This is a genomic window from Vibrio sp. AIC-3, assembly GCF_013114515.1.
In the GTDB taxonomy this organism is placed as follows: Bacteria; Pseudomonadota; Gammaproteobacteria; order Enterobacterales; family Vibrionaceae; genus Vibrio; species Vibrio crassostreae_C.
The window spans coordinates 1-57,671 of record NZ_VTXG01000003.1; the positions used below are offsets into that span (position 1 = coordinate 1).

Consider the following 57,671-nt stretch of genomic DNA (forward strand, 5'->3'; position numbering starts at 1 on the left):
TGCGGGAGCCGGATTTGAACCGACGACCTTCGGGTTATGAGCCCGACGAGCTACCAAACTGCTCCATCCCGCGTCCGGATGCATCAATTAAGTTGATGATTCTTTAAATTGGAGCGATACATCGGGTTCGAACCGATGACCTCAACCTTGGCAAGGTTGCGCTCTACCAACTGAGCTAGTATCGCATTATAAAAGGTCTTTCACCTTTCGATTACCGCTTTCGCCGTAACCTACAAATTGGAGCGATACATCGGGTTCGAACCGATGACCTCAACCTTGGCAAGGTTGCGCTCTACCAACTGAGCTAGTATCGCAATCTGAAAACGTCTTTCTCCGTTCAGGGCTGCGAATTATAAGAGCATTTTTTTGTGATGCAAGTCCTTAATGCAAAATTACGAAACTTTTTACTCAACTGCTGTAAAAGCACACAGATTTGCAAAAAAAACGGCTCTTATGTCCCTGAAAAGTTAGATAAACGTGATCATTTTATTCGACTAGATGTTAATAATCGTTTTTCGGTAGTACTGCAGCTCGGCGATCGACTCTCGAATATCGTCTAACGCAAGGTGACTTCCCGACTTAGAAAAACCATCTAACACTTCAGGTTTCCAACGACGAGTCAGCTCTTTCAGAGTGCTTACGTCAACATAGCGGTAGTGGAAGTACTCTTCTAACTCTGGCATGTGCTTGTATAGGAAACGACGGTCTTGACCAATGCTGTTGCCACAAATTGGTGACTTACCTTTTGGTACCCATTTTTCAAGAAACTCAATGGTTTGTTGGATGGCATCTTGCTCTGAAACCGTGCTTTCTTGAATTCGCTTCACGAGGCCGCTGCCAGTGTGAGTCGTTGTACACCACTCGTCCATCTTGTCCAATTCACTCTGAGGTTGGTGAATAGCCAAAACAGGTCCTTCAGCCAGGATGTTAAGCTCACTATCAGTAACGATAGTAGCAATTTCAATGATTTTATGAGTTTCAGGATCAAGTCCTGTCATCTCTAGATCAACCCAAATAAGGTTCTGATCGCTAAAGGACATAAGGCGTCGCCTATTTGTTTATGTGTAAAAGAGGTACTATACCCAAATAACTATACTCAAACTAGCTTTAGGACCATCGAAATCACGTGGTACCAGCAACATCCTGTTTGAGTCCCCAATCATCAAGTTAGATGTGTTAAGTGAAAAATTGTGGCTAAAAAAAAGAAGTTAACCAAAGGTCAAGTACGTCGTGTACGTAGCAACCAGAACAAGCGACTCAAGAAAGAAGATTCTATCCAATGGGATGAGAACATGCTTGGCGGAACCAAAAGCGGACTCGTGATTACGCGCTTTGGCCAACATGCTGATATCGAAGATCTTGAAACTAACGAAGTTCATCGTTGTAACTTACGCCGTAGTATCGAGACTTTAGTTTCTGGTGACCGAGTGACTTGGCGCGCAGGCTTAGAATCAATGGCCGGTATTTCTGGCGTTGTGGAAGCGGTTGAGCCGAGAACTTCAATGCTGACTCGCCCTGATTACTACGATGGCCTAAAGCCAGTAGCTGCGAACGTCGACCAAATGGTTATCGTATCGGCTGTGCTACCAGAGCTATCACTTAATATTATCGACCGTTACCTAATTGCTTCAGAAACGGTAAACATCGCGCCGCTTGTTGTACTGAACAAGGTCGATCTACTGACTGATGAGCAGATTGCTGAATACCGTGAAACACTTAAAGAGTACGAGAAGATCGGCTATAAAGTGATGTTCGTGAGTAAAGAGTCTGGCTACGGCATCAAAGAGCTGGAAGCTGAACTCAAAGACCGTATCAACATCTTTGTTGGTCAATCGGGTGTGGGTAAATCAAGCCTAGTGAATGCATTAATGCCTACGCTAGACATTGAAGAAGGCGAAGTCTCTGAGAACTCAGGTCTTGGTCAGCACACAACCACGGCAGCTCGTTTATACCACTTCCCTTCTGGTGGTGATCTGATTGATTCACCAGGAGTGCGTGAATTCGGCCTATGGCACCTAGAGGCCGACGAAATCACTGAAGCCTTTATCGAGTTCAAGCCTTACCTTGGCGGTTGTAAGTTCCGTGACTGTAAACACATTGATGACCCAGGCTGCATCCTGCGCGAAGCGGTAGAAAACGGAAAGATCAGTCGATTACGTTTCGACAACTACCACCGCATCATTGAAAGCATGGCGAGTAACAAAGATAACCGTCAGTATTCACGCAACAAAAAAGCCGATCTCTAATCGCGTTTTTGTGAACAAATGTGTGCATTTACTGACAATTGGCGCGAATTTAAGTAACATCTCGCGCCCTAAACCGTCATCGACAGATTTAATTGAAAAACAATTAGCATTGGAAAATTAATACAATGGATAAGATTAAAGTTGGATTGCAGTACTGGATTCCACAACATGGATTAACTCGCCTAGTCGGCAAACTTGCGTCTGCTAAAGCGGGCGGCTTAACGACAGCGATCATCAACTGGTTCATCAAGCAATACAAAGTGAACATGGATGAAGCTCTGCATAGCGATCCAAAACACTTTAAAACATTCAATGAATTCTTCGTGCGTGAATTGAAAGAAGGCATGCGTCCTATCGCTGAAGGTGAGTCTGTTATTGTTCACCCTGCAGATGCACGTGTGAGCCAATTTGGCCCAATTACTGACGGTCAACTGATTCAAGCGAAAGGCCATAACTACTCAGCTCGCGAGCTCTTGGGTGGTGATGCTGCGCTAGCGGATGAATTTAAAGACGGTGAATTCGCAACGCTTTACCTGTCTCCAAGTGATTACCACCGCGTGCACATGCCATGCGACGGCACACTGCGCCAGATGATCTACGTTCCAGGTGACCTTTTCTCAGTTAACCCGTTAACGGCAGAAAACGTTCCAAACCTATTCGCACGTAATGAGCGTGTCGTTTGTATCTTCGATACGGAATTTGGCCCAATGGCACAAGTGCTGGTTGGCGCAACGATCGTAGGTAGCATTGAGCAAGTATGGGCAGGTACCATCACCCCACCTCGTGGTAACTCGGTTTACAAATGGGATTACCCTGCACAAGGTGACAAAGCAATCATCTTGAAGAAAGGCGAAGAGATGGGCCGCTTTAAGCTTGGTTCAACCGTTATCAACCTGTTCGCTAAAGATGCGATCAAGTTTGACGACACTATGCAAAATGGCGAGAAAACGGTTCTTGGTACACCTTTCGCGCACATTGCTGGCAAAGAAGCGCAAGCAAATGACGATGTTGTTACCGAATCTGCTGAAAACACTGACCAAGCTTAACAATTTGAGTTAACTCATTTAAGCTTTCAAGGCGCGTTACTTTTTCTATTTCAGAGAAGAACGCGCCTTTTTCTTAACTCTACCGATTCATTTGCTACTCAAGCTCTAACAACTCAATCTTTCAAACCCTGCCCAGCCACCTGCTGCTTCTCACTCTTGTCTCTAATTGCCCAGATAAAAGATTGACCAAAAACAAAACAACTGTCGAAACCTTAAACAACTTTTTGATTTTACAACCCGTCTCCAAGTACCAGAAATCCAGATAACTTACTCTATTTGAAGATATTTTATTTATAGGGTCTTTGTACATGCCTAAACTCAATGTTGGCGTTCTGGTCAAGCTGTTGATTTGTTTTGCGATTCCCTTAGGCGTGTTATTCATGCCGATAGATTCAATACCAATCGATGATCTCACGCTGATTCAACACCGCCTGTTGGCGATATTCTTATTAGCAGCCCTGCTGTGGGTGCTTGAACCTGTTCCGGTATTCGCCACTTCCATTTTGATCATTGCACTTGAGCTGGTAATGATTTCTGATAAAGGCTTACACCTGTTTAGAAACCCACCTGCAGGACACGATCTCGGTGAGTTAATCAAATATACCGACATCTTCGGTGCATTTTCGTCACCGATCATCATCCTTTTCATGGGTGGTTTTGCTCTTGCGATATCCGCATCCAAGTATGAACTCGATAACAACCTAGCTCGAGTGCTACTTAAACCATTTGGTACAGAACCGCGCTTTATCATGCTGGGTTTAATGCTGATCACCGCCGTGTTCTCAATGTTCATGTCAAATACCGCAACGACGGTAATGATGCTTGCGCTGCTCGGCCCTATCGTGGCATCTGCACCAAAAGGCGATATGGGTATCAAAGCGCTCGTGTTGTGTATTCCAATTGCTGCCAATACTGGCGGTATCGCAACCCCAATCGGTACACCGCCCAATGCCATCGCGCTGCAATACCTAACGGGTGAAAATACCATCGACTTCCTCAGCTGGATGATGATGGGCTTACCCTTTGTGATCATCCAACTCACCATCGCTTGGTTTCTTCTACAAAAACTCTTCCCTTCTAAAGAAAGAAACATGGTGCTCAAGCTCGATGGACAATTTAGAAAGAGCTGGCGAGCGATTGTGGTTTACATCACCTTCGCTGCGACAATCTTATTGTGGATGACCACCAAACTGCATGGCATGAACACCTATGTCGTGTCTATCATTCCATTGGCTGTGTTTACGCTCACTGGCATCATGGGTAAAGAAGAGCTCAAGCTGATTAACTGGGATGTGTTGTGGCTGGTCGCAGGTGGTATTGCGATTGGTATTGGCTTAGATAAAACAGGCTTAGCCGCTGCACTCGCACACGCAATTGACTATGAATCGCTGTCACCTGCAGCTGTGGTACTGACATTGTCTATCGTGTGTTGGTCAATGGCGAACTTCATGTCAAACACTGCGACGGCCAACTTGCTGATGCCGATAGCCGCTGCAATTGGTGCTTCCATGGAAAGCCTAGTTGCGATTGGTGGTCTGCAAGGCTTGCTGGTTGTGGTCGCCTTCTCTGCGTCACTTGGCATGATTCTGCCCGTATCGACACCACCAAACTCACTGGCCTACTCGACCGGGCTTATCGAAAGCAAAGACATGGCGAAGATGGGCATCATCTTAGGTATTGGGGGCTTGCTGATGGTTTACCTCGCCCTGTTTATCATCACCTAGTAAGCGTTAACGCTCCCCTTTAATCCTAACTAAAGCGCTGAATGTAAATTTGGCGCTTTTTTCGATCTATACCACTCCACCTCAAGCAATTAACTGACATTTCAATCAATAGGTAACTGTGATATTACTTCACTGTTTTACAAAAAGCAGAGTAAATATATTTAGAATTTATGATTTTAAACACAGTCATTCAACTTAAGACAGCGGCACTATACGCCAATCAAAGACACATCAATTCATTATTAAGTACGTCAACGTAGTTAGGTTTTGTCTAATCAGAGAGGAATGGACCTTGAGACATACTATTAAGTTTAAAATTCAGATCGCCATTGCGATCATTATCGCCGTCGTGAGTGGTACCCAAGCTTGGATATCAGTTACCCAGCTCACTCAAGAAACTGAAGTCGCGATCAACCAAGAAATGAGAAATGTCAGTGCTGGCACGACGAATTATATTGCCGATTGGCTCTCGACTCGCAGCGATATGATGCTTGCTAATGAACCGACCATTTCAAGCAACAGTAACTCTGACCGCGAGTTGCTAATCACCAAACAAGCTGGACAATTCTTGTCTGTTTATGCCGGATTCAGCGACGGCACTATCGCGTATGGCGACAAAGGTGAAGATTGGCCAGCAGGCTACGACCCACGCACCCGCCCTTGGTATAAAGATGCCAACGCAACATCAGACCTCGTCATTACTGAACCTTATCAAGACTTTGACGGCAGCATTGTCATCAGCTTTGCAAAAGCATTCAACGGTGAAAGACAAGGTGTCCTCGCGGCAGACCTAACTGTAACCAGCATTATCGACACCGTACTCAACGTGAAACTGGATAACGATGGCTTTGCGTTTTTAGTTGACGGTAACAACAACATCGTTGCCTACAGTGATGAAGAGCTAAGTCAGAAACCACTGACCAGTTTGAATCCGGAACTAACAGCCAACAAAGTGTCACAACTGATCCAAGGCCAAATGATCACTACGCTAACTTGGCCTGGCCAAGAGGATAAAATGGTCTACATTGCCAATGTCCCGAATACCGATTGGTCACTGGGTATTGTTATCGATAAGGAAATGGCGTTTTCCGCAGTATCTGACGCGATTCAGTTCATCGCTCTTACTTCTTTGATTTTGTATATCGTCATTTCGATTGCGAGCACAGTGGTGATCAACCGCCTGCTTTCCCCACTACAAACCTTGTCTGACGCACTGACTCAGCTGGCTCAAGGCAGAGGTGACCTCACTCAACGCATTGATATCACACGCATGGATGAGATAGGCAAACTAGCCGAACTTGTGAACCAGTTCTTAAGCCAGATGCAAAGCATGTTGAAAGGCGTTATCGAGCACAGCCATGATTTAAATAATCACGCAGAAAAAGCCAACCAATTGGCCACTCAATCCTCCATTCGAGTGGAGAATCAACAAAACGATATCAACCAGATAGCGACCGCGATTCATGAGATGTCAGCGACCGCAGCAGAGGTGGCGAGTCATGCAGAATTAACCGCATCCGCTTCTCAAGCTTCGGCGACCGCGTGTAACGATGGCCAAGAGGTTATTCAACAAAACCGCGACGCTATCACTAGCCTTGCGAGCCAAGTGGAAGACGCTGCCAATGTTATCCGAGAGCTGGAAAACAACGCGCAAAGCATCAACCAGATCCTGTCCACCATTCAAGGCATTGCCGAACAAACCAATCTATTGGCATTAAATGCTGCAATTGAAGCGGCTCGTGCAGGTGAACAAGGTCGTGGGTTTGCGGTTGTCGCCGATGAAGTGCGAGTGCTTAGCCAAAGAACGCATGGCTCGACCGAAGAAATCCGCGTGATGATTGATACGTTACAGAAGAATACCGAACATGCCGTTGAAAGCATGACCACCAGCACCCAACTGGCAGAGAACAGCGTTGGCTTCGCAGAGCAAGCTCATGGCAGCCTCTCTAAAATCACCCAAGCGATCACTGAAATCAACGATATGGCGCTGCAAATAGCGAGTGCTGCAGAAGAGCAACGCGCAGTAAGCGAAGACATCAGTCGTAATACGCAAGGAATCAAGGATGCCTCCGACGATCTTGCACAACAAGCTGAAAGCAGCCGCAATAGCTCAAATGAAATGAGTAACGCTGCCGAGTCGATGCGCCGAGATGTGGAGCGCTTTAAGGTATAACTCATCTCAAGCAACATAAGTTAAACCTCACCATCGAGCGGCCGGTGACGTAAACCGATAACTGAAACAAAGTGACTCTTTTCACAAGAATCACTTTGTTCTCAGTCCGGTTTAATGCATATTGATGAGCTAATTTATCCCAGACACAAGGATGTTATTCAGATGGGATTCGAATGGTTGGCTCTTGCTGCCGCTTTTCTTTGGGCTATCGCGAGCCTGATGTCAGTAAAGCCTGCTCAACACTTAGGTTCTTTCGCCTATAGCCGTTGGCGCATGGGTTGCACTGCTATCATCTTATCGAGCATGGCTTGGTTTACTGGTGGCTGGTCAACGGTCGAAGCAGACCTAGTCACGCCGATGATGCTGTCTGGGCTAATTGGCATCTTCATTGGTGATACCGCCCTATTTGCTTGTTTGAACAGAATGGGACCGCGCCAAGCAGGTTTGCTGTTCTCTTGTCACGCCGTGTTCTCGGCAATTCTTGGTTACTTCCTATTTAGCGAAAGCATGACTTCGGTGGAGCTGATTGGCTCGGCTTTGGTGTTCAGTGGTGTATTAACCGCGATATTCTTTGGTCGTCGAGGACAAGCCAACAACCAACTCGAAACCATTAAAGGCACTGTGTGGATTGGTGTTGCACTGGGAATTACAGCTGCGATTTGCCAAGCACTGGGTGGTATTATTGCAAAACCCGTGATGCAAACCAGCATAGACCCTGTTGCCGCTTCAGCGATTCGTATGATCACCGCTTTTGTTGCTCACTCCGCATTTCGTCTAACTGGCGCTAAGCTCTCACGCGCAATCAACCCAATGAATGGTCAAATATTTGCGATTACCGCAGTTAACGGGTTTTTAGCGATGGCGGTGGGAATGACGCTGATTTTGTATGCGCTGCAGGAAGGTAATGTCGGCATGGTCGCTCTGTTATCTTCAACCACGCCAATCATGTTGTTACCGATACTCTGGCTGTACACCAAGCAGAGACCGAACGCCTACGCTTGGATCGGGGCTATTGTTGCCGTATTGGGTACAGGTATTCTAGTAAGATAGTGGTACTGGGATTCAAGTCAGTTAGTCAAACAGTAAGTAAGACTAACTGAACAGAGAGCTAAGAGCGCGGGAACGGAAAAGCCGTCACGTCATCGATGTGGTCATAACCTAACGCCAGCATGATCAGACGATCAATACCTAAAGCAACACCCGCACAGTCTGGTAAGCCCGCTTTTAATGCCTCAATCAAGTGATGGTCAATCGGTTGAGGCGATAAGCCCATCTCAATACGTTTGGCATTGTCATCTTCAAAGCGCTTGAGCTGCTCTTGTGGTTTATCTAGCTCATGGAAGCCGTTTGCTAACTCGATGCCTTTGAAATACACCTCAAAGCGATCCGCCACTCGCGAATCCTCAGGATTAATCTTAGCCAATGCCGCTTGTGAAGCCGGAAAGTCATAAACAAACGCAGGGACTTGTTGGCCTATTTTGGCTTCAACCCCAATACTAAACAGCAACTGCAGCAAGGTATCACGATCTTCTTCAGGGTCAGCTATATCGCTGAGCCCAAGTTTTGCTGCGGCTTGCTTTAGCGTAGCCATCGAATCTTCCAGGGGACACACACCTAACACGTCAATAAAGGCTTGTTGGTAAGTCATTCGCTCTGCTGAGCCCGATTTAAGTACCTGCTGTAACAGCAAATCCATTTCATCCATCAGGTCATGGTGATCAAAGCCAACGCGATACCACTCCAACATGGTGAACTCAGGGTTGTGGTAACGGCCATTTTCTTCGTTACGGAAAGACTTACAAATTTGGTAAATACAGCCACTGCCCGCCGCTAATAGACGTTTCATATGAAACTCAGGGCTAGTCATAAAGAACAGAGGCTGACCGTGCGCATAACCCGGCCCTACGAATTCAGTTTTGAAAGTATGCAAATGCACGTCCGTCACCGTGGCGTGGCTCATCGCAGGCGTATCCACTTCCATCACGTTTCGCTCAGCAAAGAACTGACGAATTTGATTAAGGATATCAGCACGTTGCTTTAACTGTTTAATGGTTGCGGCCGGTTGCCATGTAGAGTGCATTATTGAGTTCCATATTACTGAATTCTAGGCGACGAAAATTACCACCTTTCATCGCTTTTGTAAGCTTCTATCTTTCTATTCGTGAAAGCAAAATGTTGTTTTAATGAAGCCAGAAAATTACGTTCTACAATACAATTATCAATACATATTTCACATCCACATTGATAACAAAAATCATACTCAACAAGCCGTTAACACAAGTCTTGTGGGTTAATCGTTATCAACGATTCATTGCCGTGATTGCAGTCACATAACCTATAATTTCTATGCCTCCATATGCATTACCGACCTAAAAACCCAAATGCATCAACTTTTCGAATACCTTCCTCTCTTACACTGAACCTACCACTTAAGGCTTAGGGGTGCTAAATGGTTCCTACAATTTAGAACCTCCTAAATAGGCTTTTTATAATAACAAGCGGAATACTCCGCATCACACTGGAGAATAACTGTGAAGACAATTACCACAGATATCGCAGTCATCGGCGCAGGCGGCGCTGGTCTTCGTACAGCTATTGCTGCGGCTGAAGCTAATCCTGAACTGGAAGTAGCACTGATTTCTAAAGTTTACCCAATGCGTTCGCACACGGTAGCGGCAGAAGGCGGTTCAGCAGCAGTAATTAAAGACGAAGATAGCTTAGATAACCACTTCAACGATACTGTTGGTGGTGGCGACTGGCTATGTGAACAGGATGTTGTTGAATACTTTGTTGAAAACTCGACTCGCGAAATGATCCAAATGGAACAATGGGGCTGCCCATGGAGTCGTAAAGAAAACGGTGAAGTAAACGTACGCCGATTCGGCGGTATGAAGGTAGAGAGAACGTGGTTCGCAGCGGATAAAACCGGCTTCCACATGCTTCATACTCTGTTCCAGACTTCGATGAAGTACGACACAATCAAACGATTTGATGAGTACTTTGTGGTGGACCTTCTCGTAGAAAACCAGAGCGGCGTTGAAGATGGCGAAGTACAAGGCCTAATCGCGATTCACATGTCTGAAGGTGAGCTTGTTACCATCAAAGCAAAATCTGTTGTTCTAGCAACCGGCGGCGCAGGTCGTGTTTACCACTGTAATACCAACGGCGGCATCGTAACTGGCGACGGTATGGCAATGGCTTATCGCCACGGTGTACCACTGCGTGATATGGAGTTCGTTCAATACCACCCAACAGGCCTACCGGGCACTGGCATCTTGATGACCGAAGGTTGTCGTGGTGAAGGCGGTATCATCGTCAACAAGAACGGCTACCGTTACCTGCAAGATTACGGCATGGGCCCTGAAACTCCAGTGGGCGAGCCGAAAAACAAATACATGGAACTGGGTCCACGTGACAAAGTTTCTCAAGCATTCTGGCACGAACAGCAGAAAGGCAACACCATCAAGCACCCACTTGGTGATGTCGTGCACCTTGACCTTCGCCACCTTGGTGAAGAGTACCTGCAAGAGCGTCTACCGTTCATCTGTGAGCTAGCAAAAGCGTACGTAAACGTAGACCCAGCAAAAGAGCCGATCCCAATACGTCCAACCGTTCACTACACCATGGGTGGTATTGAAACTAACGGTACCTGTGAAACTCGTATTAAAGGCCTATTCGCCGTTGGTGAATGTGCTTCAGTTGGCCTACACGGTGCAAACCGCCTAGGTTCTAACTCACTGGCTGAGTTCGTGGTATTTGGCCGCGTTGCTGGTGAAGAAGCGGTGAAACGCGCTGCTGAATTCAAAGGCTGGAACGAAGAGTCTATCGCTAAGCAAGTGAAAGCGGTTGAAGAGCGCATCGCAGGTCTACTAAACCAAGAAGGCGACGAGAACTGGGCTGACATCCGTACTGAAATGGGTCACACCATGGAAGCGGGTTGTGGTATCTACCGTCAAGAAGACTTGATGCAAAAGACCATCGACAAAATCACTGAACTGAAAGCTCGCTACAAGAAGATCAGCATTAAAGACAAAGGCAAAGTGTTCAACACTGACCTACTTTACGCTATCGAAGTGGGTTACGGCCTTGAAGTTGCAGAAGCGATGGTTCACTCAGCGATTCTTCGTAAAGAGTCTCGCGGTGCACACCAACGTCTAGACGACAACTGCACAGAACGTGATGACGTGAACTTCCTGAAACACTCTCTATCTTTCTACAACGAAGATGCAGCACCAACCATCGACTACAGCGGCGTTAAGATCACCAAATCTCAACCTAAAGCTCGTCTGTACGGTGAAGCTGCAGAGAAAGCCGCTGCCGCTGAAAAAGCAGCAGAAGAGAATGCGAAGAAGAGCGAAGAGGAGCAAGCATAATGTCAGCGAATCGAATCCAAAAAATTGAAATCCTGCGTTATGACCCTGAGCACGATGCAGAACCTCACTTTCAAACCTTTGAAGTTCCGTTTGATGAAACCATGTCAGTACTTGATGCGATCGGTTACATCAAAGACAACCTAGATAAAGACCTGTCTTACCGTTGGTCTTGTCGTATGGCGATTTGTGGTTCTTGCGGCATCATGGTTGATGGCGTGCCAAAACTGGCGTGTAAGAGCTTCTTACGTGACTACCCGAATGGCTTCAAGATTGAGCCTTTAGCTAACTTCCCAATCGAAAAAGATTTGATTGTCGACATGACGCCGTTCATCGAGCGCCTTGAAGCGATCAAGCCTTACATCATTGGTAACGACCGTAAGCCAGAAGACGGCACTAACATCCAAACTCCAGAGCAAATGGCGAAGTACAAACAGTTCGCTGGCTGCATCAACTGTGGTTTGTGTTACGCAGCGTGTCCTCAGTTTGGTCTAAACCCTGAGTTCATCGGCCCTGCGGCACTTGCTCTTGCTCACCGCTACAACCTAGATAGCCGTGACAATGGTAAAGCTGAACGCATGAAGCTTATCAATGGCGACAACGGCGCTTGGGGCTGTACGTTTGTAGGTTACTGTTCTGACGTATGTCCGAAGAAAGTAGACCCAGCAGCGGCAGTAAACCAAGGCAAAGTTGAGTCTTCAATGGACTTCGTTATTTCGATGTTCAAGCCTGATGGATCGCAAGTAAAAACAGCAGAGGAGGCATAATATGAGCAATCGTAAGCCTTATGTTCGTGAGATGAAGAGAACATGGTGGAGCAACCATCCGTTCTACCGCTTCTACATGCTACGTGAAGCAACTGTACTGCCTTTGATTCTGTTCACTGTGTTCCTAACCTTTGGTTTGGGTGCGCTAGTGAAAGGTCCTGAAGCGTGGGAAGGTTGGTTGAGCTTTATGGCTAACCCTATCATTGTTGGTATCAACATCGTGGCACTGCTTGGCAGCTTACTGCACGCTCAGACCTTCTTCAGCATGATGCCTCAAGTAATGCCAATCCGCCTTAAAGGCAAATTGGTTGATAAAAGAATCATCGTACTGACCCAGTGGGCAGCGGTGGCTTTTATTTCTTTAATCGTTCTTGTTGTGGTGTAAGGAGCTTTCGTTATGAACACAAATTACAAAGTAAAACCTGTTAACCACAACCCACAACGCTCTGATGAGCCAATCTGGTGGGGCCTATTTGGCGCTGGCGGTACTTGGTTCGCGATGATCACACCAATCACGGTTCTAGTGTTAGGTATCTTAGTGCCAATGGGCATCATCGATGCGGACGCAATGAGCTACGAGCGTGTGTCTGAATTCGCCACCAGCATTATCGGTGCGCTATTCATCATCGGTACGCTAGCACTGCCAATGTGGCACGCAATGCACCGTCTTCACCACGGCATGCACGACCTTAAGTTCCATGTCGGTGTTGCGGGTAAAGTGGGCTGCTACTTCGTTGCAGGCCTAATCAGCGCACTGTCTATTATCTTCATTTTTATGATTTAACAGTTAAATAGAAAACGCCTAGGTTTGACCCTAGGCGTTTATTCTATGCTAGATGATAAGTCTATATGCGTTACGGCGATTCAAACCCCACAAATCGCATCACACCCGAGAATATCTCAGCTTCTCCCTCTGCCGGCGCAGGGTTGCTCCAGGTTGGATCGCTCCAGAAGGATTTAGTCGTAATATACTCTCCATCTTGATCAACCTTATTCCAGGTGTCTTTGGCTCCTATAAATTCCTCTTCGGTTATGGTTAAGGTCACCTCACCATTCAAAATCACCCAATCGAACCCGAACAATCCCTCATCATCGTCAAAGTAGCCAGTACCGTTACTATGGAAAACAACCTCTTCTTCAACTACAGCCATGACGGTGCCATTTATCTCCCAAAGATCGATGAGCTCCCAACGAGAACTTTCACTGCCATTACCTGTGAAATCAGACTCTATAAACTGAGCACCACCAACGGTACAGTTGGCGACTGCGCTGTCATAGTCCGAACGAGTGCCAAAGTCAGAGGGTTGGTCCGTAAAATCATCCCACGGTGAATCACCATCCTCACAGACCGTTACTGTTCCCTCGTAGGTAACATTTGTAAGCACCTCCTCTGAACCATCCCTAGAGATAGTTAATTCATCATCAGTTTGTGATAAAAGTACCCATTGCTCGGTTGAGGTATCTTCATAAGTTATCATCATGGTATTAGCTGAAGTTTTCATCCAACTGTTCCCATAGGTCTCAGTGCCATCATTGCCGATATAGCTCATACTGCCGTTATCATGGAAAAAGAGGGTGTTACCATCGTACTCCATCAATACCAAGTTAGTCGGGTCAAACTGCAGAGCGTTTCTATCTTGTTGCACCACGGTATCTGCCCATATCCAACTTTCAGTCACACCGCCTAACGTTTCTTCCTCGAAGAACTTAATTGACCAAGTTTGCTCCATGGACTCTAATAACGCCCAGTAAGTCGTGAAGCTCTCCGATTCATCAGAATAGCTAACCTTAATAAAGCCATCTTCTATGGCCCAGTCATCGATATAGTCACCACCCTCACTCTTCAATACATGTACAGTACCATCAGCATTGAACAAGTAATCACGAGTATCTCCATTGCCTTTAACGCGTTGGAAGTTTAGACCCTCGACCATCTCACTGGTAATGTGAGTTCGACCGCCACAATCCGTGATCGCCGTTTCGTAGTCACTCATACTCGGGATAGGTTGCCCCTCAACAGGTTCTGCATCACCGATGTAGCACTCTTCAAGCACAATCGGACGATCTTGTTGAATAATAGTATCCATCCAGATATAGCTACTTGATTGACCGTCCACAACTTCGTTCTCATAGAACTTGATTGACCACGTATCATCCAACGAATCTAACAGTGCCCAGTAAGTCGTGAAGCTCTCCGATTCATCAGAATAGCTGATCTTAACCAAGCCATCTTCTATGACCCAATCGTCAGTATAGTTACCGCCCTCTCCCTTCAATACATGCACTGTGCCATCAGCATTGAACAAGTAGTCACGAGTATTTCCATTGCCTTTAACGCGTTGGAAGTTTAGACCCTCGACCATTTCGCTGGTAATGTGAGTTCGACCGCCACAATCCGTAATCGCAAGCTCATAGTCAGCCATGATTGGGCTTGACTGATCATCGCTATCACCCAAGTAGCAGGTAAATAGGTAATCGCTCAACACTACACCATCTTCTATAGACTGTGCGGCAATACCATTGAAAGCGTACATAGTATCGTCCGACGGTTCAGCACTTGGCGCCTCAATCTCACCTACCGTAAGTTCACCATTGTACATGCTAAAGATCATGGTAGGCGTATCCCCCTCTCCCATGTAGGGCATAGCCTCAACTGGTACGGTAAATTCGACGATATCTTCACCGTGTAATGTGTAACGTAAGTAATCCGCAGTAGCGACGCGACTTGCCGTTCCTGCGTCCCAATCAAAGAAGTAATAATGCGCCGTGCCATCACTCACTAACTCGATATCAAAGTCTAGATAGAGGCCAACAGAGGTAGTAAGATCTGTGGAAACCGACTCACCGACCGACTGCGACACAATAATGTCGTCCAGACTTGTAATAGAGCTACCATCCGTATCATAACCGACGTCAGAGAACCTCACGTACGGACTACCACCCTCCCATAGGAAGTACTGGTTTACGGCTGGAGAGAAGGTAAACATTACCGCTTGTGAGCCTTCAGCGAACCTCGCCTCTTCCATGAAGTCGAACCACTCAAAGTAGACTTCATACAATGCCATACCCGATAGGTTTACCACTTCTGATTCTACTGAATAATAGAAACTGGAATTGTCTTCTGGATAAGCAATAAGTTGCTCTCCAGAGAAGTCTATCGTATAACCTACCGGAGTTTGCCAGCCGTTTTCAGTGAGCTGTACGTCCCCCTCAGCTTCAAGTGGTAGCTGGATAAAGGATTGATCACCACGGTACTGTATGAGTTCCGTAAGGGTTAACGTATCACCGCCATAACTCAAGGTTTCTTTAAACAGAATATCTACGAACGATAGTTCGCTCCAATCGCTGAAGAATCCGTAAAGAGTCCCCTCTTGCTCCGCAAACTCTTGGGCGGTAATAGTCCACTTATTTGGGTCGGTTGGATAAAGGTCTTCACCGTCATAAACGCCGTCTTCATCTGAATCAGCATTATTCGGATCTAAACCTTCGGTTGCATTCTCATGGTTATCGCCTAAACCATCACTATCAGAATCCGCCCACTCTAATGAGTCATAAGGGAAGGCATCGCTATTGTCGCCAACATAGTCACCATCACTATCATCCCATTCATTTGGATCATTAGGGAAAGCATCCTCGTAGTCTTTAAAGCCATCGTCGTCGCTATCTTGATTTAAAAACTCTGCAAGATAATCTTGCGCAGCTGTCTCGTCTAAGAAGAACACTCCTAGACTGTTATGCCAACTAAACGCTTCCTCCGTTAGGTCCATGCTCCAAGTGTCTATGCCCCTGCGATAGTAAGCATTGTGCCAAGGCCAAGGATTCTCAACATCCGGGACCATAAGCACCATATCAACGTCATTCACTCCGGTGAACGAACCAGGAACCACACCACTATCACCAAGGTTCAATGTAACCAGTGTTGGAATACCCGTATAAGTCAATAGGTAGTCTTGCGTTACGACGTGCCATTGAATTGGCCCATTGTCATCGTATTGGAAACTGCTTGTAGGTAACAGCGTAGCGTATCGGCTCAGGCCTGGAATGATTTGGTCATCAATAAGCTCCAACTCTGTGCCAGCAACACGGGCATCCTCTACCTGTTGTGGTAGATCCACAACAGCTTGTGTTCCCCACTCATCAAATGAGGTAGCAACCCAAAGGCCATTAGATTGTTTCTGGTAAACGCGATAGGCCTGTCCGACGTTATCTGTGTCAGTCGTAAATGAATAATCAGTTAATGGGTAGTGCTGCCACTCTATGTGTTTATTTTCTTCCACATCACTAACAGAGCGAGACACTGCATTCCATTCATTGAACAAAGTATTTTTTGGATCACTATCGACAATAAGTTGAGTATTCGTCTCCTCGTTTAGAACCGAACGCTCTCCACTTTCAAGAACATCACCATTAATCAGTACCTCTTTGCGGTAGTAATTCCAGTACGCTGTGAGATCGTCCCATTTGCCATCATTAAAGTTAAAGTCTGCGTACTCATGGAATTCACCATCTTGTGGGTTTGCCCATATTGGTGTCGAATATTCGTAGACATAGCTACCATCAGGGATATTATTAAATCGAAGTTCAACATTGATGTAACCGTCTGCACCCCAGTCCTGCTTAGACTCCACGAAACTCTGCACGTAATCCTGCGTTACAGTGGTTAAAGTCTGAGCCCATTGAGCTTGATGGGTTTGAACATCGTCGATATCAAAGCCATTTACCGTGTATTCGGTTAACGTTTCGACCGCTTGAACGCCCTCTGCGACGTCCTCAAATTCCACTGATACACTATGTATTGTATCTATTTGAGATAAGTCATTTGGGTGAACTCTAGATGTTAAGGCTACGCCTTGTTCATAGACACGACCATTACCGCCGAAACCGCCCTCAAGAGATGCATCACCCTCATCGATATAGCGCCAATACGTCTCGCTTGTTTCGGTTCTAGTACCAATTTCAAGAGACATGCCTTCGTAACGTGCAGTACCATCGAGGTTATAGTCGTACGCAAAGGTCTGGATACGAGTAAAGTCATCATTTAACAGGTGATCGACACTTTGTGTCGTGCCATATACCACGTCATCAGCAGTGATATATTGAGTAGTTATGGTGGTAACAATCTCTCCGCTATTCAGTGTCTCAACCATTTCTTCGACCTCAATATCCAGTGTAATGATATCGCGATCTGTTATGTTGAAAATTGCTACATCAGTTGCACTAACATTGGCCACAACATCAGCAATTGACTTATTTCCATCCTCTGGATGAACATCGGCATTATTACCAACGCCATCACCGTCCACATCGACCCATTCGGTCGCATCGGTTGGGAATTCATCAACATCATTGTTGTAACTGTCGTTATCCGTATCGTTTGGATACGGGTCATCCTCGTTATCGCCTAAGCCATCATCATCCGTATCTGCCCATTCGGTCGCATCGGTTGGGAATTCATCGGCATTATTACCAACGCCATCACCGTCCGTATCTAAGGACTCGTTGGGATCCGATGGGAATTTATCGGCATTATTACCAACACCATCACCGTCCGTATCTGCCCATTCGGTTGGGTCATTATCAAATACATCTTGATTGTCACCATAGCCATCAGAGTCATTATCAGCCCACTCAGTTGGATCTTGTGGGAAGACATCATCAATACTGTCTACCCCATCCGAATCATGGTCACCAGCACGAGAACGATCCGTTGGAAACGCATCATTGGCATCAGGATAGATGTCATCTTCTCCGTCCACCGTATCATCATTTAGGTCGGCATTATTACCGATCTCATCACCATCGGAGTCCAGACTTTCATCGGGATCATTCGGAAAGTCATCTAAGTCATTGGGGACGCCGTCATCATCTGTGTCATTAGAAAAATCGACACCCTCTGTCGCACCACCAACATTATCAAATGTCTTATCGCTATCACCTGCAACTTCTTCAATTTTCTTTTTGATTTCATTATTCACAGATGCAGTCACAGAGATAAACTTAGTCCCTTTATCTTCACTTTCAGCAACTTCTTGCAACTCTTGAGGAGATGAAGGCAAAACATTTGAATCAACCAAGTTTTTAGCGGCATAAGCGGCAGCCTCAACACCTGACTCAACAAAATCACCTAAGATTTCATCTTCATCTAAGCCTAGCTGATCAGCGACTTGCTGAATGGCAGCTTGCTTTGCTGCTTCAACCGCAGCAGCATCGTCAGAATCTGTAGTGTTTTGCTCGATCAATACGTGAACTAGCGTACTCAAAGGGGTGACATCTTTTTCACCTGGAGGGGCTGACATAATATAGTCGTCAGACACCGTAACATCAGGTTCATCTTCATCAATCGTCTGCCCGGAGATCGCTTGCACAACGACAGGGTACTGTTCAGGGTTGTCGACATCGGTGACGTCTAAATCTGCAACTCCGCCATCACCAGAAATAGCATTAGGCTCACCGTCGTCTAAGACGTAGTTACCGTTAAGGTCTAACCAAATTCGAGCATGACGTAAATAACCATCAATTGCAGTCACACTGTATTTAGTCGTTTCAGCTGGGGAGCTGGGAGTCGAGGGAGTCTCACTCGGAGTCGTGGTTGACACGGTTGTATCATCGTCATCACATCCTGAAAGCCCGACGATACTAACCAAACCAAGAGCCAACGTAATTGCATTAAGTCTCATATCAATACCCACATAGTTGCTTAATAACATCGCGTATAAAGCTAGTAGACTCTACTCATTCTAACAATATTGTAATCAGCTTCCCTTCCCACCACACACATTCACAAAATCAATATTAAACAGTCACATATTGAATTGAGAGATTTTTGTTGCGATATATAAACGCCAACAACACCTTGTAAATCTATAAGTTAGATAAAATTTTTGATTTTCATCCAGAATACAACCAAAATATGACACTAGTCACATAATGTAGCCTTGTAACCAAGGTGAATCGCATCTGGCTTACTCACTCTTGATTTTCCAGCTCTTCGTATCTCGCATCCCGCATCCCGCATCTCGTTTACGCGAATCTGATCTTGGGATACAAAAAAAGGCCGCCTAAGCGACCTTTTTCAGATACTTGAAGTCAATTACTTCACACGACCAACGTATTCGCCAGTACGAGTATCAACTTTAACAACTTCACCGATAGCGATGAATAGAGGTACGCGAACTACCGCGCCTGTTGCTAGAGTTGCAGGCTTACCGCCAGTACCTTGTGTGTCGCCTTTAAGGCCAGGATCGGTTTCTGTTACTGCGATCTCAACAAAGTTTGGTGGAGTTACTGTGATAGGGTTATCATTCCACAACGTTAGAGTACATACGTCGTTTTCAACTAACCATTTAGAAGTCTCGCCTACTGCTTTTGCATCAGCAGCGATTTGCTCGAATGTTTCGTTGTTCATGAAGTGGTAGAATTCGCCATCGCTGTATAGGTAGCCTAGTTCAACGTCTACAACGTCCGCTAGTTCTACTGTATCGCCTGACTTAAATGTTTTCTCTAACACTTTGCCTGACAGCAGTTTACGAAGTTTAACACGGTTAAACGCTTGGCCTTTACCTGGCTTAACGTATTCATTTTCGATAATTGAGCAAGGCTCGTTATCCATCATGAATTTTAAACCGCCTTTGAATTCATTGGTGCTTACTGACGCCATGATTTTCTCTTCCACATCTTTGAGTTAATTTCAATGCCGCATATCATAACCCGAAAAGTCGAATCTGTTGAGCAAAACTGGCTCAAACAACTATCGAATGCGATCTCTGACCCGACAAAACTGCTTGAGGCATTGGAAATAGACCCAACACCGTGGCAAGCAGGCTTCGCTGCTCGTGAGTTATTTGCACTTCGGGTACCTCTTAGCTTTGTCGAACGAATGGAAAAAGGCAACCCACACGATCCATTGCTACGACAAATTTTACCGCTAAGCGAAGAGTTTGAGGTACACCAAGGCTATTCCGCTGATCCACTGGAAGAGCAAGACAACGCCATTCCTGGGCTACTGCACAAATACAAGAACCGTGCACTGATGATTGTGAAAGGCGGTTGTGCGATTAACTGCCGCTACTGCTTCCGTCGTCACTTCCCTTACCAAGATAACAAGGGCTCGAAGTCGGTTTGGCAAACCAGCCTAGACTATGTGGCTGCTCACCCAGAGATCAACGAAGTTATCTTGTCGGGTGGCGATCCACTGATGGCAAAAGACAGCGAACTAGAGTGGCTAATTCATGCTATCGCACAAATTCCACATGTGAAAACAGTTCGAATTCATAGCCGATTACCGGTTGTGATTCCCGCTCGAGTAACGGATGAACTATGCCAATTGTTAGCTCAAACTCGCCTTAATGTAGTGATGGTGAGCCATATTAACCATGCTAACGAAATCAACTTAGAGCTCAAACAAGCCTTCCACAAGCTTAAGTTAAGTGGTGCGACTCTGCTCAACCAAGGCGTGATGCTTAAAGGCGTAAACAACAGCGCTAACTCATTGAAAGAATTAAGCGAAAAGCTATTCGACGCCGGTATTTTACCTTACTATATGCATGTACTTGATAAGGTTCAGGGCGCAGCGCACTTCTATATTTCAGATGAAGAAGCCAAGCGTCACTTTAAGGGATTAATCTCTGAGGTTTCTGGCTACCTCGTACCTAAGTTAACTCGTGAAATTGGCGGCCGCACTAGTAAGACACCACTCGACCTACATATTGAATAACTCTATCTAGAGCAATGGTCGCTTCTTATCGTATTGAGTACCAAGAAGCGACAGAGACCACGACACCAGCCTTCACCTTAACAACAAGCGGCTGCTAGGTTTTAAGTAATCTTTATCAATCGTTAAGACAAAAAGTTTTTGTTCGATCGTCCGGTCTATTATTAGCATACTCGGCTCTATTCTAAATTTTTAGGAGGGGTGATATGTCACAATTTATAGAACAAACTCTCAACCTTGCCCCCTTTAGCTGGGCAGGCCTCGCTGCATGCATGCTGTGTGGTTCTTTAATCGGAATCGAAAGGCAAACACGCGGTAAACCCGTCGGAATCCGAACGTCGATTCTGATCATCAGTGGTACCTATTTCTTCCTTACGATGGCGATTAGCCTTTCCCCTAACACACTCGATCAAGCTCGTGTGCTTGGTCAGATAATTACGGGTGTTGGATTTCTTGGGGCTGGTGTAATGATGACACTGGATGGCAAGATTCATGGCGTGACTTCAGCCGCAATTATCTGGGTACTCGCAGCATTAGGTATGATGATCGCACTAGGGCATCTTTCCCAATCGGTCATTATCACGCTAATGGCGCTAGTGATTCTGCTTGGTGTCGATAAAGTGGAAAACAGCTTCCAGAGCCTGCGTCGTGGCGTTCACCAAAAGTGGATGCGAAAAGGTCGCGTGAAGAAATAGCGCAGCACTTGATAGCCTTAGTGGTAATGCCAATGATACAAAGAAGCCTAGTCAAACGACTAGGCTTCGCATTATTTTGGGAGAACTTAATACACCTGAATACACACCTGGTTCTTACCTGCAGCCTTGGCCTTATAGAGCTGCTCATCCGACGAACGAATGCTTTGGTTTTCCCACAAGTGCCCGACACTGTCGAACTTATACAGAGAGTAGAGCGTCGCGCCACCAGACACTGAGATACTAATCTTGTCACCCGTAGGGCATCGATAACTCTGTAGGCTAATGTCATTTTGAATTCGCTCAAAGATCGATGAAAGCAACTCAGACGATTCACCCGTAATCGCGACAACAAACTCTTCACCGCCAAATCGAGCCACGATATCTTGCTGTCTAACGCTGTTCAGCATCAACCGAGCAACATGGCAAATCACCTCGTCCCCCACTTTATGGCCATGCTGATCATTAACGACTTTGAAATCATCGATATCAAACACGCCAACACCAATAATCGGCTCTTCATCTTGCGCCAGTAATCGAGCCTCAAAACCACGTCGATTCAGCAAGCCCGTTAATGGGTCGCGCATTGCTAGCTCATTTAAACGCTGGTGCTCTTGTCTTGTATAGAAGCGCCATAGCCATAAAACCGAGAGCAGATACAAAACCAACAGTATCGAAAGCTGAATCTTCTCCATCTCCAATACATGCAGAAAGTGCTCGCTCTTATCTTCTTCAATACTCAGATATAGCTGGGTGTTAATGTCATCAACATACAGAGGCTTGGAATACGTAAAATCCATAAACCCGTATTTGTTTGCGCCTCGAGTACTTGTGACTTTATAGCCATGGGTAGGGTTTGAGACTAGGTTCGAGACATAACCATCGACACCCAATACCCCTTTAAACTCACCATTAACGTAGATTCCTTTGGTTAAGGTCACCACTTTCTGACCTGTCAGGTAGTCATCATATTGGCCGGTATACACCACTTGGTCTTGCCCTTGAGCTAAGCCAAAGCGAATCGTGTTCACCCAATAAGGCCTGCTATTCACAACCGAATCAAAGGTGTCGCCCTTAATGTAACTGGCAAAATCAGAAGGCGAAGAGATAATGAATTTCTCTTTTGAAATGAAATAAATCGCAGAGATGGTATCAATGGTATTGGCAAAATAAGCCATGGTCGGCGCGATGAACAGGCGCTTACCCGCTTCGGTATAAAGGTCCGATTCCGGGTTGCACATCTCGCGAGGGCCAGAGAACATAAAATCAAAACGAGGGGCATGTTGCTCATCACTGGTGAAGTAACACGTCTCACCCTCGATCTTTTTGTCATGCGAGAATACGTAGGTATCCCCATGCAGTGGATAAAGCGCAGTGATGTTGTACTCAAGCGCATTTATGATCTGTGTGAGCTCCGCTAAAGAGCGTGTTACGCCTTGGTTTTCCATTCCATACTGTTTATCTGATTCTTCCGCTGAATCAACGAGCAACAAGCTCAAAACTACTAAAAAACTGGCGGTCAGGCCTAAGAAAGCCTTTTTAAAATCGACGGTATGGTGGTTAATCAAAGCATATAAATCATCATTAGGAGTTTATCGCACATTGTACTCATAAGTAAAAATACTGCAATAGAAAATATAAAACAATATGCTTATCTATTTTGGAGGGGCGTTTGGATATCTATAAGAAAATGTTGAGTTGCAATAACGCCTAAGTCAGATGCACTTAGGCGTTATGAATCACTATAGTAACACTAAGCCTTACTTAGCAAAGTTTACAATCGGGAAGCACGGGAAGAAACCGTTGTCAGCACAGTTGATCAGACCAACTTGTACGCCTTCGATTTTGTTGGTTTTGTTGAAGATACCAACCTGAACCGTAGACACTTCTGAAAGGTTCGCTGCACCAACATCAACCATAGTGTTACCTTCTGAGTAGTTTACAAAACTCACGTTCGCGCCTTTCACATCATTAGTAATGTTCACAGCACCCAGGTTAACACCGGTTGTTTTACCCGTATTCCAGTTGAAGAAACCCAGAGATGCACCGGTCATTTCTTGGTTCACTTTTGATGCACCAAAAATACCAAGGTTCACACCTGTGGTCGTTTGCGTCTCAGACATACCAACAACGGCAAGATCGACACCTTTAAGGTCGTTTACTTGTCCGTGAAGCAGAGCCAAACGCACACCGCCAACCGCATCTGAATCAGGTGCGTTGAAGCCATTGATCGTTGAAAACATAACAGGCGAAGAAGCAAATGCCGCCGGTGCCATTACTGCTGCAGACACAGCAAGTACTGAAAGTAGTTTTTTCATTGGGGAGTCTCCACTGACTTATTGTTCACTTGATTAATCCATTTTTAATCAAGCATTTATTGTCCTTTATTCAACAGCTAGCCATGTTAAATCAATGTAATAACTGTACTGTTGAATATAAGCCGCTAAATCATAAAGAGCAATGGTTAAGAGCAGATGCGGGATTCGAGTGAACGAGATGCGAAAAGCAAAAAAAACAGAGACCGAAACCTCCGCTCTAAAGCTTATTATTCCAAACAAAAATCTAGGCGAGAAAATCAACATGTTTCACAAGCTTATAGCCCACACACTTATTGCCGCATCTAAAGCGATGTCATCCTAAAAAATTTATTGATAAAAGCTCAACAGACCTCAGGTATTCAAAAACTAATGTTCGTAAAATTCTGAAAATAAACTAAATTCTAATATAGGAACAGAACGATATGAAACAGTGGGAATAGCATGGTTAAGGAACCTACGAATAAACAGACCATTAAAGCGATTATTTCGCGTGGTTTTTTGGCTATCGTGTTATTTTTAGGCCTCTATATCTATGTTAGCCATGCTCTGAAGAACAAAGAGCAGGACATGATTAATCTCCAGCTCAGTCTTTCTGAAGCTTATAGCGTTATGCTCTCTGTCAGACGACAAGAGCAGCAGTTTGTTTCCACAAGGCAACCAGAGATTCAAGAACAACTCAATATAAAGCGAAGTCAGCTGATCGAAAAGCTGGCTGAGATCGATGGGAAAATCGTACGAAGCGACCTCAATATTTCTTTTAATTATGCCAAAGTTGTCGAGTATCTCGACGAGTACCACACCGCCTTTACATTATTAGCCCTTGAGTTAGTCAGCATACATGGCAAGAGGGACCAAATTGGGCTCATTGAGAAACTAAAAAATGCAGCGTTGACACTTGAGCGCTTCGTACATGAATCCAATAATGTGCAGCTTGAAGAATTGACTTTAGAAACACAAGATCTCATGTATCAGTTCTTTACCGATTTTGATCAGACAACATTAGATAAGATTGTCGATTCATTGTTCAAAATCCAAGATGAAATAGAACAGAATTCCCGAACGATCAGTGCATTAGCTTCGTTTAATAATTTTAAACGCCACTTTTGGCGATTGCAGCGAGGGTTAAAGAGTGTCGGGTACAGCTCTGATAGCGGCCTCAAAGGAGAACTCACCAGCAGTATTTATCATGTTGAAGATGAGCTCAACTTACTTTTCACCGAAACACCCAAGCAGATCGCAGAGAGCCTGACGCAGATAAAGTTGTACAGCTACTTATCGACAGCCGCATTAGGAGGGGTGACGTTACTGGTGCTGCTTTATGTTGTGTGGCGTGCCAGTCAACTTGAAACTCAATTGATTGTTTCACAAGAGAAAGCACGACAAGCAAACCGTGCAAAAAGTGCCTTTCTTGCCAATATGTCTCATGAGATACGGACACCGCTTAATGGCGTGATTGGTATGTCAGAAATACTGGCAGAAACCAAACTATCCGCAGAACAGAAAGACTGCCTTGGGACTATCTATACCTCTTCTCAAACCTTACTTATGTTGATCAACGATGTTCTCGATCTGTCCAAAATTGAATCGGGTAAACTGGAAATTAATCCACATACGACAGACTTAAGAGAGCTGCTGTTTGATAGCGTGACTCTGATTTCTTCTAAAGCTTATCAAAAGCAGATTAAGTTGGAAGTTGAAATTGATGGCGAGCTCCCAGAGTACATTCATGTTGATGGGAATAAAATTCGCCAAGTGTTGATGAATTTAGCCTCAAATGCGATCAAATTTACAGAACAAGGCTCTATCGTATTCACCGCTAAACGGCTTCCATCATTGGAAACAGAGTGTGTGGTCGAGTTTTCTGTTCGAGATACGGGTATTGGTATCGCAGCAGACCAACAAGAGCACATTTTCAAAGCGTTTTGCCAAGAAGATACCAACATCACCTCCAATATTGCGGGGACCGGATTAGGGCTTAGTATTTCGTCACGTATGGTGGAAATGATGGGAGGCTCGATAAACGTTGAGTCAGAGAAAGACGTGGGCAGTTGCTTTCATTTCCAATTAACCGTAGTGCCATCAGATCATTCTGAACATAAAAATCGTAAACAAACCGTTGTCTATTATTCAGATGCGCCATCGAAACTTTTACTCGATGACTTGTTCCGCCTTGGTTACTCACCACAACTAAAATCAATCGAAACAAACTTGGCGGCAACTGACCTCCCAGAGATCGCTTTGATGGAAGATATTAACCAAGCCAAAACACTGCATCGCTTAGCACCAGAGGTGAAAATCATCATAGTGAAAGATAATCTTAGTGATCCTATGAGTGAGTGTCATTTTATCTCAGGCTATGTGACTCTTCCTATGCTCGGTTCCCGCTTAAGTAGCATGTTGAACTCCGTGCTTGAAAGGTCACAGCCACAACCCCCTCAACATCAACCTGAGCCGATAGAAGCGACTGTACGTCAAAAAGTCCTCGTAGTTGAAGATAACCGCGTAAACCAAAAGGTGGTATGTATCAATTTAGATAAGTTAGGGATTGAATATTGGGTTGCCAATGATGGACAAGAAGCGATTGATTTATATAAAGGGCATCATCAAGACATCGGCCTTATCTTGATGGACTGCATGATGCCGAATGTAGATGGCTTTGAGGCAACAGAGCGAATCAGGCGCTATGAAGAAAACCTGCAACTTCAGGCAACACATATCCTCGCTTTAACGGCATCCGTGCTCGATGATGATATTAAACGTTGCTTCGAGTGTGGAATGAACGATTATCTTCCAAAACCATTTAAGCGTGACATGATGCTGCAAAAAATTGATGAACAACAGTTTACGCACAAGGCAGGCTGACCAAGGAGCTTTGGAAAAAAGGGTGATGGTGAAGCTGAAATACAGATACGGGATGCGAATAAATAAGGCTTAAGAGCAAAAAAACGGAGACCGAAGTCTCCGTTTTCTAAAGCTTATGTGTGACTTTCTCTGCTATAGAGAAAGGGGGATGATTACATCATGCCACCCATACCACCCATACCGCCCATGCCACCCATATCAGGCATTGCAGGGCCAGAATCTTGTGGCTTATCAGTGATCATCGCTTCTGTTGTGATCATAAGACCAGCAACTGACGCTGCGAACTGAAGTGCAGAGCGAGTTACCTTAGTTGGATCTAGGATACCCATTGCAATCATGTCGCCGTATTCGCCAGTCGCCGCGTTGTAACCGTAGTTACCTTCGCCAGTACGAACGTTGTTAGCAACAACAGATTCTTCATCACCTGCGTTCTTCGTGATTTGACGGATAGGCGCTTCCATTGCACGTAGTGCAACACGGATACCGACGTTTTGCTCTTCGTTGTCGCCTTCAAGGCCAGCAACTTTAGATGCAGCGCGGATAAGTGCAACACCACCACCAGCAACCACACCCTCTTCAACGGCAGCGCGAGTTGCGTGAAGTGCATCTTCAACGCGGTCTTTCTTCTCTTTCATCTCAACTTCAGTTGCAGCGCCTACTTTGATTACTGCAACACCGCCAGCTAGCTTAGCTACGCGCTCTTGAAGTTTCTCTTTGTCGTAGTCAGACGTTGCATCTTCGATTTGTTGACGGATTTGAGAAACACGACCTTGGATCATTGTTTCTTCGCCCGCGCCATCGATGATGGTTGAGTTTTCTTTAGTGATAGTTACACGCTTAGCTTGACCTAGGTCTTCTAGCGTTACTTTCTCTAGGTCTAGGCCGATCTCTTCAGAGATAACCGTACCGCCAGTTAGGATAGCGATGTCTTGCAGCATAGACTTACGACGGTCACCGAAACCAGGCGCTTTAACAGCAGCCACTTTAACGATGCCACGCATGTTGTTCACAACTAGAGTTGCAAGCGCTTCGCCTTCTACATCTTCAGCGATGATAAGAAGTGGACGAGATGCCTTAGCAACCGCTTCTAGAGTCGGAAGAAGTTCACGGATGTTCGAAACTTTCTTGTCGATAAGAAGAATGAATGGGCTTTCTAGATCAACAGAACCCGCTTCTTGGTTGTTGATGAAGTAAGGAGATAGGTAACCACGGTCGAACTGCATACCTTCAACTACGTCTAGCTCGTCTTGTAGAGCCTGACCTTCTTCAACCGTGATTACGCCATCACGACCTACTTTTTCCATCGCTTCAGCAATGATGTTACCTACTGTCGAATCAGAGTTCGCAGAGATAGTACCTACTTGCGCGATAGCTTTTGTATCTGCACATGGAACAGAAAGGCCTTTTAGCTCTTCAACTGCAGCGATAACTGCTTTGTCGATACCGCGCTTAAGATCCATTGGGTTCATGCCAGCAGCAACGGCTTTTAAGCCTTCAGTGATGATTGCTTGAGCAAGAACTGTTGCTGTAGTCGTACCGTCGCCCGCCGCGTCATTCGCTTGCGAAGCCACTTCTTTAACCATTTGCGCGCCCATGTTTTGGAACTTGTCTTCAAGTTCGATTTCACGTGCAACTGAAACACCATCTTTAGTGATCGTTGGTGCGCCAAATGATTTGTCTAAAACAACGTTACGGCCTTTAGGACCTAGCGTTACTTTTACTGCGTCAGCCAGAACGTTTACACCTTCTAGCATTTTAATACGTGCGTCATTACCAAATTTAACGTCTTTAGCAGCCATCTTAATTTCCTTTCAAATTCTTTGTTTCGGGGCGTCTCAGCGTTATCGCGTCATTCTGAACAGTGAGGGACGAACGTGATTCAGAATCTACTCAAATCGCACTCTGTTTAGATTCCAGATAATTCGTTCCTCATTTCTGGAATGACGATATGAATCATCCAATACTGGCTCTGATAACTTTTACTGAGAGTTAAATGAAAAATAGATTACTCGACGATCGCCATGATGTCGTTTTCAGACATAATCAGAACTTCTTTGCCGTCGATTTTTTCAGTTTTCGTGCCGTAACCTTCAGCAAAGATAACGGTATCGCCAACTTTTACGTCCAACGGTTGCACTGAACCGTTTTCTAGAATGCGGCCTTTGCCAACAGCTAGAATGATACCGCGAGTCGATTTTTCTGCGGCAGAACCAGTTAGAACGATGCCACCAGCAGATTTAGATTCAACTTCTTGGCGCTCAACGATAACTCGGTCATGTAGAGGACGGATATTCATCGGTCTTATCTCCTGATAATTTCCATTTAAATTTTGATAGTTGCCACGATTAGCGTGGGTCAAACAATATGTTGGGGGCGATGTGAAAGATCCCAAGGGGGGAACGAAAAAATTGTGAGCTAAAGTGCAGATTCTCACCCCTCATCTTTCCCTGCTTTTCGTTTACTCGTATCCCGCATCTGTTTATCCTACGCTTTTGGTTTCTATCGGCGTTTTGCATGCAAGATAAGCACGGGCTATTAACTGCCCCAATTGAGAGTACATTGCGTACCATGACCATACCGACCATATTCGGTATGGTGGCGATCTTGATGTTTAACCTCGTCGATACTTTCTTCATCTCATTGCTTGGCACCCAAGCCTTAGCCGCGGTGAGTTTTACCTTTCCAGTCACCTTTGCCATCAACTGCATCACCATGGGGATTGGTATTGGCTTATCGACATGTATCGGTCGATTGCTTGGCCAAGGCAGCGCACAAAATGCAGCACGCTTTACCTGCCATGGATTATTACTCGCGCTACTTCTGGTCTGCTGCGCTTCCGCTGTTGGCATTATCTCCCTCGACCCCTTATTTACTTTATTGGGTGCCGAAGCGGAGTTACTGCCTCTGATCTCTGAGTACATGCTGATCTGGTATATCACCATTCCCCTATTAGTGATCCCAATGGCAGGCAACAGCGCTATTCGTGCCAGTGGCGATACCAAAACGCCTGCTAAAATCATGATGCTGGCAGGGTTAATCAACGGCGTTCTCGACCCTTTGCTTATTTTTGGATACGGCCCCTTCCCTGAACTAGGGATTCAAGGTGCTGCAATTGCAAGTGGTTTCAGTTGGTTTGGCGCTTTGTGTTGCTCGCTGTACATCTTGATTAAACGAGAAAAGCTTCTAGCTTTACCGAATATCAAAAACATCCTTAGCGATTGGTATCAAATACTGACTATCGGCACTCCTGCGGCACTGTCCAATGCGCTCAATCCATTAGCGGGTGCCATCATAATGATGATGTTGGCCAAACAGGGAACCGAAGCCGTTGCTGCTTATGGTGCTGCTCAGCGTATTGAATCCATTCTTATCATTGTGTTGATGTCTCTGACTTCAGCCCTTACGCCTTTCATGGCGCAGAACTTTGGCGCAAACAACTCTCAACGCAGCTTTAAGGCATTGTTTCTCAGTATGCGTTTTGCTGTGATGTTCCAAGGTTTGATTTTCTTAATGATGGTGCCGTTGAGCATCCCCTTAGCTGCCCTGTTCTCTCAAGAAGAATCCGTACGAGGCATTTTGTGGCATTACTTGTTGGTCGTCCCCTTTAGCTATGGATTCCAAGGTATTGTGATGATGCTGATCAGTGGAATGAATGCCATGCATCAACCACTCAAAGCCTTTCAATGGAGCTTCATGCGTTTGTTTGTGTTTACCTTGCCCTTTGCGTGGATAGGCAGCCAAATTGATGGTGTCGAAGGGTTGTTTATTGGTTTAGCCTTGGGGAACATCATGGGTGGTATTTCAGGGTATTGCTTTGCACTTCGTGTGAGGGCTAAAGCAGATGCGGGATACGAAGAGGGATAGTACAAACCAAAAACTGAAAGACAAACGCTGACTACGCAGCGCTTAGTCCATCTTCGTTATATTTATGTCGCTAGAGCAAAGTTGATCGTATTTACCTTCGCTAGATTAACGTTCTGTTTTGCTTGCCACAGATCATAGTGATCCTGCATTGTTAACCAACTCTCCGGGGTTCTACCCAGTGACTTAGAAAGACGTAAAGCCATTTCAGGAGAAACTGCACTTTGGCCTTTAAGAACACGATTCAGCGTAGAAGGGGATACATCAAGCTGCTTTGCAACAAAACGACAGCTATAACCAAACGGTTCCATATATAGGTCATAAATAAACTCACCTGGGTGAGGAGGGTTGTGCATACTCATTAGTGATAATCCTCATAATTTAAAATATAGGCATTACCATCAATAAATTCGAAAGTAATACGCCAATTACCATTTACTGTGATGGACCAAATACCATCTCTATCCCCTTTTAATGGGTGAAGCTTAAAGCCAGGTAGATCAACATCATCAATAATGGTTGCAGTATCTATAGCTGCCAACTGCATCCTAAGCTTACGCTCATGCTTAGCTTGAATACCGGCTTTACTGCCAGTCTCAAAAAACTTTTTGAGACCTTTATGCTTGAATGTTTTAATCATACAGAGAGTGTAGCGTGTTGCGCATCATGAATCAAATTTCAAGCAGCTTAAGAGCAGATGCGAGATTCGGGTAAACGGGATGCGAAGAGCCTCAAAAACAGATACGAGATTCGAAGAGCTTGAGAGCAGAAAAAGACTAAAAGAAGGAAGATGACATGGAAGACACCACTTACAAAATGCTTTATGACGCACCAATTGGCAAGATGATCATTGTGAGCAATGGTGTGTCGCTTATTGAAATTGACCATGTAAATCACGAAGAGCTAATGACTAGCAATCCAGATGACCTTTGCCAACTGGCAGCGAAACAGTTAGATGAGTACTTCGCAGGTCAACGAATAGAATTCGATTTGCCATTAAGAGCGATAAAAGGCACTGAGTTTCAAAAAGTAGCTTGGCAGGCTTTAACAACCATTCCTTATGGCGAAACCATCAGTTACGGTGAACAAGCAAAGAGAATGGACAACCCAAAAGCAGTAAGAGCTGTGGGTGGTGCAAATGGCAAGAACCCATTTAGTATTGTTGTACCTTGCCATCGAGTCATCGGCGCAAATGGCACATTAACCGGCTACACCGGCGGCATGAACCGCAAAGAGTGGTTACTGGATTTTGAGCGTTCGGTTGTAGATAGAACGCAATAAGCCTTACCTCGCTAGATCAATAATATAAAGTTTCACCATCAAGAAGCGCCATTATCACCAGACAACATATAGTCTATATTTAAAATTTCATACAAAGAGGTGATGGTAATGTTCACTGATACGATTGAATCTTATGAAGATCGAAAGCGTAGAGATGGAGCTATAGCGCCAATGAAACTATTATCGTTTTCTATTGATGATAAAAAACATGACCGAGTCAATTCAGGTACTCAGATTCGAGATAAACTGGCAAAACGTAAACAATCGGTTCAAGAATCAACATCACCGTTACGCTGATAATAATACGTTCGGTTACTTTAGTTTAATCCCATAAGTGTCAATATGGGCAAGTAGCTCATTCGATGTAATTCTATGTTTAACGAGCAAGTCAACCTTGAACGGAAGTGACGATTGTTCTAAACGATCTTGCAAGCCTGCGACGACACTTAACGAAATCCCATGCCCCTCGATAACAATATCGATGTCGGAGTTATCTTTATAAGTTCCAAGGGCTCTAGAACCGAATACCCAGGCATGAATGACTGCGGCATGACTCAAAACAATATCCTCAATCAACTGATACTGATGAGGCTTAAGGCCGACCGAGTCTGGTTTAACCAAATAACTATCGATCACATTTAACCTCTTGTTCGCATTGACCCTCTTGATCACATTTAAGCTTTAAATAGAGTGTGACTTGCCCTATCACTGGTGAAAATGACTCTAAGATCAGTGACTGAGCTTCAAGGACATTTTCCTCATCATAGGTGTAGGACAATAAATTTCGTTTTATGAGTGCTTCAAGCATAATCTCACACTGCTCCGAAGACAGGTGCTTAGCTTCTAAGGCCGTACGAAAAACGCTCCTCGGCGAAGCCACATCAAATCCTTCAAACTCAAGTAAGTCTTTAAGGGTCTTCCATGTCAGTTCGAAAGAAAATTCAAAAGTTTGTACTAACCCAGCGAGCTCTAACTCATTGTAGCTATCTTGTGAGCACGCTCTCTCAAGCCTTTGCTGCGCTTTCATTAAGTTTTGCAGTCGTTGCTTCCAGCGGTCTGGGTTTGAGTTCATATAAACAGCCTAGAGATAAGGTAAAAGATAAGTATAGTATGAGCCTTAAGCTACCTAATCATTCAAGCAATGTCACTCTTTCGATATTCATCAAGACTGTTCTTTTCGTCTTTTGTTTAAGGTCGTGCCCTTCTGTTCTCCCCTGCATGTTTTTCTTACCCAATTCCTGCCCTTAAGCTCTTCGTATCCCGTTTACTCGCATCCCGCATCTATACTCAAATTCCAGATACAAAAAACGGCCACACTCACGCGTAGCCGTTCTAGTATTCGATGAAAGTTAAGTGATTACTTAACGATCACATCGCCTGACATCTCAGCAGGGATTGCGATACCAGACAAAGAAAGCATCGTTGGTGCAAGGTCAGACAGCTTACCGCCCTCTTTGAACTCAACGTCTTTGTTACCTACGTAGATAAGTGGCACTGGTAGGTTAGTGTGTGCAGTGTGGATGCCGCCCGTTTCTGGGTTTACCATCATTTCCGCGTTACCGTGGTCAGCTGTGATTAGCAGTTGGCCGTCCGCTTCTTTGATTGCTTCAACCACTTTACCAAGACATTCGTCTAGCGACTCTACCGCTTTAACTGCTGCATCGTAAACGCCAGTGTGGCCAACCATGTCACAGTTAGGGAAGTTACAAACGATAGCGTCGTATTTGCCGCCTTTGATTGCGGCAACAAGCTTTTCAGTTAGCTCTGGTGCGCTCATTTCTGGCTGTAGGTCGTAAGTTGCTACTTTTGGAGAAGCAACAAGTTGACGCTCTTCACCTTCGAACTCGTCTTCGATACCGCCATTGAAGAAGAAAGTAACGTGCGCGTATTTCTCTGTTTCAGAGATACGTAGCTGCGTTTTACCTTCCTTCGATAGCCATTCACCGTAAGTGTTCTCTAGAGAAGCCGGTGGGAATGCACATAGAAGCGGGATGTCTGCTGCGTATTGAGTCAGCATCACGAAATCGATCGCTGGGAATACGTTACGAGCAAAACCATCGAAATCAGGAACGAATGCACGTGTAATTTCACGAGCACGGTCAGCACGGTAGTTCATGAAGATAACTGCATCGCCATCTACGATAGCGGCAGACTCTTCGCCTTCTGCTTTGATTTCAGTCGCTTTTACAAACTCATCGTTTTCATCACGAGCGTAAGCCGCTTCTAGGCCAGCAACCGCTGTATCAAACGTGAATTCTGCTTTTGCTTGAGTCAGCAGGTCGTAAGATTCTTGAACGCGATCCCAGTTGTTATCACGGTCCATTGCGTAGTAACGACCAATAAGCGAAGCCACACGGCCTTTGCCTAGCTTAGCGAACAGTTCTTGGAAACGTGCCAGTGTGTTTTCTGCGCTACGTGGCGGCGTATCACGGCCGTCTAGGAATGCGTGTAGGTAGATTTTCTCTGCGCCACGTTCTGCTGCCATTTCAACAGCTGCGTAGATGTGATCTTCATGAGAGTGAACGCCACCTGGAGACATAAGGCCCATGATGTGAACCGCTTTCTCAGCTTTCACCGCTTTATCGATAGCGTTAACCAGCGTTTCAGTTTGGCCGAATTCGCCGTCTGAAATTGACTTAGTAATACGAGTAAGATCTTGGTATACCACGCGACCCGCACCAATGTTGGTGTGACCCACTTCAGAGTTACCCATTTGGCCATCAGGTAGGCCTACATCTAAGCCAGAAGCCGAGATTAGCGTGTTAGGTTGGTTAGCAATAAGACCGTCTAAAACTGGAGTCTTAGCGTTCGCGATAGCGTTGTCTTGGTTGTCTTCACGGTAACCGTAACCGTCAAGGATCACTAGAGCCATTGGCTTCTTAGCTGACATAGGACTGACCTCGTTCAATTCAAAATAAATCGGTATAAAAACAAATTAGCGTAATTTTACTACAGTTTACAGTCAAAACTGTAGTGGAAGATCAAGAAAGGGCGCAGGTAGGATGATCGAATGTGAAAAAAAGCGTCATTTTGTGTTTAAGGCACCTACAAAGCTTAAGCAATAATACTAGCCAAAACATCGTAGCCACCATTCTTAATCAACGTTCAATTACATACTAAAACCAAATGTCACATTCAAAATGCACAGAACAAAACATACTCAACCAGGTGTACATATTGATAGTTTTAGCGTAAGATACACGCAAATAAACTCCTACAAAAAATTGGCTAGAGTTCATTATGTTATTAGAGCTATCATTTGTTGGCTTCTTCTCCTTTTCCTCACTCTTTTTGATGAGAAAAGTGGCAAAATCCATTGGCTTAGTGGATAAACCGAATGAGAGAAAGTTACACACTGGTGCGATCCCATTGGTAGGTGGTATAGCGATCAGCTTAACCATTGGCCAATTCATCGTTACCCATCCAGACGTCATCCCGCATAGCCCACTCTTTTTAGCTTCTGTTATTGCTCTTATTATTATCGGGGCGCTTGATGACAAATTCGACATTAGCTTCAAAATACGACTGGTGGTGCAAGCAATTCTCTCCATCGGCATGATGTATTTCGCCGACATTCGATTAGATAACATTGGTAACCTGTTTGGTACTGGCGACCTGCATTTAGGCTTCCTGAGCCCTGTAGTAACCATACTCGCTGTGATTGGTGCGATTAACGCGTTCAATATGGTCGATGGCATTGATGGATTGTTAGGTGGGCTTGCTATTGTAACTTTTGGCGGTATCGCCGTTTTACTTCAAGTCGACAGCCAACATGGCTTAGCGTATTTATGCGTGGTGTTCATTGTCGCAACCATTCCTTATATCTTAATGAACTTAGGCATTCTTGGGCGGGAGCGTAAGGTCTTTATGGGCGACGCTGGCAGCATGATGATTGGCTTTACTGTGATTTGGTTACTGCTGGGCACAAGCCAAGATCCATCAGAAGCTATGATGCGACCGATTACTGCACTGTGGTTAATTGCTGTTCCGCTGATGGACATGGCTGCCATCATGTTCAGACGCGTACGCCGCGGTGACTCCCCTTTCAAGCCCGACAGAGAGCACCTACACCACATCTTCCAACGCCTTGGTTTTACATCGCGACAAACCCTGGCCATCATTTGTGCCATCGCAAGTAGCTTCGCTGGCTTCGGTATCTACGGAGAGTTCCTAGAAATTGCTGAATCGACCATGTTCATCCTGTTTATGATTTGTTTTGCTTCATACACTGTAGCTATGAGCTATGTTTGGCGCATCACCAGCTGGATTAGAAGTTTGCGTAACCTTCCAGAAAAAGTCTACTAGTGATTAGAAGTGTATTAATAGTTTAGTTTCCAGAAAGCACGTTCAATGAACGAGCTTTCAAATCAAAACTTCTTAAGCAAAACGCAAAAAGGGCCCAACCTCATATTGAGATTGGGCCCTTTTTCTGTGTTTATTTTGGTTTAAGCGATTGTGATTTAACTCTGAAGCACGTCACGATGACGAAGAACACACTAAGCTCTGGCACTTGGAAGTATTCATCTCATAGGCCCAATGTTGAATAAACTAATAGCAACAAGCAAATCAAAACTAAAGACTCGTGTAGGGTAAAACTTGCGCCGTTAGGCCGCTATGCTAATCTCATTTTGTTAGGTGGTTACTCGGCCCTCAGGTAACCTTCAGTGAAAATCGAGCGTTGGTGATAGGCGCTTACATCAAGAGGACAACATCATGTTAGCCCCAATTCTCAGTGCGTTGTTAATGACGACTCCCTTTATCGCGGTCAGTGATAAGGTTCCTTCTTGGCTCAATGTCACCGGCTGGACGTTGATCGTATTGATGCTGTTGCTAGGCTGGGCAACATTAAAAGCCGATAACATCATCGCTTGGTGTGAAAAGCAACGGGATAACAACCGCCCGACTCGTTAACACGAAGGCTTACCTTTTACTCACATTAACGTATCGAAAGCCGCCGCCTTAAAACGGCGCATTTTCGCTAGGGCTTGTCTTTCACGTCTTGTATTTTCTTCTCTTCAGCGGCATCGGGGCGTCTTGAACACACCTCTTCAAATTGATTTAACGTCGTTTCATCGATCGCGCCTGATTGGTGTAAATCATTGACGGTCTCACTCACTGTCTTCAATACATCGCTCATCTCATCCTCACTTTGATGCTCACAACCTTTGCTTTTGTCCTCTGAGCTTAACAGAAACGATACCAAAACGAACTCATAAGATCAGTCGCAACTGGCAAAGTGAATCAGCGCTTTTCAACGTTAAATAAACCTTAACTTAAAGACTCAAGTTTGCGACAGAACCGGGGATTCGCAAGAATACGGCGTTGATATGTGTCTTAATCAAAACTTGCAAAAAAGTAATCCATTGGCTTACACTTCATTTATGCATACAATCGTTGAATTACCCGAATACAAGAAACGAGTTGAAAAGCTCCTTTCTGAGGAAGAGAACAAGCAAATCATTAATTATCTAGCAGAGCACCCGAAAGCCGGTGTGTTAATGCAAGGGACAGGTGGAATTCGTAAGCTCAGGTGGGCAAAAGAGGGCAGTGGTAAAAGTGGTGGTGTAAGAGTTATCTATTACTACCATAGTGAAGAAATACCATTGTTTATGCTTTCTCTCTTTGGCAAAAGCGAGAAAGCTAACTTATCTAAAGCTGAATGTAATGTTCTTAATAAACTAACCAAAATACTTGCAGACAGTTACGGGAGGTAATCATGACTAATGCATTTGAAAGTATCCAGCAAGGTCTCATGGAAGCCATTGAATTCGCAGATGGCGAAAACAAAGAGGCTACAGTTCACAAGTTTGACTCTGTTGACGTTAAAGCGGTGCGTAATAATGTAGCAATGACTCAGACTGAGTTTGCATCTACATTTGGTATCAGTCTAGGTACATTACGTCACTGGGAGCGTGGAGATAGAACACCAAGAGGTCCTGCTTTAGTGTTACTGAATGTACTTGCGAAAGATCCCCAAGCAGTAATCAGAGCTCTTGCTTGAACTACTACACCTCTAAAGGAGTATTAATCCCTATCGCTCTACCATTAGAATTGAATCGGCTTACATTGTCTCTTATAGGCGTTTAACGTTTTGGTCGTCCCTACCACCAAAAGATTTATGCTGGTGACCTTAACCCCTCAAGTGGAAGCGGGTACACCTAAAATGCAATGAGATTAAATGCAATGCATTGCAATGCAATGCAATGTGACATCACACATAAAACACAGATAACGGCTTGACGTCACCACTGAACATTGGCTAACTTTATAAAAACAGCCGTACACGGTTGTCTTTAGACTCAATATTGCCATGTTCTGGCACTAAGCGAGATAAGTATTGCGGTCTCGCTTCAAACTCGCCATTAAGGTACTGCCTTATAAATAACGGGAAATGGCCGTCCCCTTTACACTCAACTGCACCATGACCGCACCTCTTTGTGCGTCATGCAATGTCACTCGCGAGACTTTCATACTCTCGCTCACTAACTGGCGACACCGCTTGTATTGCTGTGTTGCAGTACTGCTGATTGTTACTCAGCGCTGAGATGGGATTGCCCATCAAGGACCTGATAACCTCACACGCAGACTTGATCATGTTCCATCCTGATCACACTTAACTCTCTATTTTCTTACTGAAACGTACAACATTCGGATTATCGAATCACGTACGTTCGGCTTACTTTTATCATGCCTAAAGGATTTTACTTATGGGTAGACAATCAAATGAAAAAAAGCGCAACCGAGCCAACAATGCTGGCGGCGTTCCCGTCGATGCGTATAACGTCGGCCTTGCCATCGCCAATGTATTGCATGAACTCAGACCCAAGACGTCGGGCGTGCTGACTGAACCCACGACACCCCTCAACCTTTATCACATTTACTTTCTGTATTTATGGATCGCAGGCCACCTGTCTGGCATCGAAAGAGAACAGGATATTCCCGATCTGGTGTTGGTCTCAGGGCGAGTCGATTGTGCGCTTCATCACCTTCGCCGAGTGCGTGAAGGTGGCGTTTCATGGGTCGAATATGCCATACCTTGCGCCTTGGCAAAGGAAACCGTGTATTTATGGCAACCCATGCCAGACGCGCTCAATGCCGTCTTTAGCTATTGGCTCACTCATCATGACACGGAGCTTCACCTCAATAAAATGCAAAAGAAACAGCTCTTTTGGCGATTAAAAAAGAGAAAGCTACGCACGCCGGAGGCGCTCAGAAGCCAACTTGTGCTGCGAAAAGACCTCTTGTATTCCTACATCGAGCGAATGGCACATTGCGATCCTTATCTCTCACTTCCAGCCCAAAAACTCATCACCGCCAAGAAAGTCCACCATCACAGTGCACTGAGTTACCAAATGTTGAACTGCGATCAAATTCGCTATGAGATTTTTTGTGCGCACAACCGCTATTTGCAGAGACTCATTCCCCAAATAAACCAGCGTCATATTAAACCCTTTTGTGATGTCAGGCTTCCCACCACTGGCGCACTTATTCCCGTCTTTACAACGCTTAACGAGCGTCCCCCTTACCTGAAAAAAGCAGGCGCGATCGTGGCTTTCACTCTCGAACTGACCGAGGGCGCTCGAACCTATATTCCAATACCGCCCATCTCCATTGGCTCTACGCGCGCGATCCCGATTCCCAAGCTGAGTCTCTTCTTTGGTCACCTTCGCCAACAACTGGCAACGGCGCCAGAAAAAAACGCCTCCCAAGACGCGCTTCGTGAGTATTACAACGCGCGCACCTACGAACTGGCGTTGTTATTTGTCCTTCTTACCGGCACTCGCCCTACTCACCACATCTCGATAGAACGGGAAGCCTGCTTTGATTTACAACGCGCCCTTATCAAAGACAAGGGACGCTATCGCCTTATTGATATTCCGAACTACTTACGACAAGCGATTGAGTCTTACCTTAAACTTCAAGCGCGCGTGCTCCAAACCTTAGCGCCCAATGGCGCCTCTGCCATGGGGCCCCTATGGTACTTGATTGATGAGAACAACGTCGCCGTCCCCCTCACAGCAAAAACCTTGAGGTTGTTTATGCATGCACAGTGGCAGCATTGCTTTCAACAAAGGCTGGAGGCCCCCGAAGAAAAAGTCGTCCCTTACCAGCTTCGTCACAGCTTTGCCCAACACGCCTTGATGGCCACTCACCCACGCTTAACCACCCAACAGATTGATGTCCTGATGGGCCACAGCGAACTGGGTGAACACCTTGGCAGCGCTTATGCTTTTCAAGCTTGCAACCAAACATTGATTGCGCATTTGAACCATTGGCCATCGCGGCTGCAGCTCTCTGCCATTACGCCCTGCCCTTCAAAAAAGGACCGTGCCTTATGAACCGTCAAAGCCACACCGCAAAACACATCCATCACTTCTACCAACAGCAGTCGCTAGCGTGCGCTGAAGTTGACGCCTTCGAGGCCTTCTTAACGCTGCTTTCCCAAGAGAGGGGCCAAGAAAGTAAGCATGAACGCCAATTGACCGAGTCACAAATGGCCTCGATAAACCGAGCCATTTCAGGCATCCCAACAGGCCGGCAAAGAGCCTTAAAACGGGCGCGTGATGAGACCCTTTACTACCTAAACCAGGTGTGCGGCTGGGACTTACCACCGGTAAAGGTGCAACAATTTAACGATCATGAACACTTGTGGTTGGTCTCGCTGTATCAACAAAGTGCAAGGGCCCATGCTATCTCTTTGCATTACCAACAAGAGAGCCTGCATCGTATCAAGCACAGAGGTAGCCCAAACTTGGCGTGGACCGTGTTGACCTTGATGAGAGAAGTGGCGCCTCTGCCGCTCAACGCTTGGTGTGAAAGACTCAATGATCCCACCCCGCTGGAGCGCATTGGCGATCAACTCACCCTAACCATCACGCACCCTGTTAACCTATCGTATTTTGATGATACCGAACCCGTCAGTTTTACGCGCTACGCCGTATCACCGCTTGCTGCCCGCGCCTTCTATGACTGGCAGTGCCGGCAAGAGCCGGGCAACCCAAAGGTGACACTTAACCGATTGCTCAACTCACTCGATGATTTTTATCCCTCTGCGCAGCGCAAAGCGCTTACCCCTCATCAATGGCAACAATCTGTCCAAACCTTATGGCTTCATCGCTTCGCCATCCCCCCTGAAATATTAAAAGATTTCTCTGATCCCATGCGCCATGTAAGTGCGTTACCACAAGAGGCGGCCTCATCGCGCGTAGCCAAAGCGCAAGATATTTATCAGCCGCCATCGTTTGCAAAGATAAAACCCAAAGATGCGAACCAAGAGACTCCGTTTCATCGCTGGCCTCACGCCATGCTCATCAAGTCGCTCAATACGCCCCAACAAGCTGCGCCCACTCAGCCCGAGTGGCAAGCCGACAACCTGTTGCCCCGCTTATTGTTTGATTATGTGCAAGAGCTGAAGCAATTTGGCGGCGTGAAAAAAAACACCCTCAGCCCCGCCACCTTGCTGCGCTACACCAGTTTTAAAAATGAACTGTCGACGACCCCACTCCCTCTCTCGATCGCCAATGACAGGGAAGCCCTGCAACAATGGGCCAAAGACCGATACCGCCTCATCCAAGACGAGACAATGGAAAAATGGACTCTGTATCAATTCTTCCGTTTTCTCACTCAGCAATCCATCACTGAGCACTTAGATCTCTCGACTTTCATCAAACCGACCCAAAGCCTAAAAATTGATGCCCTTTCTCTTAGCGCTGAAGAGGTGCACCACCTGGTCACTCAGTTATTAACGCACAGCCTGTCCCCGATGCAGGCGTTATTTGCGAGTGTCAGCGCGTTATTGAGTTATTACGGCGCCCTTCGACGAGGGGAGCTCTTACGCCTGCGCCTTCAAGATATTCGATGCACCCACGAAAAAGGTCAGTTATTTGCGATCTACATTACCAATACCGAGGAAGGCAAAACAAAAAGCGGAGACGCGCGCACGGTTCAGGTTGTGATGCCCGAAATCGGCGCCAAATTAATACGGTTGTTACTGGCGTTCAAAGCCAACCGTCCTCCTAGCGAGCCATTCATTGGCTTTGAAGGCGAGTCCATCCATTTACGAGCGCGCCACTACCTTTTGCCTATCACGAAAGTGCTCAAACAATTACACGGTAAAAAAGCGCGCTTTCATCACCTTCGCCACAGTGGCGCCAAGCTGCTCTATCAACAAGCACTTTGCCTTGCTAACGGTGCGGCGCCAAAGGCTTGGCATAAAACGCATCAACCCGTCACCGCGTCTCTCTTCTCAACATCCGTTGTAGAGCAACGATTTCAATACTGGTTGCAAGGGCGTTCATTTTCAGAGTTAAACAATATGCTGCTGTTTGATGAAATCGGTCGAATGCTGGGCCATCAACACTATGCGACAACTCGACTGCATTACCTGCATGGCATGGAATGGGTCGCGCCTGCCTTTCTCCCTCAACAGCGAGAATACACACATGCCGAGCTGAGATACCTCTGGGGAATGAAACCAGGTTCCAATGACATCACTCGTCTTCTGATGAGACTCAGCCCTCAATACGCCCAGCTTTCACCCTCTGAAAAGCAGCGCCACCTGCCGAGCTTTACTCATGCACAGCTGGCGGAGGCTCTGAGCCAACGTTTGGGCAGCAAGCGCAAACCAAGTGGTGCTCAAGAACGACTTCAAAAGGCGGAGTCAAACGACAACGAGTGGATTGGACTTTGGACAAAAGGCGTCTCAAGTGTAGCCCAAACCCGCCCTTATCGTTTTCAGTGGGAAACTCGAGAACAAATCAAACGCTTAAAAGAAACGCCTTTGGCTTTTTCCATGGTGAGTGACGCATGGCGCGCCTTTGGGCAATACCAAGGCATTGAATGGAATAAAGCCGCACGAACCGCCCTACGTCCCCTTGGCGAACTACACCTCGAAGAAAAACCGCCGCAAAGCGATGACGAGGGAATGAACAACGGCAAGCAATTGTACTTTCTTAGCCCATGCAACCAAAAGGTGGAAAAAGCGCTTCACACCCTCAAGCAATCACCGCTCAAATACCATTGTCATATCACGCTGCATCAAAACCGAAAACGTCTCGACAGTAATAAATGGGACTTTATACAGGCGGCTTTACTCACAGCCAAAGACACCGCGAATAAAATCATCATCCCCACCGGTCGCACTCAACTCAAGATAGCGTTGGGGTTAGAGGTCACCGATCCACTTCTTCTAGAGCAATTTCAAACATGGTGGAACACCATGATACTTAACGCCTCACAACCAAAAGGACACACATTATGAACACACTGAACTTTCAACCAGAAGTACACGCACGCATTACCGAGCTGGTTAGCGGCATCAAAAAAGGCAGCGAGCACCCCTTTGTCACCTTCATTGTCACTGATAAATCGCTTCACCTCATTGGCGGCGCGACGGAGAAGCTCATCATGACCACGTTGGACAGAGCGTCGGATTGCACATTGGACAACGCCGCTTTCTCGTTTAGCGCCACCGCTTTTGCCAACCTATGGCTGTGCCAAACCAATCATATCGACCAAAAAGAAACGATTTCATTGCAGCTCCGTCATGACAACCAACAAGACGGCGTCGTGCTGGAAGGGCGAACCGAACTGAACTCCTTTCGCTACGCCCTCGCGCAGCCCGCTTGTGAACATCATCTGGCCTTCTTTGATAGCGTCATGACGCACCCCAAGCAAATTATTGAGACCAAGCAAGCGCTGGCGATATGTCAACTGGCCAATACCTGCACCCCTTTCTCAGTGTTTGAGGTCAACAAAGACAGCAACCGCGTTCAAATAGAGCGAGACAACGACATCATTCCTTTCGCGCTCCCTAAGGGTATGAACATCGACATCGATATGGCCCTGACTCCAGAGGCCAAGCACTCACTGGAATCGATCGCGCAAACAACACAAAGCGAGACCTTGTCTGTCTATATCGATGATGAGCAAGCGATGTTTAGCGATGGAGAGCAGGTGTATTGCCACTCCCTGGCGCCATTGCGCGCCTACCGAGAAAGACAGCAGCAACATTTTGAGCTAGAAGCCAAAGTGGTGATTGATGTTCTTGAATTTAAAGCCGAAAGGGACAATTTTCAAAAAATCGAAGAGATTAAAAAAACCAACCAAGCCTTACTTTACCTCACCCCTGAAAGTATGTATTTCGCGAGCTTAGCACCCAAAGTGGGCGCCTTAATGGCACTCACGACCAAGAGTATCATTACTTCACAAGAACAACTGTATAGCGTCAACCTCAACGCCTTATCAAATGTACGTATCAAAGACATCACATCGGCTGATCAAGTCAAGATGACGGTGCTGCGCAGCGCGCAAGGTGAACTCAAATTGGGGTTTCACAATGACGAAGATGGGAAGCACCCTTATTACAGTGTGCCTTTGGAGCGTGCTTTGCCACTCTTGCCTGAGCTAAAACGGATCATCGATATCTCACAGCTCTCAAGTGAAAAGCCTGAACAAAACGATCTGTTTGGATTTGATGACGTGTAATGCCATTAATGATAGTCAGTAAGTGCTCAAACGTCGCGCAGGGAAAAGGCTTGATAACAAGATCGGGGGCGTCGATAAGTAATGATTCTACAATCAACATGCTAACGAAGTTATCAAGTGTTTTACCCGCTATTTGTGGGCATTATTTACTGCAATTGGGATTTGGATGAGCGTTTTACTGTTCAATAAACCAGCAAGCCTTTTCCGGGGCGCTAGAGAGCGCCTCAACGCTGTCCTCGATAGCGCTACTCGACTTTCACGTTTATACTCAGGGGGCCTGGAGTGATTGGGTTAAATCGCTGATTCTTGCCATCAGCACCAACCTATCTATACTCGATTCTTTAAAGCCAAATTTTGTATAGAAGGACTGAGCTTCATCGTCTAAAGCATGAACTAATATACTTGCCCCGCCGACCACTTCCATTGCTGCCATAGAGCGCAAAATACAATCTTTGAGCAAACCAACAGCGATATGTTTACCTTGATATTTCAAATCAACGGCAAGTCTCGCCAATACAACCATTGGTATTGGATCGGGGCTATTGCGTTTTAAAGCACTAAAAGCGATATCTCTTGATACCGACCCCATTGCGATAGCGTAGTAACCCACTACCACGTTTCTTTCTGAATCAATGACGACATAAGTTTTCGCACTACCACGGTTTTGACTTTTTAGCGCTTGTTTCTTAAGCCACAGATCGAGAGATTCAACACCACAACAAAAGGAATTGATGAGATCACTGCCTGTAAGTAAGCGAGGTTTAATCAATCCCAAGGCGACTTCCTTTGGAATAAATCTTGAACACCCTCAAGAATTTTAGGTGGTTCATCAAACGCTTTTTCAAAAGCATCAAATGCCGCTTGTTCTAATCTAAAATCTTTCTGATCTGCCAGTACTTTTTGAGCTTCATTCAAAGCGGCTTGTTGAATGAATACGGTTCTATCCACTTTCTGTAGGCTTGCCGCTGCATCAATAACATCACGGACGGAAGGAAATACTCGCATATTGATCGGGGCTGATTTGGTAGCCATAATAATTACCTGTGTATATCTATCACGTATACAAGCATATCACCACAAACCGTATAGTCAATAGATACACAACCTATCAACTATGCATACTTTTACCGTTCTTGAACATCAAGCTTTTTAGCCGAGCCCACCGCACAGCGAAATTTGCCACCAAACCGTACTCAGGACCAAAAAAACGTCAAGAAAAAATAGACGAAGACGGAGAACCGGCTGACATGTTTGGGTTTGATGACACATCAGCGGCGCACCAATGAGCCGTCATTTTTGATGAAAAAACCACCAAAGCACTGGACATCGATCCAGTAAACTACTAGAGTCAATATTGAACGTTTTATAGGCTATCGGAAGAAATGGGCGTGAAGACACGCTTTAGGATTTGGAAGATACCGTGAAATACGTTGGCAGATGATGACCTTGCGTCACACCGCCACACACAATATGCAGTTGGGATAGGAAGGCGGCAACCTCCCTACCCCGTACCGGCTGCGACACGTTTAAGCAGACCCAGCCGATGGCTCGATTCTAGCGAATTCCATTGGTGAGGGACAGATCTATTTAAGATCTGATATCAATGGAGGCCGCTATGGCTCATCTTCGCATCCGTCCTAATGGGCGCATTCAGTTCGATCTTCATTTGTACGGCCAACGCTTTCGCGAAGGTACCCAGCAAATGGCCACCCCAAAAAATGTCAGGCTTGCTCAAGCCACACTCAAACAAATGAACGCCGAGATTGACCTTGGCTCCTTTCAATACCGTGATTACTTTCCACACAGTAAAAAAGTGGCCTTGTTTGAACGCTTACAGCGCGAGAAGTACCCCGACCACCTGTATCCTTTTTTCAATGACTTTGCGAATCAGTGGTATGAGCGTCAGAAAAGCAACTGGAAAGCCAGTTATAAAGGCGTGGTGAAGAACACCCTTGAACACTACCTCATTCCGCACTTTGGCAATACCTTAGTCTCTGAAGTGTCGCTCTCTCAAGTGGAATTTTTTCGTCAGACCCTGCAAGAAGCTCGTAAGGCCAATGGCGAGCGACAACTCACCAACAAGCGCATCAATAATATTTTATGGCCGCTGATTGCCATTCTGAGCCTCGCCGCCGAAGAGCATCATTTTGATTACCCATTTCGACGCTACAAATCCCTGAAAGAGGAAAAAGCGGATTCGAAACCACTGACCATGGATGAAGTCCGTACTTTCTTAGAATGCTGTGATGAGCAATGGCATGATTATTTTTTACTGCGATTTTGGACGGGTATGCGAAGTTGTGAAGTGCATGGCCTGTATTGGGAGCACATTGATTTTGACCATCGCTTGATTCGCGTGAGACAAAATTATGTGAATGGAGAGATTTGTGATGTGAAGACGCCGAAGTCACGTCGTGATTTGCAGATGTGCGACACCTTGTTCGCGGCGTTAAAACGTCAGTGGGAAAAGAGAGATGAGTGCAGCTCATTTGTGTTTGCCTCAAAAAGTGGGCGTGGTCTTGATACCCATTACGTTAGCCGAAAGATATGGCACCCCACATTGAAAAAGGCCGGTCTTAAACCTCGCCGCGCCTACGAGACACGCCATACGGCTGCGGTACTGCACATTGCCGCGCATGAAAATCCGATCTATATCTCACACAAACTCGGGCACAGCGACACCAAATTGCTGTTTGAGGTCTACGCCCCGTACGTGGCGAACGCTTCTGGTCAAGATGGACTGGCGTTCAATGACATGATGTTAGGAGGCGCAGCATGATGATACTGACCTTTAACCGCGCTCAATACTTCCATCAAAACCTAACCGATAATGATCAACTGTGCGCCTTTGCATTAGGCTCTGAACTGCCTTCGGTTTATACACTCATCGGCAACAAACAAGAAATGGCGTTAAGTTCATTGAGCGAACAACACCGTTTAGAAGCGATAGCCAAGCAATGTTATGAGCGTTTTATGGAAGATCCAGCGTTGCAATCGGTACTCGATAAGTACGCCGACAGTATGATGACCTCAGGCATGGTTATGTTTCACGATGTTCGATTACACGCTCAGTCCCCTGGGCTGACTTTAGCGAAGTACTATTACGCACTTAAACAAACAGATGGGCATTTGGATAGGTCAATAGTGTGGGAAAAACACCTTCAATGGTGCCAAACGTTATCTTTTGCTTTATATGAACATTGCCAAGATCCACGCAGTGATATTTGTTATGGCGAGAAGACCGTCATTATCGATAAGCCGCATAACAGGCAGTGTTACAGCTATACGACCATTAAGAAACCGGTGTCGTTTCAGCTCAACCGATATCAGTACAGGCAGCAGCCTTGGCAGTGGCAAGACTAACGATACCGATAGGATAGCGATAACAAGGGCTAGTGCTTTCTAGCCCTGATTCACCCGAGATCAAATAGCAGGCGAATCATCGTCGTTTCACCGAGTTATTTAAGTGATTAGGTGCTGGCTATTAAGTTATTTTGCAGCGGGCTTCTTCCACTTTCTTACTATCTTGGCCATTTTAAATGAGTGCGTCATCGCGTAAGTGTGGCATAAGAAACACGCCACAATGGTGTAGAACATGATGTATTCTGGCACTTGGAAGTATTCGCCCAATAACCCCAACGTTGAGTACAGCAACTGCACCAAACAGATCACCACTAACGACTCACGAGGGGTAAAGCCGATACGCTGCATAATGTGGTGAAAATGCTCGCGGTCAGGTTGGAACGGAGAGTGCCCTTTTCGAATACGACGGATCATAATGGCCATCATATCAATCAAAGGCACCGCAATTAACCACAATGCCGTCACCGGACGAATCGTATAGTGGCCGTGTTCAGGCTGTGTTCCTCGGATTAAAATCCAGATCACGAGAAAGCCGATCATCATGCTACCGGCATCGCCCATAAACACTTTACGTAGTTTGCCAAAATACCCCAAATTAAACAGCACGAAGGGAAGTAAGATAACCACCATCACTGCCATAAAGAAGGTATAAAACTCAAGGCCATGGGCATAGAACAGCACACCTAACGAGGCAAACACCACTATGCTTAAACCACCCAATAGCCCGTCAATACCATCAACCATGTTAAAAGCGTTAATTGCACCGATCACAGCTAATATGGTAACAACATAATCGATGGCAACCGGAAAGTCCCAAACACCAAACCCAAACGCATTACCAACATGAGAAAGCGTTAGCCCGGTATAATGCATTACGATGAGCGTTAAGATTGCTTGCACGCCCATACGAAGTTTAAAACTGATATCGAAGCGGTCATCTGCCACACCGATCAGCACCAGTATCGTTAAGCACGTGGCGATTACCTCTATGTTATTGATTTCTGACGCACTCACGTAGAAGAAGTACAACAAGGTAATACAAAGGGAAATACCGCCCACCAAAGGGACCACACCCTCATGATGTTTTCTAGCGTTGGGTTTATCAACTAAGCCAATGGCGTAGCCCACTTTGCGCATGCAGTACAACACCGCCAAAGAAAGGAAGAAGAACAGAGAAAGTTCGACAAAGTATTCAAACAGTGACATTGGTTTAAGCCTTGGGGTTTGTTATTAAATAGTATTTTTATTGCGCTTTTTACAAATAAACCAAGATCTCCACCTATTGGGAAGGATCAAGCTTGAAGTAAAACTGTCTCAATTCCGTCTCAGCACTGAGACACTCATCAGACTAAGTTATGGTTTTTATAATGAAAAAGAGGATCACAAAGGATCCTCTCTAATAGGTGAGACTATTGGGAAAGACTCAACGACTCAACGACTCAACGATTGAACGCGCTATATTCCCTACTGCAAATTCTTTCTTCAGTAACTGATAGCCTGAATCTCCGATACTCTTTCTTAACTCTGCATCACTTTGTAGTTTGCTCGCATTTTCAAAGAAAACATCATCGTCGCCATTAACACTAATCAACCCGGAATGATTTGCATTCACTAAATCCATTAAGTCGTTCCCTTTATTCACACTACCTAAGATGGGCAATGACTGAACCATATACCCTAGTAGCTTGCCAGGGAAATTATGAGCACTGTGCTGGGCAGATAAAGAAAAGAGTCCAACATCGACTTGAGCTAGAATATCTTTGAATTCATCTTGAGAAACAGAAGGTAGGTAAGAGCAATTTGCTAAATCCCACTCTTTCATTAAGTCATTAACTAACTTAACTTCATCACCCTGTCCTAGAAAAAGAAAGTGCGCTTTATCGAAGCATTGCATACTTTTAGCTAGGCGCATCAAGTTCGACATATCTTGAGCGTGGCCGATGTTGCCACCATAAAAATAAATGACCTCATCGCTCAATCCTAGTCGCTCTCTCAAACTACTTGCTTTATCCGAGAGATCGTGAGGTGACAAATTCGCCCAGTTTCGTAGAATTGTAGTGGGATATTGCTTTGCAGTATTAAAGTTAAATATCTCTAGATTTTTTTCCGACATAACACCAATTGTGTCTGCTTGATGGTATGAGGTTGATTCAAAAAATCTAAAGTAGCGTTCAACTAGAGAGCCTTCTTTCATCAACCCTGAGTCAATCGCCCATTGAGGAAAGAAATCACGCAATACGAGATAGCTATTGCACTGACAACGTTTCTTTATTTTTGAGACTAATGATCCAAAGAAGATTGATGGGGAATAGTAAACAACCCCATCAAATGTATTCCTATCTACCTTAGTTTGAATTGCGCTCCAAGCTCTATGGGAAAGTAACGTTTCATTGATCGCTCGTTTAACCTTCGGTACATCCTTAATTTGCCCAGAAAGAAAGCGCCAAACTGTAACACCATCAAACCTGTCTTCAATAAGCATTGGCTTATCTTTATCAAAATGAGGTGTAATAGCCGTGACTTCATGCCCTTGCTCTATTAACTCTAAAGCAAGTTCATGCATCATTTTTGCCCCAACTCGCGTACTGTGGGGCAAATAATCGTCAATGATTAACGCTAGTCTCATTAGTACTCTTTCCAGACAACACGCTTAACATAATCAGTATAAGAATGAACGATACGAACTACTTTATCCGACACATTTGGCATCGAATAGTCATACACTTCTCTCAGCAAACGCTCATCGCCACTCGGTTGCGACTCCAGTATCGCCAAACCTTGTAAAACACGCTCAACTTCAAGCCCCACCATCATTACAAACGCCTCTTCCATTCCTTCTGGACGTTCGTGCGCTTCACGCAAGTTCAACGCAGGGAAGTTCATGATAGAGGACTCCTCATTGATGGTGCCACTGTCAGACAGCACTGCTTTTGCATTTTTCTGCAAATGATTGTAGTCATGGAAGCCAAGTGGTTTCAACAATTGAATATTCGGATGAAATTCCAACCCTTGTGCTTCAATACGATTACGCGTACGTGGGTGTGTTGATACAATAACTGGCAAGTCGTAGTGTTCTGCCACAGTGTTAAGGATCTCGGCCAATTTTAGCAGTTGCTTAGGTGAATCTACATTCTCTTCACGGTGAGTACTCACCACAAAGAATTGGCCTTTTTCTAGACCTAAACGAGAAAGCACATCCGAGCCGTCAATTTGAGGCATATAGTGATTCAGCACCTCGAACATTGGACTGCCTGTCTTAATCACACGGTCTGCTGGCAAGCCTTCGGCAATCAAGTAGTCACGCGCAATAGTACTGTAGGTCAGGTTTATATCAGCAGTATGGTCAACAATCTTACGGTTGGTCTCTTCCGGTACACGCTGGTCAAAACAACGGTTACCCGCTTCCATATGAAAAATAGGTACTTTACGACGCTTGGCTGGAATTGCAGAAATACAAGAATTCGTATCACCAAGTACAAGCATCGCATTAGGTTGTACTTCTTCTAACACTTCGTCTACTTTCATAATCACCTGACCAATGGTCTGCGCTGCATTCTTACCCGCCGCATTAAGGAAGTAGTCAGGTTTACGAACTCCTAAATCATTGAAGAATACTTCATTGAGCTCAAAGTCATAATTTTGGCCTGTATGCACCAAAATATGCTCACAATGCTCATCGAGTTTAGCCAATACTCGCGATAGTCGAATAATCTCGGGACGGGTACCTACCACCGACATAATTTTTAATTTTTTCATTATTGTTCTCTTAGTTTTACTACAGCGGTTTTGCAATTGTGTCGGGCGCGTCTCTGTCGAATATCTCATTCGCCCATAGCATAACAATCAGCTCTTCTTCACCGATGTTAGTAACATCATGACTCCAGCCTGGTACAGTTTCTACTACGGTTGCCTCATCAGAATTCACCGTAAGCTCATAGCACTCACCTGTAATGACATGTTCAAATTTAAACAATGCTTCACCTTTGATGACCAAGAATTTCTCATTCTTAGAGTGGTGATAATGACCACCACGTGTTATGCCTTTGTGAGCAGTAAAGAATGAGAATTGACCCGACTCTTTCGTCTTAAGCATCTCACAGAATACACCACGCTCGTCGCCGTATTTCGGGAGGGTATAGTGGAATTTAGACGGCTCAAAATAACTCAGGTAGGTAGAGTATAGTGCGCGAGTTAACCCAGTACCGACGTGCTCAGTGATTAGATTGTCGCGACTCTCTTTGAATGCGTTAAGAAGAGCAGCAATTTCACCCACCGTCGTATTGTATTCCACCGGCACTTGTTTAAAGCCACTCTCCACACCGCCCTCAAGCAGTGTCATCAACGCCTGACACACGTCATCAATGTACACCAATGTCACAGGCGCACTTGGGTCGTGAATGTTGATGTCAATATCGTTTACGATGTTGTGACAAAAAGTCGCTACAAATGAGTTGTAGTTGGGTCTGCACCATTTACCAAACACGTTGGGAAAGCGATAAATGAATGTATCTGCGCCCGTATCGTCGCCGTAGTCTGAAACTAAAGCCTCAGCTTGCGCTTTACTAGTGCCATAGGCGTTATCTAGGCTAGCTTGAATAGAAGAGCTCAGCATAATCGGCGTGTTGCGACCGTTGGCTTTGAGTTCATTCACCACAAATTCAGTGAGATCCGCATTCCCTGTGGTGAATTCGGAGTCGTCTTTTGGACGGTTAATGCCCGCAAGGTGAAAGACGAAATCAGCATTCGATAGCGCAACTTTAATCGCTTCTTCAGACGTATCACGGTCTAGCTGTACAACAGAGTCATACCCTTTCTCCGATAACATCACACATAGGTTTTTACCAATAAAACCTTGAGCACCAGTGACTATAATGTTCATTTATACGCCCTCTGGAACTACAGTACTGCCAGCTTCAATATCTCGAATGAAACTCAGTTTACGCAGTAGGTCAACCATACCGCCTGTATCTAAACGGTCGGTATTGTGAGAATTATAATCTTCAACCGCAGACAGGTCTTTCTCGCCCTCTTCATTGAACTTCGAGTAATTCAAGTCTCGGTTATCAGAAGGAATGCGATAGTAGTTACCTTGATCTTGGGCTACGAACATTTCTTCGCGACTACATAATGCTTCAAACAACTTTTCACCATGACGAGTGCCAATCACATTAACAGTATGCTCTGGTTTCTCTGCTATCTTTAATAACGCATCGACTAAAGTTTCAATAGTCGCAGCAGGTGCTTTTTGTACGAAAATGTCACCATTTGAACCATACTCAAAGGCATGAAGCACTAGGTCTACTGCGTCATCAAGCGTCATCATAAAACGAGTCATGCTTGGGTCAGTAATAGTGATTGGCTCATTACTGAATACTTGACGAAGGAAAAGGGGAATCACAGAGCCACGCGAAGCCATCACATTGCCGTAGCGCGTTGCGCAGATAGTCGTATTAGTATGCTCGAGATTACGGCTCTTCGCGACGATCACTTTTTCCATCATTGCCTTAGAAATGCCCATCGCATTAATTGGATAAACGGCTTTATCTGTGCTCAAACAAACCACACGCTCGACATCATTTTGAATGGCGGCTTCTAGGACATTCTCCGTGCCTAGTACGTTAGTTTTGACCGCTTCCAACGGGTAAAACTCACAAGAAGGTACTTGCTTAAGTGCTGCTGCGTGGTAAATATAATCCACCCCCCGCATCGCGTTATTCACACTTTGGTAGTCACGCACATCACCAATATAGAATCTAAGCTTGGAATTATTATATTTTTTTCTCATATCATCTTGCTTTTTTTCATCACGAGAAAAAATTCTTATTTCTTTAATGTCGGTATTTAAAAAACGTTCTAGAACAGCATTGCCAAATGATCCTGTACCACCAGTTATCAGCAAAGACTTATTATGAAAATCAATCATATTTATAATTACCTGTATTTTCCAATTCAATTACTATACGCTTCATCTGTTGATCCCAAGTTAATTTTTCACAGGCATAGGCTCTTATTGAGTTTCGGTTAAATTCTTTATTATCATACCAGTAGATAATCGACTCAATATCTAAAGGCGTGGAATTATTTGGTACATACTTAACAAAGTCCGTATCTAATGGAAACGCCAAGTCATCATACCCCAAAATAAATGGAATCCCTCGAGCTGTAAATTCTCGAGCCTTCAATGTACTACCTTTGAGCAACCCTAGTTTATACATCCCTAAACTTCCGATACCTAAGTCAGCTCTTGAATAAATATCATCAAGCTCCTTTCCTCCTTTAAAACCATGGAAAGTTACGATGCCTTCAACATCTAGGTCATGAGCCAAAACTTTTAATTCTTGATAAACAGCGCCTTCCCCTACAATATCCACTCTTATACGCTTTCTATGCTCTGATTTTAACGTGGCAACACCCTCAATTAATCTTTCATATCCATGCCATTTCGATAAATTACCAACTGCTATAAGGTTAATAATATTTATTCCGTTCTCATTTCTAACTGAAGGGATTACTTTTTTTACACTATTAACGCAGATACCGTTCTCTAGCCTAAGCGCGCGAATACCCCATATAGTGGAAAGCTCATCCCCGTAAAAAGTAATGAAATCCAATTTCCCTTTTAATAAACTAGCACACGCTCTTTCATACATATAAAGTAGCTTACGGACAAAACCAGAGAGTTCTTTTTTATACGGGTAAGTAGGTATTTCCAATACTACTCGAGATTTTTTCAGTTTAGAAATAAAATTTACAAAAGGATAACTTATGAATGGTTTCCTAATATAATAAACATCGAATTCCAACGACGAAGCTTTCTCCGATATAGCTTTCGGAAAGAAAAATCTATCATAAAAAGGTTGTAAAATCCCGTGTTTCTTCTTATAAAGAATCTCATTATCAAAGATATAATACTTCCCATCAAAATAACCTAAGACAACTTCAAAACCTAGACGTTCGAATGAGGAAACCTGGTAACCAATTTTATTAAAAACGCCGGGATCAGTTTTTTTATCAACCGTAGTTAAATATAATACTTTTCTTTTACTTTTCATGAAAATGACTCAAAACAACAGATGATAAATAAAAAATCCCGAATAAAAAGGAAATCAATAATATGACAAAAAATTCATTTCTAAAAATAGAAACAAAGAAAAACAAAACACTCAAAAAAGAGTAGTATTTAAATCTAAACACATTAATATCAATATTTTCAAACCAATCAATATTAATCCTTGGATGAACTGTAAATAACAAAGCTCTAATTAAAGGAACTAGAGTGATAAAAGACAATAAAACAAAAACATTTCCATTAACACCAATAGCCGCCATGGGAATTGATAGATACTTAAAAATCATCAAAAAGAAAATAGTAAATATATTTCTCTCATCTCTATAGTAATTATGCAAACAATAAATAAGGTTTAAAAGTATAAGTGATAGTATAAACTTCACACATGATATATGTTCACCAATGAAAAAGAACAACCAAAAAATTATCACCAATCTCAATGCAATGTGTAACGGATACCGTTGACACAAAGAGTCAAACTCATTTCTAGGCATTCTGTACGTTGGATTATCTTCATATAACGTTGTATGGCAGTCATTGAACAAATACCCTATCTCATATACTAAAAATAATATCAAAAAAGAAGCTAAGAACTCCAAGTTACTTAGCTCATAGTTGCTTGCATATAAAGAAAGCAAAAAGACAGGAAGAAGAAAGGTTACAAAAAATGAAAGTACTGTTTTTAGATGTTTTATTCTAGTATAAAAACTATATATGAATGGGAAGGATATAAAACTCACGCTCATGACTCCAAGAATGTAACATTATTTAAATCTGAAAAAATTTTCTTTCGTTTCCGATCTGTATACACTACAGAATAGTCAGCAAGAGCTAATATATCTAAATCAGTAGAATTGTCTGTACATACAAAGAGTTCTTCATAATCAAACTCTTTCAAAAACATGGATTTATTTCCTATATCTGCTCTCCTATAGTCTATACCAAATTTACCTGCTGCTATTTTAACAAGAACTACGGGTGCATTTGAGATGATAAGAGGATAATAGCCTTCATCTACTCGCTTTTTTAGTAACTCAACAGCACTTTTTCGAACTTCATGTTGAACCTTCTCGATAAAGCTAGTACTAATTCTTTCAAAAGCAACATCAATATGACGTTGAAAATACTTTGGTAAAAAAAATGCAAATAGCCTGTAGCCTAAGCTTCGATAGCGATCTTTATAGAATAAATTAAGGACTTCCATATGTGAATTATTTTCATAAAGTGTCCCATCAAGATCAAAAACAGCCAATTTATTTACTTTTATTTTCATACTTCCTCTCTCAAAGATCACGATGATATATGTAGTGGTAAGAGTTTCTGTAGTTATAGTCTTTTAGCTGATCAAAAATTCTACTATAAATATAGTTAGTATAAGGCACATACTTATACTCAGACAAAATCAAATTTATCGATAGCACTGAACAAACAATTAATACGTATATTTTCCTTGAAATTGAAAAAGAAACTCTAGTAGAAACGAATACTGCAAATGGAAGACCAAAATAATATGTAAACCTGAGAATATCAGGAATTCTCATTGAAAGAATCACGCAAAGAACATATAAGAAAAAATAGATAGTGTTTAAATTATCTGATGTAGATGACTCTCTCGAGATTGAAGAAAAATTCACCTTATCAGACTTATAATACACAATAAAAACGACTGAAAGATAAATTAATGTCGATATATTAAAAAAACGCCCTTCACCTTCTAGGTAATGACGAGCATAAAATGAGATAATTGGTACAAATTTCCCTAAAGAATCAACAACTGTATACAATATACTATCTGACAATGACATCAAGTATGATGTAATTATTAAAAATATTAGATATTTATTATTCAACCTTATCATACTTAAGAAATAGATAGGCAAAAAAAGTAGTATACTAGTATGTAAGAATGAACCTAACCATAAGCATAACGCAAAGCCAAGAAAACTTCTTCTGATTATAAATATGTTCGAAATAAGAAAGAATGGAATCGCAAGCATTTGTCGAAATGGATTGTCAATAAAGATGCCATAACCACTCAGCATTAAGAATATAGAGAATGTAAAAACAGGAGTTTTCGAGTATTTATTCGCATACCAAAAGCATACTGAGAAAACAAAAAACTTAACAAGTATCAACATCTCATGAAAATTAAACCCAAAAATCCTAAACGTAGAAAATACTAACTCTGTCCCTATCCCCCAATGCTGATAGCTATTAAACAAGCTTTCATCATTATATAAAAGTTCATATATTCTCCAGTCACTTCCGTTAAAATAAGTAGTACAGAAAAATATCATTAGAACAAAGAAAATCGCGTAATCAAACACATTTTTTCTTACAAAAGAAAATATTATTATCAACTGAGTTATAAACAAGTATGGGATAATCATGGCTACTCAACTAATCAAATATTTTATATATTCTTTATTTATATTATAGTAATCAAGTATATTTTCTAACTGTTCATCATTTTTATTCATTTCAACATTTATTTTTTCCAAAGCAATATCTTGACTTCTCTGTATTACAGTAAACCTAGATGAATAATCCCTATCATCAGAGACCTTATGTATTTCTATACCATTTCTAAATGCCATGATGTTCAACCAAACATCATCAGCATAAGGACACAATTTAGAAAACAAAGCTGAATCAGTAACATCCGAATGTAAGCTTTTGGGCGGAAATAATGTACCGGCACCG

Annotated in this window: 49 protein-coding genes and 3 tRNA genes (1 of these 52 running past the window's edge); 24 read left to right on the top strand and 28 right to left on the bottom strand. The window is 44.4% G+C overall.

The window, feature by feature from the left end; genetic code table 11:
• The 4 genes from F0229_RS03230 to orn all read right to left on the bottom strand — a co-directional run bounded on the left by F0229_RS03230 (window position 1) and on the right by orn (window position 1,040).
• Window positions 1-73, bottom strand: a tRNA-Met gene (locus F0229_RS03230).
• Window positions 74-109: 36 nt separating this feature from the next.
• A tRNA-Gly gene (locus F0229_RS03235) sits at window positions 110-185 on the bottom strand.
• Window positions 186-238: 53 nt separating this feature from the next.
• Window positions 239-314 (bottom strand) — tRNA-Gly (locus F0229_RS03240).
• Window positions 315-494: 180 nt separating this feature from the next.
• Entirely contained in the window at window positions 495-1,040 is a 546-nt protein-coding gene (gene orn / locus F0229_RS03245; RefSeq protein ID WP_010434065.1) for an oligoribonuclease, read from the bottom strand.
• 150 nt (window positions 1,041-1,190) lie between these two features.
• Here orn and rsgA point away from each other — a divergent pair, with 150 nt between their 5' ends.
• The 5 genes from rsgA (at window position 1,191) to F0229_RS03270 (ending at window position 8,239) form a co-directional block, all read left to right on the top strand.
• Entirely contained in the window at window positions 1,191-2,246 is a 1,056-nt protein-coding gene (rsgA, locus tag F0229_RS03250) for a small ribosomal subunit biogenesis GTPase RsgA (protein WP_017061306.1), read from the top strand.
• A 125-nt stretch (window positions 2,247-2,371) separates the two neighbouring features.
• The gene (gene asd / locus F0229_RS03255) at window positions 2,372-3,292 is read left to right on the top strand and encodes an archaetidylserine decarboxylase (protein ID WP_171732222.1); all 921 of its coding nucleotides are present in this window, start codon (window positions 2,372-2,374) and stop codon (window positions 3,290-3,292) included.
• A gap of 308 nt (window positions 3,293-3,600) precedes the next feature.
• Window positions 3,601-5,016 carry a DASS family sodium-coupled anion symporter gene (locus F0229_RS03260; protein WP_171732223.1) on the top strand — a complete coding sequence of 472 codons (1,416 nt, stop codon included), beginning with the start codon at window positions 3,601-3,603 and terminating at the stop codon, window positions 5,014-5,016.
• Window positions 5,017-5,308: 292 nt separating this feature from the next.
• Window positions 5,309-7,189, top strand: coding sequence for a methyl-accepting chemotaxis protein (locus tag F0229_RS03265; RefSeq protein ID WP_171732224.1), 1,881 nt, complete (start codon window positions 5,309-5,311; stop codon window positions 7,187-7,189).
• 162 nt (window positions 7,190-7,351) lie between these two features.
• Complete coding sequence (locus F0229_RS03270; RefSeq protein WP_017070291.1) at window positions 7,352-8,239, top strand: DMT family transporter; 888 nt, start codon at window positions 7,352-7,354, stop codon at window positions 8,237-8,239.
• 58 nt (window positions 8,240-8,297) lie between these two features.
• Here F0229_RS03270 and epmA read toward each other — a convergent pair whose 3' ends face one another.
• On the bottom strand, window positions 8,298-9,269 hold the full coding sequence (gene epmA / locus F0229_RS03275; protein WP_017071212.1) for an elongation factor P--(R)-beta-lysine ligase: 972 nt from the start codon (window positions 9,267-9,269) through the stop codon (window positions 8,298-8,300).
• A 451-nt stretch (window positions 9,270-9,720) separates the two neighbouring features.
• Between epmA and frdA the strand changes: the two genes are divergently transcribed.
• The 4 genes from frdA to frdD are packed head-to-tail and all read left to right on the top strand — an operon-like array spanning window position 9,721 to window position 13,110.
• Window positions 9,721-11,562, top strand: a complete 1,842-nt coding sequence (frdA, locus tag F0229_RS03280; RefSeq protein WP_017063169.1) for a fumarate reductase (quinol) flavoprotein subunit — start codon at window positions 9,721-9,723, stop codon at window positions 11,560-11,562.
• The gene (locus F0229_RS03285; RefSeq protein ID WP_009847917.1) at window positions 11,562-12,326 is read left to right on the top strand and encodes a succinate dehydrogenase/fumarate reductase iron-sulfur subunit; all 765 of its coding nucleotides are present in this window, start codon (window positions 11,562-11,564) and stop codon (window positions 12,324-12,326) included. The genes frdA and F0229_RS03285 overlap by 1 nt, the downstream gene beginning before the upstream one ends.
• A gap of 1 nt (window position 12,327) precedes the next feature.
• The gene (gene frdC / locus F0229_RS03290; protein WP_102530487.1) at window positions 12,328-12,711 is read left to right on the top strand and encodes a fumarate reductase subunit FrdC; all 384 of its coding nucleotides are present in this window, start codon (window positions 12,328-12,330) and stop codon (window positions 12,709-12,711) included.
• A gap of 12 nt (window positions 12,712-12,723) precedes the next feature.
• Entirely contained in the window at window positions 12,724-13,110 is a 387-nt protein-coding gene (gene frdD, locus F0229_RS03295; RefSeq protein ID WP_065584500.1) for a fumarate reductase subunit FrdD, read from the top strand.
• Between the two features lie 70 nt (window positions 13,111-13,180).
• On the opposite strand, the gene F0229_RS21835 is transcribed toward frdD, so the two are convergent.
• Together F0229_RS21835 and efp are read right to left on the bottom strand one after the other, a co-directional pair.
• On the bottom strand, window positions 13,181-19,003 hold the full coding sequence (locus tag F0229_RS21835) for a hypothetical protein (protein WP_253820967.1): 5,823 nt from the start codon (window positions 19,001-19,003) through the stop codon (window positions 13,181-13,183).
• Between the two features lie 413 nt (window positions 19,004-19,416).
• Window positions 19,417-19,983 carry an elongation factor P gene (gene efp, locus F0229_RS03305; RefSeq protein WP_017067165.1) on the bottom strand — a complete coding sequence of 189 codons (567 nt, stop codon included), beginning with the start codon at window positions 19,981-19,983 and terminating at the stop codon, window positions 19,417-19,419.
• Between the two features lie 33 nt (window positions 19,984-20,016).
• Here efp and epmB point away from each other — a divergent pair, with 33 nt between their 5' ends.
• Both epmB and F0229_RS03315 read left to right on the top strand, forming a co-directional pair.
• Window positions 20,017-21,039 carry an EF-P beta-lysylation protein EpmB gene (gene epmB, locus F0229_RS03310; protein ID WP_104216255.1) on the top strand — a complete coding sequence of 341 codons (1,023 nt, stop codon included), beginning with the start codon at window positions 20,017-20,019 and terminating at the stop codon, window positions 21,037-21,039.
• A 203-nt stretch (window positions 21,040-21,242) separates the two neighbouring features.
• Entirely contained in the window at window positions 21,243-21,731 is a 489-nt protein-coding gene (locus F0229_RS03315) for an MgtC/SapB family protein (protein ID WP_004733333.1), read from the top strand.
• 86 nt (window positions 21,732-21,817) lie between these two features.
• Here F0229_RS03315 and F0229_RS03320 read toward each other — a convergent pair whose 3' ends face one another.
• Entirely contained in the window at window positions 21,818-23,296 is a 1,479-nt protein-coding gene (locus F0229_RS03320; protein ID WP_171732225.1) for a diguanylate cyclase, read from the bottom strand.
• A gap of 192 nt (window positions 23,297-23,488) precedes the next feature.
• The gene (locus F0229_RS03325) at window positions 23,489-24,046 is read right to left on the bottom strand and encodes a hypothetical protein (protein WP_017068001.1); all 558 of its coding nucleotides are present in this window, start codon (window positions 24,044-24,046) and stop codon (window positions 23,489-23,491) included.
• 441 nt (window positions 24,047-24,487) lie between these two features.
• On the opposite strand from F0229_RS03325, the gene F0229_RS03330 reads away from it, so the two are divergent.
• Window positions 24,488-26,908, top strand: coding sequence for an ATP-binding protein (locus F0229_RS03330; protein ID WP_171732226.1), 2,421 nt, complete (start codon window positions 24,488-24,490; stop codon window positions 26,906-26,908).
• A 152-nt stretch (window positions 26,909-27,060) separates the two neighbouring features.
• Here the strand turns inward: F0229_RS03330 and groL are convergent, their stop codons facing one another.
• Window positions 27,061-28,707 (bottom strand): chaperonin GroEL, encoded by a 1,647-nt coding sequence (groL, locus tag F0229_RS03335; RefSeq protein WP_171732227.1) that lies wholly within the window; start codon window positions 28,705-28,707, stop codon window positions 27,061-27,063.
• Window positions 28,708-28,913: 206 nt separating this feature from the next.
• On the bottom strand, window positions 28,914-29,204 hold the full coding sequence (locus F0229_RS03340; protein ID WP_010433998.1) for a co-chaperone GroES: 291 nt from the start codon (window positions 29,202-29,204) through the stop codon (window positions 28,914-28,916).
• 218 nt (window positions 29,205-29,422) lie between these two features.
• On the opposite strand from F0229_RS03340, the gene F0229_RS03345 reads away from it, so the two are divergent.
• Complete coding sequence (locus F0229_RS03345) at window positions 29,423-30,772, top strand: MATE family efflux transporter (RefSeq protein WP_017067999.1); 1,350 nt, start codon at window positions 29,423-29,425, stop codon at window positions 30,770-30,772.
• Window positions 30,773-30,834: 62 nt separating this feature from the next.
• Here the strand turns inward: F0229_RS03345 and F0229_RS03350 are convergent, their stop codons facing one another.
• Together F0229_RS03350 and F0229_RS03355 are read right to left on the bottom strand one after the other, a co-directional pair.
• Window positions 30,835-31,131, bottom strand: coding sequence for a HigA family addiction module antitoxin (locus tag F0229_RS03350; protein ID WP_017067998.1), 297 nt, complete (start codon window positions 31,129-31,131; stop codon window positions 30,835-30,837).
• A complete protein-coding gene (locus tag F0229_RS03355; protein WP_017067997.1) occupies window positions 31,131-31,409 on the bottom strand; it encodes a type II toxin-antitoxin system RelE/ParE family toxin in 279 nt (92 codons plus the stop codon). The genes F0229_RS03350 and F0229_RS03355 overlap by 1 nt, the downstream gene beginning before the upstream one ends.
• Before the next feature lie 155 nt (window positions 31,410-31,564).
• On the opposite strand from F0229_RS03355, the gene F0229_RS03360 reads away from it, so the two are divergent.
• Both F0229_RS03360 and F0229_RS03365 read left to right on the top strand, forming a co-directional pair.
• Entirely contained in the window at window positions 31,565-32,050 is a 486-nt protein-coding gene (locus tag F0229_RS03360) for a methylated-DNA--[protein]-cysteine S-methyltransferase (protein ID WP_136975775.1), read from the top strand.
• A gap of 108 nt (window positions 32,051-32,158) precedes the next feature.
• Complete coding sequence (locus F0229_RS03365; protein WP_171732228.1) at window positions 32,159-32,347, top strand: prevent-host-death protein; 189 nt, start codon at window positions 32,159-32,161, stop codon at window positions 32,345-32,347.
• A 15-nt stretch (window positions 32,348-32,362) separates the two neighbouring features.
• On the opposite strand, the gene F0229_RS03370 is transcribed toward F0229_RS03365, so the two are convergent.
• From F0229_RS03370 to gpmM, 3 genes are all read right to left on the bottom strand, one after another.
• Complete coding sequence (locus F0229_RS03370; protein ID WP_017067158.1) at window positions 32,363-32,686, bottom strand: nucleotidyltransferase family protein; 324 nt, start codon at window positions 32,684-32,686, stop codon at window positions 32,363-32,365.
• On the bottom strand, window positions 32,676-33,122 hold the full coding sequence (locus F0229_RS03375) for an HI0074 family nucleotidyltransferase substrate-binding subunit (protein WP_102320020.1): 447 nt from the start codon (window positions 33,120-33,122) through the stop codon (window positions 32,676-32,678). The genes F0229_RS03370 and F0229_RS03375 overlap by 11 nt, the downstream gene beginning before the upstream one ends.
• A 285-nt stretch (window positions 33,123-33,407) precedes the next feature.
• Window positions 33,408-34,940 (bottom strand): 2,3-bisphosphoglycerate-independent phosphoglycerate mutase, encoded by a 1,533-nt coding sequence (gene gpmM, locus F0229_RS03380; protein ID WP_017060549.1) that lies wholly within the window; start codon window positions 34,938-34,940, stop codon window positions 33,408-33,410.
• Window positions 34,941-35,290: 350 nt separating this feature from the next.
• Between gpmM and wecA (F0229_RS03385) the strand changes: the two genes are divergently transcribed.
• Both wecA (F0229_RS03385) and F0229_RS03390 read left to right on the top strand, forming a co-directional pair.
• Entirely contained in the window at window positions 35,291-36,355 is a 1,065-nt protein-coding gene (gene wecA, locus F0229_RS03385; RefSeq protein WP_171732229.1) for a UDP-N-acetylglucosamine--undecaprenyl-phosphate N-acetylglucosaminephosphotransferase, read from the top strand.
• Between the two features lie 408 nt (window positions 36,356-36,763).
• Window positions 36,764-36,961: a hypothetical protein gene (locus F0229_RS03390; protein ID WP_171732230.1), complete on the top strand. Its 198-nt coding sequence runs from the start codon at window positions 36,764-36,766 to the stop codon at window positions 36,959-36,961.
• A 67-nt stretch (window positions 36,962-37,028) separates the two neighbouring features.
• Here F0229_RS03390 and F0229_RS03395 read toward each other — a convergent pair whose 3' ends face one another.
• Complete coding sequence (locus tag F0229_RS03395) at window positions 37,029-37,187, bottom strand: hypothetical protein (RefSeq protein WP_170962346.1); 159 nt, start codon at window positions 37,185-37,187, stop codon at window positions 37,029-37,031.
• A 190-nt stretch (window positions 37,188-37,377) separates the two neighbouring features.
• Here F0229_RS03395 and F0229_RS21840 point away from each other — a divergent pair, with 190 nt between their 5' ends.
• From F0229_RS21840 to F0229_RS03420, 5 genes are all read left to right on the top strand, one after another.
• Entirely contained in the window at window positions 37,378-37,764 is a 387-nt protein-coding gene (locus F0229_RS21840) for a type II toxin-antitoxin system RelE/ParE family toxin (protein ID WP_253820968.1), read from the top strand.
• A gap of 2 nt (window positions 37,765-37,766) precedes the next feature.
• On the top strand, window positions 37,767-38,051 hold the full coding sequence (gene nadS, locus F0229_RS03405) for a NadS family protein (protein WP_017067989.1): 285 nt from the start codon (window positions 37,767-37,769) through the stop codon (window positions 38,049-38,051).
• A 706-nt stretch (window positions 38,052-38,757) separates the two neighbouring features.
• Window positions 38,758-40,389 (top strand): site-specific integrase, encoded by a 1,632-nt coding sequence (locus F0229_RS03410; RefSeq protein WP_104216290.1) that lies wholly within the window; start codon window positions 38,758-38,760, stop codon window positions 40,387-40,389.
• Entirely contained in the window at window positions 40,386-43,310 is a 2,925-nt protein-coding gene (locus tag F0229_RS03415; RefSeq protein WP_171732231.1) for a hypothetical protein, read from the top strand. The genes F0229_RS03410 and F0229_RS03415 overlap by 4 nt, the downstream gene beginning before the upstream one ends.
• Window positions 43,307-44,536 (top strand): hypothetical protein, encoded by a 1,230-nt coding sequence (locus F0229_RS03420; RefSeq protein WP_171732232.1) that lies wholly within the window; start codon window positions 43,307-43,309, stop codon window positions 44,534-44,536. Before F0229_RS03415 ends, F0229_RS03420 begins: the two co-directional genes overlap by 4 nt.
• A 268-nt stretch (window positions 44,537-44,804) precedes the next feature.
• On the opposite strand, the gene F0229_RS03425 is transcribed toward F0229_RS03420, so the two are convergent.
• Window positions 44,805-45,311 carry a GNAT family N-acetyltransferase gene (locus tag F0229_RS03425; RefSeq protein ID WP_017071689.1) on the bottom strand — a complete coding sequence of 169 codons (507 nt, stop codon included), beginning with the start codon at window positions 45,309-45,311 and terminating at the stop codon, window positions 44,805-44,807.
• Window positions 45,302-45,568 (bottom strand): DUF1778 domain-containing protein, encoded by a 267-nt coding sequence (locus F0229_RS03430; RefSeq protein WP_017067984.1) that lies wholly within the window; start codon window positions 45,566-45,568, stop codon window positions 45,302-45,304. Before F0229_RS03430 ends, F0229_RS03425 begins: the two co-directional genes overlap by 10 nt.
• A 583-nt stretch (window positions 45,569-46,151) precedes the next feature.
• Here F0229_RS03430 and F0229_RS03435 point away from each other — a divergent pair.
• The gene (locus F0229_RS03435; RefSeq protein ID WP_171732233.1) at window positions 46,152-47,315 is read left to right on the top strand and encodes a site-specific integrase; all 1,164 of its coding nucleotides are present in this window, start codon (window positions 46,152-46,154) and stop codon (window positions 47,313-47,315) included.
• Window positions 47,312-47,899: a hypothetical protein gene (locus F0229_RS03440; protein ID WP_136975782.1), complete on the top strand. Its 588-nt coding sequence runs from the start codon at window positions 47,312-47,314 to the stop codon at window positions 47,897-47,899. The genes F0229_RS03435 and F0229_RS03440 overlap by 4 nt, the downstream gene beginning before the upstream one ends.
• Window positions 47,900-48,025: 126 nt before the next feature.
• On the opposite strand, the gene wecA (F0229_RS03445) is transcribed toward F0229_RS03440, so the two are convergent.
• The 9 genes from wecA (F0229_RS03445) to F0229_RS03485 form a co-directional block, all read right to left on the bottom strand.
• Entirely contained in the window at window positions 48,026-49,105 is a 1,080-nt protein-coding gene (gene wecA / locus F0229_RS03445) for a UDP-N-acetylglucosamine--undecaprenyl-phosphate N-acetylglucosaminephosphotransferase (protein WP_171732234.1), read from the bottom strand.
• A 217-nt stretch (window positions 49,106-49,322) separates the two neighbouring features.
• Entirely contained in the window at window positions 49,323-50,525 is a 1,203-nt protein-coding gene (locus F0229_RS03450) for a glycosyltransferase family 4 protein (protein ID WP_171732235.1), read from the bottom strand.
• Window positions 50,525-51,655, bottom strand: coding sequence for a non-hydrolyzing UDP-N-acetylglucosamine 2-epimerase (gene wecB, locus F0229_RS03455; protein WP_171732236.1), 1,131 nt, complete (start codon window positions 51,653-51,655; stop codon window positions 50,525-50,527). The genes F0229_RS03450 and wecB overlap by 1 nt, the downstream gene beginning before the upstream one ends.
• Window positions 51,656-51,674: 19 nt before the next feature.
• Window positions 51,675-52,778: a capsular polysaccharide biosynthesis protein CapF gene (locus F0229_RS03460; protein WP_171732237.1), complete on the bottom strand. Its 1,104-nt coding sequence runs from the start codon at window positions 52,776-52,778 to the stop codon at window positions 51,675-51,677.
• Window positions 52,779-53,822, bottom strand: coding sequence for a polysaccharide biosynthesis protein (locus F0229_RS03465; protein ID WP_171732238.1), 1,044 nt, complete (start codon window positions 53,820-53,822; stop codon window positions 52,779-52,781).
• Window positions 53,815-54,951, bottom strand: coding sequence for a glycosyltransferase (locus tag F0229_RS03470; protein ID WP_171732239.1), 1,137 nt, complete (start codon window positions 54,949-54,951; stop codon window positions 53,815-53,817). The genes F0229_RS03465 and F0229_RS03470 overlap by 8 nt, the downstream gene beginning before the upstream one ends.
• 759 nt (window positions 54,952-55,710) lie before the next feature.
• On the bottom strand, window positions 55,711-56,241 hold the full coding sequence (locus tag F0229_RS03475) for a haloacid dehalogenase-like hydrolase (RefSeq protein WP_102427686.1): 531 nt from the start codon (window positions 56,239-56,241) through the stop codon (window positions 55,711-55,713).
• Between the two features lie 10 nt (window positions 56,242-56,251).
• A complete protein-coding gene (locus tag F0229_RS22030) occupies window positions 56,252-57,358 on the bottom strand; it encodes an EpsG family protein (RefSeq protein ID WP_367613534.1) in 1,107 nt (368 codons plus the stop codon).
• A gap of 6 nt (window positions 57,359-57,364) precedes the next feature.
• Window positions 57,365-57,671, bottom strand: the end of a protein-coding gene (locus F0229_RS03485) for a glycosyl transferase (RefSeq protein ID WP_171732241.1). The gene runs 602 nt beyond the window's last position; 307 of the gene's 909 nt are visible here — the last part of the coding sequence; the start codon falls outside the window, past its right edge; its stop codon occupies window positions 57,365-57,367.

Bases quoted from the DNA above. Each gene is read 5' to 3' on its own strand.
- orn (WP_010434065.1), bottom strand. From the start codon at position 1,040: ATGTCCTTTAGCGATCAGAACCTTATTTGGGTTGATCTAGAGATGACA.
- asd (WP_171732222.1), top strand. From the start codon at position 2,372: ATGGATAAGATTAAAGTTGGATTGCAGTACTGGATTCCACAACATGGA.
- F0229_RS03260 (WP_171732223.1), top strand. From the start codon at position 3,601: ATGCCTAAACTCAATGTTGGCGTTCTGGTCAAGCTGTTGATTTGTTTT.
- F0229_RS03270 (WP_017070291.1), top strand. From the start codon at position 7,352: ATGGGATTCGAATGGTTGGCTCTTGCTGCCGCTTTTCTTTGGGCTATC.
- epmA (WP_017071212.1), bottom strand. From the start codon at position 9,269: ATGCACTCTACATGGCAACCGGCCGCAACCATTAAACAGTTAAAGCAA.
- F0229_RS03285 (WP_009847917.1), top strand. From the start codon at position 11,562: ATGTCAGCGAATCGAATCCAAAAAATTGAAATCCTGCGTTATGACCCT.
- frdC (WP_102530487.1), top strand. From the start codon at position 12,328: ATGAGCAATCGTAAGCCTTATGTTCGTGAGATGAAGAGAACATGGTGG.
- frdD (WP_065584500.1), top strand. From the start codon at position 12,724: ATGAACACAAATTACAAAGTAAAACCTGTTAACCACAACCCACAACGC.
- F0229_RS21835 (WP_253820967.1), bottom strand. From the start codon at position 19,003: ATGAGACTTAATGCAATTACGTTGGCTCTTGGTTTGGTTAGTATCGTC.
- efp (WP_017067165.1), bottom strand. From the start codon at position 19,983: ATGGCGTCAGTAAGCACCAATGAATTCAAAGGCGGTTTAAAATTCATG.
- epmB (WP_104216255.1), top strand. From the start codon at position 20,017: ATGCCGCATATCATAACCCGAAAAGTCGAATCTGTTGAGCAAAACTGG.
- F0229_RS03315 (WP_004733333.1), top strand. From the start codon at position 21,243: ATGTCACAATTTATAGAACAAACTCTCAACCTTGCCCCCTTTAGCTGG.
- F0229_RS03325 (WP_017068001.1), bottom strand. From the start codon at position 24,046: ATGAAAAAACTACTTTCAGTACTTGCTGTGTCTGCAGCAGTAATGGCA.
- F0229_RS03330 (WP_171732226.1), top strand. From the start codon at position 24,488: ATGGTTAAGGAACCTACGAATAAACAGACCATTAAAGCGATTATTTCG.
- groL (WP_171732227.1), bottom strand. From the start codon at position 28,707: ATGGCTGCTAAAGACGTTAAATTTGGTAATGACGCACGTATTAAAATG.
- F0229_RS03340 (WP_010433998.1), bottom strand. From the start codon at position 29,204: ATGAATATCCGTCCTCTACATGACCGAGTTATCGTTGAGCGCCAAGAA.
- F0229_RS03345 (WP_017067999.1), top strand. From the start codon at position 29,423: ATGCAAGATAAGCACGGGCTATTAACTGCCCCAATTGAGAGTACATTG.
- F0229_RS03350 (WP_017067998.1), bottom strand. From the start codon at position 31,131: ATGAGTATGCACAACCCTCCTCACCCAGGTGAGTTTATTTATGACCTA.
- F0229_RS03355 (WP_017067997.1), bottom strand. From the start codon at position 31,409: ATGATTAAAACATTCAAGCATAAAGGTCTCAAAAAGTTTTTTGAGACT.
- F0229_RS03360 (WP_136975775.1), top strand. From the start codon at position 31,565: ATGGAAGACACCACTTACAAAATGCTTTATGACGCACCAATTGGCAAG.
- F0229_RS03365 (WP_171732228.1), top strand. From the start codon at position 32,159: ATGTTCACTGATACGATTGAATCTTATGAAGATCGAAAGCGTAGAGAT.
- F0229_RS03375 (WP_102320020.1), bottom strand. From the start codon at position 33,122: ATGAACTCAAACCCAGACCGCTGGAAGCAACGACTGCAAAACTTAATG.
- gpmM (WP_017060549.1), bottom strand. From the start codon at position 34,940: ATGTCAGCTAAGAAGCCAATGGCTCTAGTGATCCTTGACGGTTACGGT.
- wecA (WP_171732229.1), top strand. From the start codon at position 35,291: ATGTTATTAGAGCTATCATTTGTTGGCTTCTTCTCCTTTTCCTCACTC.
- F0229_RS03390 (WP_171732230.1), top strand. From the start codon at position 36,764: ATGTTAGCCCCAATTCTCAGTGCGTTGTTAATGACGACTCCCTTTATC.
- F0229_RS03395 (WP_170962346.1), bottom strand. From the start codon at position 37,187: ATGAGCGATGTATTGAAGACAGTGAGTGAGACCGTCAATGATTTACAC.
- F0229_RS21840 (WP_253820968.1), top strand. From the start codon at position 37,378: ATGTGTCTTAATCAAAACTTGCAAAAAAGTAATCCATTGGCTTACACT.
- nadS (WP_017067989.1), top strand. From the start codon at position 37,767: ATGACTAATGCATTTGAAAGTATCCAGCAAGGTCTCATGGAAGCCATT.
- F0229_RS03410 (WP_104216290.1), top strand. From the start codon at position 38,758: ATGGGTAGACAATCAAATGAAAAAAAGCGCAACCGAGCCAACAATGCT.
- F0229_RS03415 (WP_171732231.1), top strand. From the start codon at position 40,386: ATGAACCGTCAAAGCCACACCGCAAAACACATCCATCACTTCTACCAA.
- F0229_RS03420 (WP_171732232.1), top strand. From the start codon at position 43,307: ATGAACACACTGAACTTTCAACCAGAAGTACACGCACGCATTACCGAG.
- F0229_RS03430 (WP_017067984.1), bottom strand. From the start codon at position 45,568: ATGGCTACCAAATCAGCCCCGATCAATATGCGAGTATTTCCTTCCGTC.
- F0229_RS03435 (WP_171732233.1), top strand. From the start codon at position 46,152: ATGGCTCATCTTCGCATCCGTCCTAATGGGCGCATTCAGTTCGATCTT.
- F0229_RS03440 (WP_136975782.1), top strand. From the start codon at position 47,312: ATGATGATACTGACCTTTAACCGCGCTCAATACTTCCATCAAAACCTA.
- wecA (WP_171732234.1), bottom strand. From the start codon at position 49,105: ATGTCACTGTTTGAATACTTTGTCGAACTTTCTCTGTTCTTCTTCCTT.
- F0229_RS03450 (WP_171732235.1), bottom strand. From the start codon at position 50,525: ATGAGACTAGCGTTAATCATTGACGATTATTTGCCCCACAGTACGCGA.
- wecB (WP_171732236.1), bottom strand. From the start codon at position 51,655: ATGAAAAAATTAAAAATTATGTCGGTGGTAGGTACCCGTCCCGAGATT.
- F0229_RS03460 (WP_171732237.1), bottom strand. From the start codon at position 52,778: ATGAACATTATAGTCACTGGTGCTCAAGGTTTTATTGGTAAAAACCTA.
- F0229_RS03465 (WP_171732238.1), bottom strand. From the start codon at position 53,822: ATGATTGATTTTCATAATAAGTCTTTGCTGATAACTGGTGGTACAGGA.
- F0229_RS03470 (WP_171732239.1), bottom strand. From the start codon at position 54,951: ATGAAAAGTAAAAGAAAAGTATTATATTTAACTACGGTTGATAAAAAA.
- F0229_RS03475 (WP_102427686.1), bottom strand. From the start codon at position 56,241: ATGAAAATAAAAGTAAATAAATTGGCTGTTTTTGATCTTGATGGGACA.
- F0229_RS22030 (WP_367613534.1), bottom strand. From the start codon at position 57,358: ATGATTATCCCATACTTGTTTATAACTCAGTTGATAATAATATTTTCT.